This is a genomic window from Pseudomonas sp. PDM32 (assembly GCF_019219225.1).
Lineage (GTDB): Bacteria > Pseudomonadota > Gammaproteobacteria > Pseudomonadales > Pseudomonadaceae > Aquipseudomonas > Aquipseudomonas laurylsulfatiphila.
This window is the reverse complement of the sequence record NZ_JAHUWE010000012.1, coordinates 1-57,671: the sequence shown is the minus strand read 5'-3', so window position 1 is coordinate 57,671 and position 57,671 is coordinate 1. Positions and strand designations below refer to the sequence as shown.

Sequence of the window (57,671 nt, the reverse complement as noted above, 5' to 3'; positions counted from 1 at the left end):
TGCACCTCTTTATTGTTGTGGGCTAATGCTGTGGCCGAGTCTAACTGCAGACCGGGCCTGAGTGATCGTCCGTTGAGACTAAGGCGACAAAGCCCATACGCAATCCCCTGTAGGAGCTGCCGCAGGCTGCGATCTTTTGATTTTTAAAGGCAAGATCAAAAGATCGCAGCCTGCGGCAGCTCCTACAGAGGGATGCGTAGCCTTAATCCGGGAATTTCAGGCGTACCCGGGCACCCGTCGGGCGGCTCTGACAAGCCAGCGTCCAGCCGTCGGCGAGTTCCTTGGGGGTCAGCACGTCGTTGCGCGCCAACTGGACTTCACCTTCCTTGACCACGCACATGCAGGCCCCGCAAAAACCTTCTTCACAGGACGACGGCACATCGAGGCCAGCTGCTTTGCAACTTTGCAGCAAGGTGTCGCCGGGTTGGCAGGCAATTTCGTGTTGCTGGCCATCGAGTTCGACGATCAGCGCTTCACATTGCGAATCCATGGCCGCCGCTCGTGCCAGCGTTTCTTCGGCCAGCAGTTCATCGGGGTCCGGTGGCGAGACGAAACGTTCGACATGAATGCGTTCGGCCGCTTCGCCCAGTGCCAGCAGCGTGCGCTCCACGGTGTCCATGAAAGGACCCGGCCCGCAGATGAAGTAGTCGCCGCCGGCCGATCCGTGCAGCAGATGACGGACCTGATGGTCCGTCAGGAAGCCCTGCACCGAATCGAGGACGTGCACCACGTGCAGTTGATCAGGATGCGCCTTGATCAACCGGCACAGCTCGTCCTTGAAAATCACCGACGCCTCATCGCGGTTGGCGTAGATCAACTTGATCGGCCGCCGACTGCCATGGAGCACTGACTTGAGAATGGAAAACACCGGGGTGATGCCCGAACCGCCCCCGAACAGGACCAGGGGCTTTTCGGTGTCCGCCTGTGGGTCCAGGCAGAAATGCCCGGCCGGTGGCAATACTTCCAGCCAGTCGCCGACCTGGACTTCGTTCATCCAGTTCGACACCCGGCCACCGTCGACCCGTTTCACCGTGACCTTGGGCAGCGCGTCCGCGAGGGGCGAGCTGGCCATGGAGTAGCAGCGGGTCAACAGTTTGCCGGCGAAGGGCACGCGAAAACTCAGGAACTGGCCCGGTTTGTAGCGAAAGCGCTCACGCAGGGTTGGCGGTATGTCCAGCACCAGCGAGCGCGCATCGGCGGTCTCGTCGATCACCGCGCACACTTGCAATGAGACGCTTGCCGTCGTCGATTCGGCCGGGGTCAGGTTCTGTTGTTGCGTGCCCATGTTCACCTCGACCTCAGAGCCCGCTGATCAGTTGGGCGTTGTCGACGCGGATCTCGGCACCGTTGACGAACCGCGACTCGTCGGTGGCGAGGAACAGCACCACGTTGGCAATGTCCCGTGGCGCCGCCATGCGGTTCATCGGGTCCTGGTCCAGCGCTTCCTGCGGGATCGGCTGACCACCGGCCAGGGCCTGGGTCATCGGCGTGTTCACGCCATCGGGGTGTACGCTGTTGCAGCGGATGCGATAGCCCTGCTGCTTGCAGTGCAGGGCGATGGAGCGGGTCATCGCCGCCACCGCGCCTTTGGACGCCGAGTAAGCGCAGAACATCGGCATGGCGCCCAGGGCGGCGACCGACGACATGTTGATGATCGAGCCGCCGCCGCTTTCCTTCATCGCCTGGATGGCGTACTTGCAACCGAGGAAGTAGCCGTCGCCGTTGATCTTCTGCACCTTCTGCCACAGCTCCAGGGTGGTGTCTTCGATGCTGCCCAGGGCCAGGATCGCGGCGTTGTTGACCAGTACGTCGAGGCGGCCGAAGTGTTCGACGGTGGTCTTGACCACGTGTTGCCAGTCACTTTCGCTGGCGATGTCGTGGCGGATGAACAGCGCGTTGGCGCCGATTTCCGCAGCCGCCTGGCGACCGGCTTCTTCGTTGAGGTCGGTCAGTACCACTTTGGCGCCTTCGCGGGCCAGCAGCAGGGCGTCTTCGCGACCGATGCCGCTGGCGGCGCCGGTGATGATGCAGACTTTGCCTTCTACACGTTGCATTGTTGTTCTCCTGATCGTGCGGTTTGAAGTGCGAATTGGTCGGCCACGTGGGCGGCAGCCCGGCGACCGGAATAGATGCAATCGGCCAGTGACAGGCCGGAGACATACAGGTTGGAGGCGACCCCGACCGCATTGCGGCCGGCGCTGTACAGGCCGTTTATTGGCTGGCCGGCAGGGTCCAGCACCCGACCGCTGGCCTCGCAGACTTTCAACCCGCCCAGGGTGATGACCGGGCAGGGGAACAGTTTGCTGGCGAATGAAAGGTCGAGGGCATACCACGGGCCCTGGTCGAGGTTGGCGAGCATCGCCGCGGACTTCCCGAACTCGTCGGCGACTTCACCGCGTGCCGCGCGGCTATAGCGTTCGACACTCTGGCGCAGCAGTTCCGGCGGCAGATGGCAGCGCTTGGCCAACCCGGCCAGGCTGCTGCTGCGTTTGGCGTTGAACAGCAGGTTGAGCAGCACCGGCAGGCGCTGGAAATTCCACACCTTGCCGGGACCGACCTGACTCAATGCCTCACGTACCAGCGCGCGGTTGAGCAGCAGAATGGCGCGACCATCCTGTTCTTCGACCATGGCGTGGCCGAGGGTCGCGCCGTAGATTTCTTCGTTGGCGTAACGTTGTCCCCGGGCATTGACGATCAGCCCACGGGCCCAGGCCAGTGGCGGATTGATGAAACGCCAGGCGCTGACCTTGTCCATCCGCGCCACGCTGCCGCCGGCGCTCTGGCCCAGGGCGATGCCGCTGCCGTTGCACCCGGTGGCGCCCAGCGGCAGACCGGCCAGGTACTGCGGCGCGTGCTGGCGCACCAGGTCGCGATTGAAGATGAAACCGCCGCTGCTCAACAGCACTGCCTGTTCGGCGCGAATCAATTGGCGGATGGCGCTGGCCTGTTCGATGCGACGTTGACGGGCGCGCAAGCGGTCGGCCAAGGCCGGAGCGTACATATGAATGGCCGCGGCCCAGCGCGACAGACGCGCATGTTGTTTGGCCGCGCGGCTACCCGGCGGCAACTGCCAGGCTTCGACGCCGAGGACCTTGTCGTCCAGGTCGAGCACCAGCCGCCGCACTTCGCACTGGCTGCGCAGGCGTGCGCCGTGGCGCAAGGCGCTGGCCTTGAGCGGGGCGAACAGACTGGCACCGGACATGCCCGGGCCTTTGGTGCGATGGCCACGGGGTGCCGGCCTGGCGCTGGCGGCATAGGCCGGCACGGCTTCGTTGCCGGAGTAATAGAGGTAGTACTGGTCGCTCGGGTACGAAGTCTTGTGCGGCGGCACGCTGGCTTCGAAGGCCGCGCCATGTCGCTCCAGCCAGGCCAGTTGCTCACGGCTGCCTTCGCAGAAATCCCGTAGCGTCTCGAGGCTGACGGCCTCGCCGACTTCCTGGCGCAGGTAATTGAACATCGCCTCGCTGGTGTCTTCATAGCCTGCCTGGCGCTGATACGGCGTACCGCCGCCGGCATAGACCACGCCACCGCTGAGTGCCGTGGCGCCGCCGCCTTCGAAGCGATCCAGGGCGAGCACCGACAGTCCGCGAGTGCTGGCTTCGATGGCGGCACAGGCGCCGGCTCCGCCAAACCCGACGATCAGCAAGTCGCAGCGGTCATCCCATGGCAACGGGTCGGCGCTGTTCACTCGCAGCGCCGTCAACCGGTTCAGGCTGTCCATGTTCGGGCCTCAGCCAGCGGCTGCGAGAGAAGGTGCGGGTTTGGCGGTGGTGGTGTAGCTGCCGTCGAGGTAGACCAGCGGGGTGATGGCGTCAGTGGTGTGGATCTGCAGGATGCGTCCGATGAACACGGTGTGGGTGCCGTAGCTGAAGTGGCCGTCCTGGCGGCAGAGGATCGCCGATTGTGCGTCACCCAGGTAAGGAATGCCGCCGGGGCTCGTCAGCCAGTTGCCACGGTCGAAGCGCGCTTCGCCCTTGATCGCGCCGCTGCACAGGTGGGCCAGGTCTTGTTGGTCGACGCCGAGGATGTTCACGCAGAAGTCCGCGCCGGTCGCCAGTGCGGCGTGGGGCGAGGCGGTCTTGTTGACGCAGATCAGCAGCGATGGCGGTTCGGTGCTCAGGGAGTCGACCGCGGTGGCGGCCATGGCGAAGCGTTCGGAGCCGTTGCTGGTGCTGATAATGGTGACGGACTTGGCCAGGCGGCGCATGGCCTGGAGCATGTCGGCTTTGAGATTGGCGTCGTTCATCGCACTGGGCCTTTTTTGTTGGGGGTGGAGTGCGATGGATTCTTGCTCTGGTGTACAGACTCAACATCGTCCGAGGGGACTAGGCCTTGGCGGCCTCTGGGCCGACCAGGCTGCTATTGTGTTGTGTACATATCCGTTGCTGCGGTAACGGCGGCTTATGGTTTCGCCCTTACGGCGAGTCACTTTTTTTACAAGCGCCTAAAAAAAGTAACCAAAAAAACGCTCGCCCCGAACGTACGGCCCCTCGCTGAGGCTCGGGGTTCCTTCGCTCCGGTGTCCATCCGGGGGCATTGCCCTCCGGTCGGCTTCGCTTCGACCTACATGCAATGAGTTCGACTGCGTCGAACGGCGCTGCGCGCCAGTCCCCGGATGAACACCTCCACTCAGCCTGCCGAGGGGGCGGGTGGATCAAGATCAAGAGCTGCAGGCGAGCTAACGCTCGGCCTGATGAGTGGTGAGAAGCATGGGTGTACGCCGATCTGCTTTTGCTCTGCTCTTCTGTGGGAGCGAGCTTGCTCGCGAAGGCGGTCTGACAGCCGACCAATCTCTCGCAGGCATACCCGGATCAACTGTGGGAGCGAGCCTGCTCGCGAAGACGGCCTGCAAGCTGACCGAAATCTTGCTGTTGCGGTGTACGCCCCCTCGTGAGGCCGAATGTCAGGGGCAAGAGCGTTTGGTTACTTTGCGCTTTTCAAAGTGACCCGCTGTAAGAGCGGAACCCTAAGCGGCCGTTACCGTAGAAACGGATATGTACACCCTCAAAAATCCATGCCGCCTGACACAAAGCCATCGCGAGCAGGCTCGCTCCCACACGGGATCTTCAGTGGCCACAAGTCCCGAGTAAAACAGGAGGCTCAATGTGGGCCTGCCCGCGAAGACGGCCTGCCAGCCAACACATCACCTTCTGATTCACCCCCACCCAGATACCAGTTCCCCAAAACCACATGGTCCGTTTGAGGGATGCCCGTCGCTTTGCGCATTGTTTGAATGCCAGCGTAGGGGCACTACACCCGCCCCGTTGCACGCGCGCCCCGGCGGATGGGGTGAACAAAGGAGAACAATAAAAATGCTCAACCAAGACCTGATTCGCCAGCGTCTGAGCCAACGTGCCCGTGAGTTGGTGCCGATCCTGCGTGAACGCGCCCTGAACGCCGCGCAAGCCGGGCAGTTGCCTGAAGAAACCCTGAAGGATTTCCACGACGCCGGGTTCTTTCGCATCCTGCAACCCTCCCGTTGGGAAGGCTATGAGCTGGAGCCCAAGGATTTCTTCGACGTGCAGATGACCCTGGCCGAAGGCTGCATGTCTTCGGCCTGGGTGCTGGGGGTGGTGGCGATCCATAACTGGCAGCTGGCGCTGTTCGACGACCGCGCCGCGCAAGATGTCTGGGGTAGCGATTCCAGTGTGCTGATCTCGTCTTCCTATATGCCGGTGGGCAGGGTTGAGCGAGTCGACGGTGGTTTCAAGTTGAGCGGCCGCTGGGGCTTTTCTTCCGGCAGCAAGCACTGCGACTGGGCGTTCCTCGGTGCGCTGGTGCCGGCGGAAGAGGCGGGCGGGGCGCCGGATTATCGGACGTTCCTGGTGCCGCGCAGTGACTACCAGATTCTCGACAACTGGAATGTCATGGGCCTTGAAGCCACCGGCTCCCACGACATTCTGGTGGAGAACGCCTTCGTTCCCGAGTACCGCACCCATCGCGCGCTCGACGGTTTCATGCAGAACAGTCCGGGCAATGCGGTCAACACCGCGACCTTGTTCCGCCTGCCGTTCGGGCAGATTTTCGTGCGTGCGGTGTCGTCGTCCGCCATCGGTGCCCTGCAAGGTGCGGTGGATCAGTTTGTCGAGCACAACCGCGCCCGGGTCGGGGTCAATGACGGTCGCAAGATGGTCCAGGACCCGGCTGCGCAATCGGCCCTGGCCAATGCCATGGTCTGCGTCGACGAATGCAAGACCGTGCTGCATCGCAACTTCGCCTTGATGCTGGAGCGCGCGCAGAAGGGTGAGCCGTTGAGCATGCCCGAGCGGGTGAAGATGCGTTACGACTCGGCGCTGGTGGCCGACAAGTGCGCCAAGGCGGTTGGCGATCTGATGTTCAACAGCGGTGCCTCGACGATCTTCCGCAGTCACGCGATCAACCGTGCCTTCCGCGACATTCACACCGGTCGCGCTCACGTTGCCAACAGCCCGGCCAAGTACGCCTGGAATCTGGGCGGCGTGAGCATGGGGCAGGACAGCAGCGACTTTTTCCTCTGATGCTTCCCTACAGCTCTTTTTCTATGAAACGGGCTAGTCCGTTTGCGTGATTCGAGCGCCCCGTCGATGCACGAGCATTGGCGGTAAGGCGAAGGTCTACGGCGCCGACTGCGCATCCAAATAAGCACAAGGATCAACCATGAAATTTTCCCTGATTTACGAAGCCCAGACGGTGGACTCAAGCCGCGAAGGCGACCGCAAGATTTTCGAAGACACGGTCGAGCAGGCTGTGCTGGCCGACAAGCTCGGCTTCGATACTTTCTGGTGCGTAGAGCACACAGCGCTGAGCAACTACTCGCACATGTCCGCGCCGGAAACCATGCTGGCTTTCGTGGCCGGTAAAACCGAGCGCATCGGCATCGGCCACGGCGTGGTCTGCCTGCCTCCGGCGATGAACCACCCGGTGAAAGTCGCCGAGCGCATCGCCACCCTCGACCTGCTGTCCAAGGGCCGTGTGCACTTCGGCGTGGGCAAGGGCGGCACCCAGCAGGAAGCCGGCACCTTCGGCTACGACCTGGCGACCTTGCAGCCGCAGATCGACGAGATGATGTACCTGATCCCGAAGATGTTCGTGCAGGACGAGATCGAGCACAACGGCGACTTCGTGCAGATCCCCAAGCGCCCGATCCATCCAAAGCCGTATCAGGACCCGCACCCGCCGATGTACCTGGCGTGCACCAACACCGAGTCGCTGAAGAATGCCGGCGGTCGCGGCATGGGTGCGCTGGTGCTGGGCTTCGGTGGCCCGGAAGAAATCGCCAAGAAGGTCGAGGTGTATCACGAGGCCTTTGACCATCGCGACGAGAAGAAACAGGTTGGCTTCCGTCCGAACCGGCACATCGCCGCCTTGTGCCCGGCCATCGTGCTGGACGACAACGAAGAAGCGCGCCGCATCGGTATCCGTGGCCAACGTTACTTCATGGAGTCTCTGGGCTACTGGTACGGCGGTGGCGAGCGTCCGGATCCGGAGAAGTGGAAGGACGACACCTTCGTCGACGGCAACGGCCAGAGCGTGATCAAGTCGCGCTTCGCCTCCGAAGAAGTCAGCGTCGACTTCTCCGACCCGACCATGGCCATGATGAACCCGAACCACGCCTACGGCACCGTCGAAGATTGCATCGGCTACGTGCAGCGCCTGATCGACGCCGGCGCCGACGAAATCCTGTTCATCTGCCAGATGGGCACCGTGCCGCAGTGGGCGCAGCTCGAGACGCTGAAGAACATTGGCGAGAAGGTGATTCCGCACTTCCGCAAGGGTTGATGCCGGACGAGGCCTGTTGGTTAACGAATGTTCTCCATTCGGACCGAACCTGTGGCGAGGGGGCTTGCCCCCGTTCGGCCGCGCAGCGGTCGCAAAACAGGGTTGCACGGTTTTTCAGACATTCCGTGTCGCCTGGATTTGGGACTACTGCGTAGTCCAGCGGGGGCAAGCCCCCTCGCCACAGGATGCAGCACAAGGCTATCAATCCCATATGTTTCAGGCCTGGCACGGACGTCGGGCCAACTTTCCAACGGGTCCCCAAGGCCCGTTTTTTTATGCCTGCCGAATAAAGATTGAACACCGCATACCCCTTGTAGGAGCGAGCCTGCTCGCAATAAACCGGAGAACGCCGCGGGGTGTCAGGCTTTCAGCGTTATCGTTGACGACCATCGCGAGCAGGCTCGCTTCTACAGGTTATTGCACAAGTTCGCGTCACTGGTCACGACTGAAACCCTGGTGGACCATTTGGAGGGCAGTTCACGCAATGTTTTGCTGGGTATTTCAAATGGCGTGATGCTGGCGGAGATCACGGCGAACCGCAAACCTCACCACCTGCATTACGCAACGCCAGGAACTGCCTCGGTTTGCGATCTATGATCTTTATTTTCCATCGACTCCGAGAAGATCAAGATCAGAAAGTCGCGGCCAGCGATAATTCCTACAGGGATTTCCGGAGCTTGACGAAGAGGCCCATACGCCCATTATTTTGTTGGCCTTTATTGAAAGTCATTGTTGCTGCAATTGTTGCAAATATATACCTGGGTGTTGTGAGTGGCTGATATCGCTCCTATATTTCATCAGCTGGGTGTACTGATCGGTTTTTTTATAAATAGCAAAGCAACAAACAAGCATCACCACTAAAATCGGCAAAGAATTATTCCATGCGAAAATACAACGCGATGTTTACAGGCCTGCTCCTCGCTGGATTACTCAGTCCACTTGTCAGCCACGGAAAGCAGATGGAGGATAAGACTGATATTCAAGCATTGGCCGCATCTCCTCGCCTTTCGACAGTCATTTGTTAAGTAATTATTTTGATACTTCAATGCGTTGGCTTTAAATGGCGCCGCGCTGAAATAGCATCCATAAAAACCCAAAAATAAAAGGCGCAACCTGAGTATGAAAATCAGAACGATCTTGATGTCTACGCTACTGCTGGCCGGAATTTACTCGGCTGGCGCCAATGCACAGGCGACAACGCCCTCGGCGGCAAAAGAAGTTATCGCCACGCCAGATAATGCACTCATGCTGACTGTTTTCCTGAAGCACGATCAATCGCGTCCATTGGGAGAGTTGAAAGAACAACTCGCCAAACAGGATTTTTACAAGGTGTTCCCTCCGGCCGGAGTGGAGGTTGTCAGCTGGAACATAACCATGGGGATTGGACAGGTCATCGTTCTGCGCCTGCCTGCCTCGCGTCTCGCAGCGGTCAACCTCGCACTCGAAAACACCGCGTGGGGAAGTTACCGGACAGAATTCTTTCCGACCTATGATTTCAAGGAAATAGCCCTGGCAGAGCAAAAGAAAGTGCGAGAAGCCAAGTCTACCCAGTAATCACAGAGCCAATGCGCAGCGTCTTGAGCGTGCAGGATTTTCCTCGGCTTTGAACGCAATCGCACTTTCCTCAAACGGGCCATTTATGGCCCGTTTTTTTATGCCTGCACTCATCCCACAGCCACCACACCTCTGTAGGAGCTGCCGCAGGCTGCGATCTTTTGGCGGAGTTGGAGTGGCTGAAGATCAAGATCAAAAGATCGCAGCCTTCGGCAGCTCCTACAGGGTGTTTGTGAGGGTTTACAGGTACGAGACATTGGCCTCGGTCGTCCATCTGGAAGGTTCGTCGCGCAACGTCCTGCTAGGTATTTCCAGCAGCGTGATGTTGGCGCAGATCAGGGCAAACCGCATGCTGGATCAAATCGAGCAACCCGCCTGACGCCCCCCTGTAGGAGCTGCCGAAGGCTGCGATCTTTTGATCTTGATCTTCTCGGCATCGATGAAAATCAAGATCAAAAGATCGCAGCCTTCGGCAGCTCCTGCAGGGTTGAATCCGCTAGTCCCATTGGACGATGTTGCCCCTCCCCGAACCCGTTTGAATAGGCCCTACATAAAGTCTCCCCCGGCACCAGCCGAAGGGCGGCACGGCCTGAGTAAAACGAGGAGTGCATCCATGGATATCCGCGGTCTGGGTTACGTCACCCTGTTATCCAGCGACCTGGCGCAATGGCGCCACTACGCAAGCCAGGTGCTGGGCATGATGGTCAGCGGCGACGACGAGCTTTTGTACCTGAAAATGGACGAGCGTCATTACCGCGTGCTGGTGCAGAACAGTGCCGGGAACGGCTTCGGGGCCTGCGGCTGGGAAGTGGCCGGCAAGGCGGCGCTGGAACAGGCGGTCAGCGAGCTGCAGCAGGCTGATGTGCAAGTGACCCGCGGCACCGCGGCTGAGGCCGAGCTGCGCAAGGTTCAGGAACTGGTGCACTTCAGTGATCCGGACGGCAACCACCACGAAATTTTCTGGGGCCCGCTGCAGGACTTCGCCCGTTTCGTCTCGCCGGTGGGCGTCAAAGGTTTTGTCACCAACGACCTCGGCATGGGCCACGTGGTGCTGCCGGCACCCGCCTTCGAACGCTGCCGCGACTTCTACGAACAGGTGATGGGCTTTGGCCTGTCCGACCTGATGAAAGTCCGCTTCACCCCGGACCCGGCCGAGCCGCAAAAGCGCATCCACTTCCTGCATTGCAACAACGGCCGCCACCACTCGCTGGCGATTTTCGAGTGCCCGATGCCTCACGGCTGCGTGCACATGATGGTCGAGGTCAACGCGCTGGATGAAGTCGGCCGCGCCCTGGACCGCGTCCACGCCAACGGCGTGAAGCTGTCGGCCACCCTCGGCCAGCACACCAATGACCAGATGATTTCTTTCTACATCAAGACCCCGTCCGGGTTTGACCTGGAGTACGGCTGCGACGGCCTGGTGGTCGACTGGGACCGCCACACGCCGTTCGAAAGCACCGTGGTCAGCCACTGGGGCCACGACTTCAGTGTCGGTCGCCAATGAGGAACAAGACGATGGACAAGCAAATGACCACGGCCGAGATCGTCGGCCAACTGCGTGACGGCATGACCATCGGTATCGGTGGCTGGGGTCCGCGTCGCAAGCCGATGGCGCTGGTGCGCGAGATTTTGCGCTCGGATCTCAAGGACCTGACCGTGGTTGCCTACGGCGGTGCGGATGTCGGCATGCTCTGCGCGGCCGGCAAGATCAAGAAACTGGTGTTCGCCTTCGTCTCCCTGGATTTCATTCCGCTGGAGCCGTACTTCCGCAAGGCGCGCCAGGAAGCGGCGCTGGACGTGATGGAAATCGACGAAGGCATGCTGCTGCTCGGCCTGCGGGCGGCGGCGATGAATGTGCCGTTCATTCCAACCGCCGTGGGCCTGGGCACCGATGTGCTGCGTCACAACCGCCAGATCAAGTTGATCGCCTCGCCCTATGCCGATGGCAAGGACTGGGTGGCGATGCCGGCGCTCAAGCTCGACGCGGCGCTGGTGCATGTCGACCGTGCCGACAAACGCGGCGTGTGCCAGATCAGCGGTCCCGATCACTACATGGACGACCTGTTCGTGCGGGCCGCGACCCACAGCTACGTGACCTGCGATGAACTGGTCGACAGCGAGTATTTCCATCAGGACAGCGCCCATGCCCATCAAGTGTTCTGGGAACGCAACCTGACCACAGCCGTGGCCCACGTGCCGGGCGGGGCGCATCCGTCGTCCTGCGCGCCGCTGTACGGTTTCGATGTCGCGCACTTCAAGGCCTACAACGCCACGGTGCAGGCCGCCGATGGCTGGGAGGGCTACGTGCGCGATTACGTCGACTGCACCCACGAACAGTACCTGAACAAGGTTGGCGGCCTGGCTGCGATCCGTGAACTGCCGTTGCCGATTTTCTAAGGGAGCCTTCCGATGAGCACTACCACTTACAGCCTCGCCGAGCTGATGATCTGCGCCGCCTCCGAAGCCTGGCGCGAAGACGGCGAGGTGTTGGCCACCGGCATCGGCGTGATCCCGCGCCTGGCGGCATCCTTGGCCATGCTCAGCTGCAACCCGCAACTGCTGATGACCGACTCCGAAGCCTACATGGTCGCCGAACCGGTGCCTTTGGGCGCACGCAAGGGCTACGAGCCCAAGCGCGACAGCTGGATGGGCTTCTCGCGGATTTTCGACAACGTCTGGGGCGGCAAGCGCCATGCACTGGTCGGCCCGACCCAGATCGACCGCTTTGGCCAGGCGAACATTTCCTGCATCGGCGACTACGCCAAACCCAAGGCGCAGATGCTCGGTGTGCGCGGTTTCCCCGGCAACTCGATCAGCCACGCCAACTCGTTTTGCGTGCCGAGCCACAACCGTCGGGTGTTCGTCGAAGGCGAGGTCGATATGGTTGCTTCGGTCGGCTACAACCCGGCCCGCCTGGCGCGTGGCTGGAAGCTGGACGACATCGACATTCGCCTGATCATCACCGACCTCTGCGTCCTGGATTTCCAAGGCCCGCAACGGCAGATGCGCATCCGTTCGCTGCACCCCGGCGTGACGGCGGCGCAGGTCCAGGACAACACCGGCTTCGAGTTGCACGTGCCGGACGACTGCCCGACCACCGCAGCCCCGACCGCCGAGCAATTGCAACTGATCCAGCGTCTGGACCCGCACAACCTGCGCGCCCTGCAGCTTAAAGACAACCCGCCAGGCCAGCGCTGAGCGCCCGCGTTTTCGGAGACAAGTGATGGCTGAACATAACGACAAGAACGAGGCCGAGGTGGTCCTGTACGAAGTGCGCGACGCGGTGGCAATCGTCACCATGAACCGCCCCGAGTACCACAACGCACAGAACTCGCAGATGACTTATGCGCTGGACGCGGCGTTTCGCCGGGCCTGCGATGACGATGAAGTGAAGGTCATCGTGTTGCGCGGCGCCGGCAAGCATTTCTCCGCCGGGCATGACATCGGCACCCCGGGCCGCGACGTCGACAAGAGCTTCGATCGCGCCAGCCTGTGGTACGACCATGTGAACAAGCCGGGCGGCGAGTTTCTCTATGCCCGCGAGCAGGAGGTCTATCTGGGCATGTGCCGGCGCTGGCGCGAGATGCCCAAGCCGACCATCGCCATGGTCCAGGGCGCGTGCATTGCCGGCGGACTGATGCTGGCCTGGGTGTGTGACCTGATCGTCGCCAGCGAGGATTCGTACTTCGCCGATCCGGTGGTGCGCATGGGCATTCCCGGGGTCGAGTATTTCGCCCACGTGCATGAATTGAACCCGCGTATTGCCAAGGAATTCCTGTTCCTCGGCGAGCGCATGCCGGCACCGCGCGCCTATCAGATGGGCATGCTCAATCGGGTGGTTGCTCGCGACGAGCTGGAGCAACAGACCCTCGACATCGCCGGGCGCATTGCCCAGATGCCGCGCCTGGGCCTGCAACTGAGCAAGCAAGCGGTGAACAACGCCGAAGACCTGATGGGCAAGCGCGCGACCATGGACATGGTGTTCGGCCTGCATCACTTCGCCCACGCCCACAACGAACTGGTGTCCGGTGACCGCCTCGGCGGCTACGACGCCAAGGCCATGGCCAGTTCCCAGCGCAAAACGGGCGAGGCGTGAGCATGGCGATTTCGTTGAATACCCGCCTGACCGAACTGCTCGGTTGCCGCTACCCGATCATCCAGACGGCCATGGGCTGGGTTGCCGATCCGAAGCTAGTGGCGGCCACGGGCAATGCCGGTGGTTTCGGTTTTCTCGCCGGGGCCACCATCGAACCGCAGCAGATGGAAGCGGCGATCCTCGAAACCAAGCGCCTGACCGATCAGCCGTTCGGGGTGAATTTCCACATGTACCAGGCCAATGCCGGCGAGATCGTCGAGCTGGTGTTGCGCCATAAAGTCCGGGCGGTCAGCTACAGCCGTTCGCCGGGCAAGCAAATGATCAGCCGCCTGAAAGATGCCGGGGTGGTGTGCATTCCCACGGTCGGCGCGCTCAAGCATGCGCAGAAAGCCGTGGAAATGGGTGCCGATGCGGTGACGGTGCAGGGCGGCGAGGGCGGGGGGCATACCGGTTCCGTGCCGACCTTGATGCTGCTCGATCAAGTGGTCAATGCGGTGTCGGTGCCCGTGGTGGCGGCCGGCGGTTTCAAGGACGGTAAAGGCCTTGTGTCGGCCCTGGCCTACGGTGCCGAAGGCATCGCCATGGGCACGCGTTTTCTGATGTGCGCCGACAGCCCGGTGCCGCAGGCGACCCTGGCGCGTTACCTGGCAGTGAAAGACCCGGCGGCGATCATCATCAGCCGTGCCATCGACGGCATGCCGCAACGGATGATCCGCAACGAATTGCTCAACCAGCTGGAAAACAGCGGCGGTCTCAAGCGCCTGTTGCTGGCCTTGCAGAGTGGTCTGGCGTACCGCCGCCACACGGGCATGAGCCTGACGCAACTGCTGACCAGCGCGCTGAAGATGCGCGGTGCCGGAGAGCTGACCGCCGCGCAAAGCATCATGGCCGCCAACGCGCCGATGGTGATCCAGAAAGCCATGGTCGACGGGCAACCGGCCGCGGGCGTGTTGCCTGCCGGACAGATCGCCGCATCCATCGACAGCTTGCCCAGCTGCGCCCAATTGATTGAACAGATCGTCCGCGACGCCGAAGCGCGCCTGGGCGAGCTGTGCCGCCGTGTGTCGTAAGGGGCCAAGCATTGTGAAGGAAGGAAACCATGAAACCATTTAGCGTCAGCATCGAACACGGCATTGCCGAACTGGTGTTCAACCGGCCACCGGTCAACGCCTTCAACAACCAGGGTTGGGCGGATATCGCCAGCGAGATCGAGGGCCTGGGCCGCAACAACGACGTGCGGGTGATCGTGATTCGCGCCGAAGGTCGCGGCTTCTGCGCCGGGGTCGATATCAAGGAACTGGCTGCCGACGGCAACCTGATCGTCGCGGTGAACAAAGGCAACTACGACAGCTTCAAGGCCATTCACCGCAACCCGAAACCGGTGATCGTTGCCGTGCACGGCTTCGTGCTGGGCGGCGGCATCGGCATCTGCGGCGCCGCCGACATCATCGTCGCGTCCGAGTGCGCCACCTTCGGCGTGCCGGAAGTGGATCGCGGGGCCATGGGCGGCGGCGCGCATTTGCAGCGCCTGTTCCCGGTGCAGAAGGTCCGCCACATGTACTTCACCGGCGAGCCGATCGACGCCGCCGAGGCTTACCGTCTGGGCGCCGTGGAGCGGGTGGTCAAGCGTGAAGACTTGCGTGAAACCGCGTTGCAGATCGCCCGCACCATTGCCGCCAAGAGCCCGGGCATGATCAGCCTGGCCAAGGAAGCGCTGACCGGCATCGAAGACGGCAATCTGGAAGACAAATACCGCTGGGAGCAGGGCTTCACCCTCGAAGCCTACCGCTCACTGGACTCTCAGGAAGCACGCGACTCGTTCGTCGAGAAACGCGATGCCCGATTCAACGGCTGAAGGCATATCCATGGACCTGACCTATACCCCGGCCCAGCAGGCCTTTCGCGTTGAGGCGCGGACCTGGCTGGCGGCCAATGTACCGAGTGAACCGCTGCAATCGTTCGACACCGAACAGGGCTTTGCCGAGCACCGCGCCTGGGAAGCCAAACTCAACGAAGGCCGTTGGGGCATGGTCACCTGGCCGACCGAGCTCGGCGGGCGTGGCTGCGACCTGATCGAATGGCTGATTTTCGAAGAGGAATACTACCGTTCCGGGGCACCGGCACGGGTCAACCAGAACGGTATCTTCCTGCTCGGCCCGACCCTGATGGAGTACGGCAGCGAAGAACAAAAGGCTCGGTTTCTGCCGCGCATGGCCACCGGCGAAGACATCTGGGCCCAGGCCTGGTCGGAGCCGGGCGCCGGTTCCGACATGGCGGCGATCCGCTCCAAGGCGGAACGGGTGGGCGACCACTACGTGATCAATGGCCAGAAGACCTGGTCGACCCGCGCGGTGTGGGCCGATTGGGCGTTCGGTATTTTCCGTACTGATCCACAGTCCCAGCGCCATCACGGCCTGACTTTCATCCTGCTGCCGCTGGACACGCCGGGCATCACCGTGCGGCCGATTCCGCAGCTCAATGGTTTGCCGGGTTTCGCCGAAATCTTCTTCGACGACGTCAAGGTGCCGGTGGAAAACGCCCTCGGCGGCGAAGGCATGGGTTGGCACGTGGCGATGTCCACCGCCGGTTTCGAGCGCGGTTTGTTGCTGCGCTCGCCGGCGCGTTTCCAGGAAACCGCCAAGCGTCTGGTGCAGTTGTACCAGGCCAACCGCGAGCACGCCGACCGCGACCCGGCCATCGGAGAGGCGGTGATGCGCGCCTGGCTCGATGCAGAGGCGTACACCCTGAGCACCTACATGACCGCCTCGCAACTGGTGCAGGGCGGCAAGATCGGGCCGGAGTCGTCGACCAACAAGATCTTCTGGTCCGAACTCGACCAGCGCATGCACGACACCGCCATGAGCATTCTTGGCCTGCGTGGCGAGCTGCTGCCGCACGCCCCGGCCGCCGGTGACGTCGGCCATTGGCTGGACGGTTTCCTGTTTGCCCAGGCCGGGCCGATCTACGCCGGCACCAACGAGATCCAGCGCAATATCATTGCCGAACGCATGCTCGGCATGCCGCGTGCCTGAGGAATAGACCATGGACTTTAGTTTCAGCCGCGACCAACTGCTGTTTCAGGACAACGTCCGCAGCTTCCTGATCAACGAAGTCACCCCGGAGCGCATCCGCGAACTGTGGCAGAGCGACAGCGGGCGCAGTGAGCGGCTCTGGGCGCAACTGGTAGAACTGGGCCTGACCGCACTGACTGTGCCCGAGGCGCAGGACGGCATGGGCATGAATGAATTGGATTTCGTGCTGATTGCCCAGGAATGCGGTTATGCCGGTCTGCCCGAACCGCTGGTGGACACCATACTGGTGGGCGTGCCGTTGCTCACCGCCCTCGATGAGCAACACGCGGCGCTCAAGCAATACTGGTTGGCGCGGGTCGCCGAGGGCAGTGCACGGCTGGCCGTTTCCGAACCGGGTAACCCGCTGGTCAGCGATGCCCATGTTGCCGATCTGCTGTTGCTGGCCCATGGCGATGAAGTGCATGCGCTGGAGCGCGATGCCGTGCGCCTGACCCGCAATGAGTCGGTCGACCCGAGCCGTCAACTGTTCCAGGTCGAATGGACGCCGACTCCCGCTACTTGTGTGGCCAGCGGCGAACAAGGACGGCGCTTGTGGGCCGCCGCCTTCAACCGTGGCGCCCTCGCCAGCGCCGCGCAATTGCTGGGGCTGGCCAAACGCATGGTCGACCTGGCGGTGGACTACACCTTCGAGCGCAAGCAGTTCGGCAAGCCGGTCGGCTCGTTCCAGGCGGTCAAGCACTTGATGGCCAACGTCGCGGTGCAGATCGAGTTCGCCAAAGGCCCGCTGTACCGCGCCGCTTATGCGCTGGCCGAGCAGCAACCGGGGCAGGACGTGCTGGTGTCCCACGCCAAGCTGGCAACGGCGGAAGCGGCCATGCTCGCGGCGAAGAACACCATCCAGGCCCACGGCGCCATGGGTTACACCTGGGAAGTCGACCTGCATCTGTTCATGAAACGCGCCTGGGCGCTGGACAAGGTCTGGGGCGATCGCGGCCGTCACAAAGGGCGGATTCGCGCGGCGCTGTTCGACGGCAACCCAGTGCTAGGTGCGGGCAGTACGTTTTAACCCGTCAGTAAGGGTGACTACATCCCTGTGGGAGCGAGCTTGCTCGCGAAGGCGTCAGCACATTCAACATTTTTGTCGACTGAACTGACGCATTCGCGAGCAGGCTCGCTCCCACAGGTTATCGGCGCCTGATCTTAATTTCTATACCGAGGTAGACCATGCCTGAAGCCTATATCGTCGACGCCCTGCGCACTCCCACCGGGCGGCGCAAGGGGGGGCTGAGCCAGATCCACGCCGCCGACCTGGGCGCGCATGTTTTGCGCGCACTGGTCGAGCGCAATGACATTCCCGACGAGGATTACGACGACGTGATCTTCGGCTGTGTCGACACCATCGGCCCGCTGGCCGGTGACATCGCCCGCACCAGTTGGCTGGCGGCCGGCCTGTCGCAATCGGTGCCGGGCACCACCATCGACCGCCAGTGCGGTTCGTCCCAGCAAGCGGTGCATTTCGCCGCACAGGCGGTGATGAGCGGCACCCAGGACGTGGTCATCGCCGGTGGCGTGCAGACCATGACCCAGATCCCGATTTCTTCGGCGATGATCGCTGCCGAGCCCTTGGGCTTCACCGATCCGTTCAGCGGCTCCGAAGGCTGGGTGCGGCGTTACGGCGCGCAACCGCCGACGCAGTTCCGTTCGGCGCAGATGATCGCCGAAAAGTGGGACCTGTCCCGGGCGCAGCTCGAAGCCTATTCGCTGGAGTCCCATCGACGTGCCCTGCAGGCCATCGAACAAGGCCGCTTCAATCGCGAGATCGTGCCGTTGGCCGGTGTGCTGCATGACGAAACGCCACGCCAGACCAGCCTGGAAAAAATGGCCGAGCTGGAATACCTGTTCGGCTGCGACCGGGTCACTGCCGCAGTGTCGAGCCAGACTTGCGACGCGGCCAGCGCAATGCTGATCGTCTCGGAGGCGGCGCTCAAGCGTTACGGCCTGACGCCACGGGCACGCATCCACCACCTGAGCGTGCGCGCCGAAGACCCGATCTGGATGCTCACCGCGCCGATCCCGGCCACGGCTTATGCGCTCAAGCGTGCGGGGATGAAACTGCAAGACATCGACCGGGTGGAGATCAACGAAGCCTTCGCTTCGGTGGCCATGGCCTGGCTGAAAGAGACCGGCTATCCGCACGAACAGACCAACGTCAACGGCGGCGCGATTGCCCTCGGCCATCCGCTGGGCGCCACTGGCACCCGTTTGATGTGCAGCCTGCTGCATGAGCTGGAGCGCAGCGGTGGACGCTTCGGCCTGCAGACCATGTGCGAAGGCGGTGGGCAGGCCAACGTGACGATTATCGAGCGCTTGTAAATCAGAACGCCACCAACCCCTGTGGGAGCGGGCTTGCTCGCGAAAGCGGTGGGTCAAACAACATTGATGTAGCTGACACTCCGCCTTCGCGAGCAAGCCCGCTCCCACAGGGGATTGTGTCGATTAGTGAAGAATTTGAAGGAATAGACTCATGAAAATATGTGAAAACCGCGTCGTGATCATCACCGGTGCCGGCGGTGGCCTGGGCCGGGCCTACGCGATGGCGTTCGCCGCCGAAGGCGCGAAGGTGGTGGTCAACGACATCAACCGCGAAGCGGCCCTGGCCGTGGTCGGCGAAATCCTCGGTCAGGGCGGCAGTGCCGTGGCCAACAGCGACGACATCACGCGTTATGACTCGGCAGGGCTGATCGTGCGCCAGGCCATCGAAACCTTTGGCGACCTGAACGTGGTGGTCAATAACGCCGGCATCTGCCGCGACCGCATGTTCGCCAGCCTCAGCGAAGCCGACTGGGACGCGGTGGTGGCGGTGCACCTCAAGGGCCACTTCTGCATTTCCAGCCACGCCGTGAAATACTGGCGTGAGCAGGCCAAGGGCGGTGCCAGGGTCGATGCGCGGATCATCAACACCAGTTCCGGCGCCGGTTTACAGGGTTCCATTGGCCAGTCCAACTACGCGGCGGCCAAGGGCGGTATTGCCTCGCTGACGCTGGTGCAGGCGGCTGAACTGCGTCGTTACGGGATCACCGCCAACGCCCTGGCACCGGCCGCGCGGACCGGGATGACCGAGCAGGTGTTCGCCGACACCATGAAAAAGCCTGAAGAGGGCTTCGATTACTTCGCCCCGGAAAACGTCGCGCCGCTGGTGGTGTGGCTGGGTTCCGAGGCGTCCGCCGAGGTGACCGGGCAGATGTTCGAAGTCGAGGGCGGCAAGTTGTCGATCGCCGATGGCTGGCGCCGTGGCCCGCAACTGGATCGCCAGGGCCGCTGGGCGGTTGGCGAGATGGGCGATGCCGTCGCGCAACTGCTGACGCAAGCGGTCCCGGCGGCCAAAGTGTACGGCAGCTGAAAAAGACCGGTCTCGGGAGGACGGCACGCGGCTATAATCGGCCCCTGATGCTGATCACCTGTAGGAGCGAGCCTGCTCGCGATGGACTTCGGCGCAACGCGTTCATCCAGACAGAACGCGTTATCGTTCACGTCCATCGCGAGCAAGCTCGCTCCTACAGATGCACATGAACCACGTTCCTCCACACGAGACCTGCCATGACCATTTCCCTGTACGACGCTTCCGTGCCTGTTTTCCAGCAAATGCTCAACGCCCTGAGCGATGTACTGAAAAAGGCCGAGGCTCACGCCACCGAAAAAAACATCGACCCTAACGCCTTCCTGCAAGCACGCCTGTTCCCGGATATGTTCCCGCTGGTGCGCCAGGTACAGATCGCCGTTGATTTCGCCAAGGGCGTTTCTTCCCGTCTGGCCGAAGTTGAAGTGCCGAAGTACGACGACACCGAAACCACTTTCGCCGAACTGCAAGCGCTGCTGAGCAAAGTTCTGGCTTACATCGGCGAGATCAAGCCGGAGCAGATCAACGGCAAGGAAGGCATAGAGATCGTGACCCGTCCGGGCACGCCTAAAGAGAAGCGCTTCAGTGGCCAGGCTTACCTGCTGAGCTACGGCCTGCCGCAGTTCTTCTTCCACGTCACCACCACTTACGCACTGCTGCGCCACAATGGCGTGGAAGTGGGCAAGCGCGACTACATGGGCGCGTTCTAAACCGCCCAGGTACAAAAAAGCCCGCCAAGGTTCACGCCTTGGCGGGCTTTTTCATACACGCATATGTTTCAAATACACCGCTGACCCTGTGGGAGCGGGCTTGCCCGCGATGGCGGTGTAACCTTCAACATTGATGTTGACTGACCCACCGCTATCGCGAGCAAGCTCGCTCCCACAGGGATTTGTGTCAGGCCAGGCGTTCTGTTTTTGCCTCTTCACCCAGGCAAGCCGCCGCGGTGAACAGCACATCGGTAGACGAGTTCAGCGCGGTTTCCGCCGAGTCCTGCAACACGCCGATGATGAACCCGACCGCCACCACCTGCATGGCGATTTCGCTCGGGATGCCGAACAGGCTGCAGGCCAGCGGAATCAGCAACAGCGAACCACCGGCTACACCCGAAGCGCCACAGGCGCAGATTGCTGCGACGACGCTCAGCAGGATCGCGGTCGGAATGTCCACGGCGATGCCCAGGGTGTGCACGGCCGCCAGGGTCAGCACCGTGATGGTGATCGCCGCGCCGGCCATGTTGATGGTCGCGCCCAGCGGGATCGATACCGAGTAGGTGTCTTCGTGCAGGCCCAGGCGCTTGCTCAGTTCCAGGTTGACCGGAATGTTCGCCGCCGAACTGCGGGTGAAGAATGCGGTGATGCCGCTTTCGCGCAGGCAGGTCAGCACCAGCGGGTACGGGTTGCGGCGCAGTTTCCAGAAGACAATGATCGGGTTCATCACCAGTGCCACGAACAGCATGCAGCCCAGCAGCACGGCCAGCAGGTGCGCGTAGCCGATCAAGGCGCCGAAGCCGGAGGTGGCCAGGGTCGAGGCCACCAGGCCGAAGATGCCCAGCGGGGCGAAGCTGATCACCAGGCGCACGATCACGGTCACGCCATTGGACAGGTCGCCCAGCACTTCACGAGTGGTGTCGCCGGCATGGCGGATGGCGATGCCCATGCCGATGGCCCACGCCAGAATGCCGATGAAATTGGCGTTCATCAGCGCGCTGACCGGATTGTCGACCACGCTCAGCAACAGGCTTTGCAGCACTTCGCCAATCCCGCCCGGTGCAGTGACTGCAACGTCCTGGGTCGACAGCACCAGGCTCGACGGAAACGTCATGCTGGCAACCACCGCGACCACGGCGGCGGCGAAAGTGCCCAGCAGATACAGGAACAGAATCGGCCGGATGTGGGTTTCCTGGCCGTGCTTGTGGTTGGCAATCGACGCCATGACCAGCACGAACACCAGAATCGGCGCGACGGCTTTCAGCGCGGAGACAAACACTTTGCCGATGAACGCCGTGGATTTGGCCACGTCGGGGGCAAACAGGGCCAGGGCAATACCGGCGATCAGGCCGATCACGATCTGCGTGACCAGGCTCAAGCGTTTAAGGCGGTGCAATAGAGAAGGGGATGAAGCAGTCATAAAACAGCATCTCTGATTTTTTATTAATGCATGGTTTCGCAGGTTTGCGGCAACAAACAGGGCAGGCCGCAGGCAGGAAACCGAGAAGGAAACACAGGGCTAATGCCAGCGCTGATTCCTGTGGCGAGGGAGCTTGCTCCCGCTGGACTGCGCAGCAGGCCCTTTTTTGGGGCCGCTTCGCTGCCCAGCGGGAGCAAGCTACCTCGCCACGGGGGGGGCTCGGCTAACCGATCGGCATTAACCACAGGGTGTACTTTTTTCAGGGCGCGGACTTTATCACAGCACAGGAACGATCCTTCAGACCTGTGACGAACTGACGCCCTGGTCTTCAACGCGAATTGCAGGTTCGTGCAACCGCATCCGAAAACACTCTGTTAAGATTCGCCATCCTCATTTTCATGTCTGCCAGTGGGCCTTCGGGCTATCGCTGGTGTCGTCGTTTTCTGGAGTTGTGCATGCGGTTGTTGCCCATTCTTCTGTTGTCTGCCGCCGGTTTCACGGTGCTGACCACGGAATTCATTATCGTTGGCCTGTTGCCGGCGATCGCCAGGGATCTGGAGGTCAGCATCCCGCAGGCCGGTTTGCTGGTGACCTTGTTCGCGTTCACCGTAGCCGCGTTCGGGCCGTTTCTCACGGCCTGGTTCGCCCGCTTCGAGCGGCGCAAGCTGTTCATCTCGGTGCTGATCCTGTTTGGCCTGGCCAATACACTGGCGGCACTGGCGCCGAACATCTGGGTGATGGCGTTTGCCCGGTTGATCCCGGCGCTGGGGTTGCCGGTGTTCTGGGCGCTGGCCAGCGAGACGGCGGTGGATATCGTCGGGCCGGATTACGCCGGTCGCGCCATTGCCAAGATCGGTTTCGGCATTGTCTGCGCCACGGTGTTCGGCATTCCGGTGGGTACGCTGATTTCCGATGCGTTCGGCTGGCGTAGTGCCTTTGCGATTCTGGCGGTCATCGCCTTTGCCAAGGCGCTGCTGCTGTTTATCTATCTGCCCAGGACCAACCTGCACCAGCATCAGGTGAGCTTCCTGTCGCAATTCAAGATCCTGCGCAGCCCGCTGATGCTCGGTCATGTGCTGCTGTCGGTGATCGTGTTCAGCGGCATGTTCACGGCCTATACCTATCTGGCCGACATCCTCGAGCGTCTGGCCGGCTTCAACGGCACCGTGGTCGGCTGGTGCCTGATGGGCTTCGGTGCGGTCGGGTTGATCGGTAACTCCCTGGGCGGCCGGGCAGTGGATCGGCATCCGCTGATGGCGTCGATGATGTTCTGCGCGTTCATGATTGCCGGCCTGGTGGCGCTGGTGCCGAACATCCATTCGCCGCTCGGTCTGGCGGCGGCGATGGGCATCTGGGGCGTGACTCAGGCGGCGTTGTTCCTGGTCAGCCATGTGCGCCTGATGAAAGCCGCGCCCGAAGCGCCGGCATTTGCCGCGTCGCTGAACATCGCCGGGGCCAACCTCGGCATCGGCCTGGGCGCAATGATCGGTGGCCGGGTGATCGACAGCGTGGGCCTGCAAGGCCTTGGCTTTGCCGCCGCCGCTTTCATTCTGGCTTCGATCCTGCTGGCCATCGCCCTGATGACGTTCAAGCCGTGCGAAGCGGTTACAGCGCTGTAAACAGCTCGCGTCGGGCACCTTCGGTAATGGCGACAATGCCGGGGTGCTTGACCTTGCGCTCCACTGAGATGGCATAGAACGACTCGCTCACCGCGTCGGTCTGGCCGATCACTTGCACGCCATACTGGCGTTGCACTTCATCGGCAATCACGCTCGGGCCGATGAAGATCCCGCTGCCGGATTGGCCGAAGGCCTGCATCAGGGCGCTGTCGTCGAACTCGCCGACAATCTGTGGCTGGATCTGCTGCTCGGCGAACCAGCGCTGCAAACGGCTGCGCACCACGGTTTCCGGACCGGGAATCAGCAGCGGCGCACCGTGCAGGTTGCGCGGGAAGTCCTGACCGAAACGGGCCACCAGCTCAGGGGTGGCGAAGAAGCTGATCCCGCACTCGCCCAGTTTCTGGCTGTAGCCCTTGATGTCCAGGTGCGACGGCATCGGGCTGTCGGAGATCACCAGGTCCAGGCGCTGGATCGCCAGGTCGGCCAACAAACGTTCAAGCTTGTCTTCGCGGCAGGTGATGCGCAGCGGTTCGCTCAACTCCATGGTCGGTGCGATCAGGCGATAGACGATGGACTTGGGCACCACGTCGGCCACGCCGACACGAAACAGAATCTGCTGTTCATTGGGTTGTGCCCGCAGCATCAGTTCCAGTTCACCGCCCAGCTGGAACATTTGCTCGGCGTAGGGCAGTGCCTGGCGTCCGGCCTCGGTCAGTTCGAGTTGCCGTCCGACGCGCCGAAACAACTCGATGCCAAAAGTCTGTTCCAGCAATGAAATCTGCCCGCTGATGGTTTGCGGCGTGAGGTTCAGTTGTTCGCAGGCGCGCACGATGCTGCCGGTCTTGGCCACCACCCAGAAATAATGCAGTTGTCGATAATTCAACATAGGTACGGTCCCTGTAGGAGCTGCCGAAGGCTGCGATCTTTTGACGTGGCCGTTTAAAAAGATCAAAAGATCGCAGCCTTCGGCAGCTCCTACATAAAAGCAAGGAAGTCTGGATTCGTAAAAACAGAAGTATATACCGCAAAAATACGAATTTTCCTGAAGTGTTTGCTTGCCTAGAATGCATCGCTATCAACGGGCCATCGTTTCGGTCCCGTTCGTTCTATCGAGGGAAGCATCATGAAAATTAAAGCCACGGCGCTGTTGATCACATCTTTACTGGTATTGGCCGGTTGCGACCAGGCCGAGAAAAGCGCTCAACAGTTGATGGGCAAGGCCGCCGAAAGCGCCAAACAGGCGATTGACGATACCCACAAGGCTGCCGAACAGGCACTCAACGATGCCACCAGCGGGTTGCTCAGCAAAAAAGAATCATCGGAAAAAGAATCGGAAAAAACCGAATCTTCCTCCCAGGAAATCTAAACCGTATTACAACGAGTCAGGACTGACCCATGGACTACCTTTTACAACTTGCCACCAGCCCCACTGCCTGGGTTGCCCTGGCCACCCTGGTGGTGATGGAAATCGTGCTCGGCATCGATAACCTGATCTTCATCTCGATCCTGACCAACAAGCTGCCCGAGCAACACCGGCAGAAGGCGCGGCGCATCGGTATCGGCATGGCGCTGATCCTGCGATTGGGCCTGCTGAGCACCATCGCGTTCATCGTCCAGTTGACCGCTCCGGTGATCGAGATTCTCGGCCACGCGTTTTCCTGGAAAGACATGATCCTGATCGCCGGTGGCCTGTTCCTGTTGTGGAAGGCGACCACCGAGATCCATCACAGCATGGACCCGGCCCCGGATGATCCGACGTCGAAGACGTCCACCGTGACCCTGGGCTTTGCTGCGGCGATCGGCCAGATCCTGATGCTGGACATGGTGTTCTCCATCGACAGCATTATTACCGCTGTCGGCATGACCGAGCATTTGCCGATCATGATCATCGCGGTGGTGGTGTCGGTGCTGGTGATGTTGTTTGCCGCTGATCCGTTGGCCAAGTTCATAAACGACAACCCGACGGTGGTGATGCTGGCCCTGGGCTTCCTGATCATGATCGGCATGACCTTGATTGCCGAAGGCTTCGGCGCCCATGTACCGAAAGGCTACGTTTATGCGGCCATGGCATTCTCGGCTTCGATCGAGGTGTTGAACATGATGTCCCGCCGGGCCCGGCAGAAGCGGATAGCCACTGAAGCCTGAGCGCCGTTATAAGAAACGCCTGAACACCTTGTAGGAGCTGCCGCAGGCTGCGATCTTTTTTCCAGAAGATCAAAAGATCGCAGCCTGCGGCAGCTCCTACAGGGATGTGTTCAGGCGTTTTTGTTTGTAATGCAGGTCAGTGGGCGCTGGCGTGATGGCGGGTTGCCTTGGCGGGTTTTTCAGGTTGAACGGGAGGGTGATGGTGGCGGCGAGTGATGCGCAGCACGCCCCACAGCATGGCGGCGGCGACCGCCAGCCAGCTGCCAATCAACATCGCAAGGATCATGGTCAGGCTCATCTGCGCCTCCTCTTTGCCCTGCTGCGGGCACACACGCTTCGCTGTCGTCTCTTTAGAACACAGTCTAGCCGTTACTGCATTTCAGACTATTGACCGAAAGTCGGCAGTCACCAACCAGTTCGCTCTATCGAATGCACTCGTCTGCCGTTTAAAGCTATACCCGGGCGGCGCCGCGACCTATGATCGACGACCGAGCCGGGAATGGGATTGCCTGGCGTCTGAACCTGAACAAGAGAGAGCTGATGGTGCGGGTATTTTCTCGAATTTTGTCGGCCATGCTGATGGCAGGTTGCGTGGCAAGTCTGGCGGGCTGCGCCGGGAGTGTTGCGCCCGAGATCAAGCGTTTGCCGGAACGAGTCGAACTCAGCGGCCGATTCTACCGGGGCGATGCGTATCAAAGCGGGCCGCAGGTGCTGGCCAGCATGCTGTCCCAGCAGGGCATCGTGATCACCCCGGGCCTGCTCGAAAAGCCCTTGCATTTGCCGGGGGGCGAAGCGCAGTTGCAACAGAACATGCAGAACCTGGCCCGCGAGTACGGGATGGTGGTTTATCCCCTCGACAGCAACCTTGCTGCCTTGTTGACGCAGGTCGCCGCCGGTTTTCCGGTGATGGTGCGCTTCACCGAGGGCTCGGCGATGTGGGCCGAGCCGCGTTACGCCATTCTGGCCGGCTACAACCGCCAGAAGCAGACGGTCCTTTTGCGCGCAGGGATGGATCGCCGCGAACTGATGAGCTTCAGTGCCTTCGAGTCGGCATTCAAGGACGCTGGCGGCTGGGCCGTGCTGATCCAGAATCCGACGCAAATCCCCTCTCAGGTCGATCAGCAGCGCTGGCTCAAGGCTGCCAACGATCTGAGTCAGGCCGGTCAGGAGCAGGCTGCCGCGAAGGCTAAAAAGGCCTTGGCCGCCCACTAAGTCCGTTGGTCACCCGGCGGGCACCATCGCTCGCCGCCAGCCTCTGATCTTCAAGGGCCCGGATCATTGTTCCAGGCCGAGATCAGGAGGCACCCATGGCTCACTCCACAACGCCCGTCGGTCCGCACTCGTCTGAACATTCCTCTGGCGATGAGCTGGGGTTCGATCCCGATTCCCCGGACCTTACCGATCCTCAGGTCGACCCGATCGGGCCCGCCAAGGCACCGAGGGATGTGAAGCCGGGTGACAACCCCAAGGCTCCGGCCAAGCCCTACGATCCACTGGGTGATCTGAAACCTTAAGGTCCAATGGAGGTGTGTATGTCTACCGATTCCAGTTTCGACGACAAGCGTCCGGAAACCGTCCCCACGACCCCCGAGCAAAGCACCGATCCGGTGATGGATCCGGACAGCCCGTTGCGCGATCCTCTGGCGCGGCCAACAGTGGTGCCCACTGAAAAGCCGAAGGGTTGGAGAGATCCAAGTACCGGCGACGGCATCCCGGATGACGACCAGATGCCGCTGCCCAACGACTGAATAACCGGCAAAAAAAGCCCCGAGTGATCGGGGCTTTTTCATGTGTTTGCATCAAGGTTACTTCGACGCTTCAACCACGCCGGTCTGCCGCTGCTTGAGGTTCTTGTCTGCCTTGTACTGCAAGGCTACGGAAGGCACCTGCGCGCTCTTTCCGCTTTCTACCCAGTTACGCATGCGCGTGGCATCGGCAAAGTGGGTGTACTTGCCATAGGCGTCAAGGATCACCAGGGCCACCGGGCGGTTGCTCATTCGGGTCACCAGCACCAGGCAGTGGCCTGCTTCGTTGGTGAAACCGGTTTTTGTCAGCTGGATGTCCCAGTCCGGCTTGCGGACCAAATGGTCGGTGTTGCGGAAACCCAGGCTGTAGTTCGGTTTACGGAACGAAACGGTCTTTTCCTTGGTTGTACTCAGCTCGGTCAGCAACGGGTACTTGTGCGCGGCAATCAACAACTTGCTCAGGTCGCGAGCAGTGGACACGTTGCGCGGGGAGAGACCGGTCGGTTCGACGAAATGCGTGTTGGTCATGCCTAGTGCCCGGGCCTTGGCGTTCATGGCCGCGATGAACGCGGCATAGCCGCCCGGATAGTGGTGCGCCAGAGTCGCGGCGGCGCGGTTTTCCGAGGACATCAGGGCAATCAGCAGCATTTCCCGGCGCGGCAGTTCGCTGCGCAGCTTGACCCGGGAGTACACGCCTTTCATTTCCGGTGTGTCGCTGATGTTGACGTCGATGTATTCGTCCATGTTCTGCCGGGATTCAACCACGACCAGGCCAGTCATCAACTTGCTGACGGAAGCGATCGGCACCACCACGTCAGGATTGCTGGCATAGATGACTTTGTTGGTCTGCATGTCCAGCAGCAGGGAGCTGCCGGAAGCGAGCTTGAGTGTCTTCGTATCTCGCGGCGCTGCGGTGGTCTCGTCAGCACTGGCGATGGGCGTGAGGAAAGTCCCTGTAACTGCAAAAAATAGGCTCAGGATGGAAAGACGGATTTTCACGCTGGCAGACTCACAAAGTGTTGATAAGCCGTTTTGTAACGGGCTATTTCTTAAAAAGCGCGACATTCTGGAGTATGGCTGAATAACTGTCGATGGTTGTTCAAACAACAGGCGAAAGTCCTGAGAAACATGAAAAAAATGTCATTTTCCGTCGGGTGGTCGAGCGTGTTTCGCAGGCAAAAAAAACCCCGCCAAGGGCGGGGCTCTTCGATTCGCTGTCAGCGTGTGCTGTGAAACTCAGCTGTGCAGGGTTTCAGCGGCGTACAGGGTGTTTTCCAGTAGGCAGGCACGGGTCATCGGGCCAACGCCGCCCGGCACTGGAGTGATCCAGCCGGCGCGGGGCAGGGCGGTTTCATAGATCACGTCACCGACCAGCTTGCCATCGTCCTGACGGTTGATGCCGACATCGATCACGATCGCGCCTTCCTTGATCCATTCGCCCTTGACCAGGCCCGGCTTGCCGGCGGCGACGACGACCAGGTCCGCACGCCCGACATGTCCGGCCAGGTCCTTGGTAAAGCGGTGGGTGACGGTCACGGTGCAACCGGCCAGCAGCAACTCCATCGCCATCGGGCGGCCAACGATATTGGACGCACCGACGACCACGGCATTCATCCCGTAGAGATCGACCCCGGTGCTTTCCAGCAGGGTCATGATGCCTTTGGGGGTGCATGGGCGCAGCAGCGGGATACGCTGGGCCAGGCGACCGACGTTATAAGGATGGAAGCCGTCGACGTCTTTGTCCGGACGAATGCGCTCCAGCAGTCTGGAGGCGTCCAGGTGTTCGGGAAGCGGAAGCTGGAGCAGAACGCCGTCGATCGCAGGATCGTCGTTCAGGCGATCGATCAGCTCGGTCAGCGCTTCTTGAGTGGTTTCGGAAGGCAGGTCATAAGCTTGGGATAGAAAGCCGACCTCTTCACAGTCTTTACGCTTGTGCGAGACATAAACCTGAGAGGCAGGATCGCTACCGACCAGGATCACCGCGAGGCCGGGCGTGCGCAGGCCTTGCTGGCGACGCTCGGTGACACGTTGGGCGATCTGCTGGCGCAGGCTGGCGGCGATCGATTTGCCGTCGATTAGTTGTGCAGTCATTGCGCGTGATTAACCATCGAGAGGGGAAAAAAAGAGAACGCATTCTCGCATGTCATGCGGTGAGGGCAAAGGCGCTTGGTCTGCAAATTCCCCTAACTCCTTTAATTAAATGAATTTTTTTTAAAAAGGATTTGACGACCTTCGGGTGGCTCTATACTATTCGTCGCACTTGTCGGGCACAGCCTAGCACTGGTTAAGAAGGTTGAGCAGGATTACGGTTCTGCGAGACTGGAAAGCACTTAGTTTGTAGTCCTCCAAGGGTACAGCTAACAAGGCGCCCGTAGCTCAGCTGGATAGAGCATCCGCCTTCTAAGCGGATGGTCGCAGGTTCGAGTCCTGCCGGGTGCGCCATTAGGCAGCTTTGGCACAAGTAGCGCGATATGGTGGGCGTAGCTCAGTTGGTAGAGCACGGGATTGTGACTCCCGTTGTCGTGGGTTCGATCCCCATCGTCCACCCCATATTTCGAAAGGCGCCAGATTAACAGTCTGGCGCCTTTGCTTTAAAGGCTTCACCCGCGGATGTGGTGGAATTGGTAGACACACTGGATTTAGGTTCCAGCGCCGCGAGGCGTAAGAGTTCGAGTCTCTTCATCCGCACCAATTAAAGCTTCACTCAGGCTGTTGGCCTGGCTGGAGCTTGATAAAGAAGTTGTTTGGCTTCTTTAACAGGCAATATGGTGGGCGTAGCTCAGTTGGTAGAGCACGGGATTGTGACTCCCGTTGTCGTGGGTTCGATCCCCATCGTCCACCCCATATTTCGAGAGGCGCCAGATTGAAAAGTCTGGCGCCTTTTTTGTTTCAGTGGCCGCCGGTTCCGGGTCGCAGGGGCGGGACGTTTCGTCGTATTTATGTTTCTCGATGATGCTGTCCTGTCCGCCGGTCCTGCTTGCGAGATCGGCTGTCAGGGAGATGATTGGCGACCTCTTCCATATAGGAACGGTCGGCGCAGAGCCCTGGCGTGATTGGTTGTATTTGCCATCGGGGCGAGGTGCATTCGTGCATTCGCACCTATAAATTGCCTGCTGCTTTTTTACCCGTTTTCAGTAGGGTGACTTCTTGAGTTTGACCCACTAGAATGCATGCCCTTGATTCTGGGGTCGGAAACGGCCGGCTAACGTCTGTGCAACGAGGAATATCCATGCAAGTTTCTGTTGAAAATACTACTGCTCTTGAGCGCCGCATGAGCGTCACCGTGCCGGCTGAGCGCATCGAGAGCCAGGTCAACAAGCGTCTGCAGCAGACCGCCCAAAAGGCCAAGATTGCTGGCTTCCGTCCAGGCAAAGTGCCAATGAGCGAAATCAAGCGCCGTTTCGGTGCTGACGCTCGCCAGGAAGCTGTAGGCGACGTGATCCAGTCTTCCTTCTATGAAGCTGTGGTTGAGCAGAAGCTGAACCCGGCTGGTCAGCCTTCGATCGAGCCAAAATCCCTGGAAGCGGGCAAGGACCTGGAATACGTAGCCGTATTCGAAGTGTTCCCTGAGTTCACCGTTGCCGGCTTTGACGGTATCACCGTCGAGCGTCTGAGCGCTGACGTGACTGACGCCGATCTGGACAAGATGCTGGAAATCCTGCGCAAGCAGAGCACCCGTTTCGAAGTGGCCGATCGCGCTGCCCAGAACGAAGACCAGTTGAACATCGATTTCGTCGGCAAGGTCGACGGTGAAGTGTTCGCCGGCGGTTCTGCCAAGGGTACCCAGCTGGTTCTGGGTTCCGGCCGCATGATCCCTGGTTTCGAAGATGGCCTGGTTGGCGCCAAGGCCGGTGAAGAACGCGTTCTGAACCTGACTTTCCCAGAGGATTATCAGAACCTGGACCTGGCTGGCAAAACCGCCGAGTTCACCGTGACCGTCAACACCGTTTCCGAGCCAAAGCTGCCAGAACTGACCGAAGAATTCTTCGCTCAATTCGGCATCAAGGAAACCGGTCTGGAAGGCTTCCGCGCCGAAGTTCGCAAGAACATGGAGCGTGAGCTGCGTCAGGCAATCAAATCCAAGGTCAAGAATCAGGTAATGGACGGTCTGCTGGCCACCAACCCGATCGAAGTGCCAAAGGCGCTGCTGTCCAACGAAGTTGACCGTCTGCGCGTGCAGGCCGTCCAGCAGTTCGGCGGCAACATCAAGCCTGACCAACTGCCGGCCGAGCTGTTCGAAGAGCAAGCCAAGCGTCGCGTAGTGCTGGGTCTGATCGTGGCTGAAGTGGTCAAGCAATTTGACCTCAAGCCAGACGAAGCCCGCGTTCGCGAGATGATTCAGGAAATGGCTTCGGCCTACCAGGAGCCTGAGCAAGTTGTGTCCTGGTACTACAAAAACGACCAGCAACTGAACGAAGTTCGTTCGGTTGTGCTGGAAGAGCAAGTTGTGGATACTGTTCTGCAGAAAGCTAGCGTGACCGACAAATCGGTCTCTTACGAAGAAGCGGTCAAGCCGGTAGAAGCACCACAAGCCGACTGATCACTTTTGCGGTAAGAAGCAAACACCATAAGCCAGCCTTCGTGCTGGCTTATGCGTATTCAAGACATAACTATTTGGGAGTGACTGCAGAGCATGTTCCGTAATTCGTATATTCAGCAGAACTCTGATATCCAGGCCGCAGGTGGCCTGGTCCCGATGGTTGTCGAGCAGTCCGCTCGTGGCGAGCGCGCCTACGACATCTACTCGCGCCTGCTCAAGGAGCGAGTGATCTTTCTGGTTGGTCCGGTAGAGGACTACATGGCCAACCTGATCTGTGCGCAACTGCTGTTCCTTGAAGCGGAAAACCCGGACAAGGACATCCATCTTTATATCAACTCCCCGGGCGGTTCGGTGACGGCGGGCATGTCGATCTACGACACCATGCAGTTCATCAAGCCCAATGTGTCGACCACCTGCATCGGTCAGGCGTGCAGCATGGGCGCGTTCCTGCTGACGGCCGGTGCCCAAGGCAAGCGTTACTGCCTGCCGAACTCGCGTGTGATGATTCACCAGCCACTGGGCGGTTTCCAGGGCCAGGCGTCGGATATCGAAATCCACGCCAAGGAAATCCTCTTCATTCGTGAGCGTCTCAACACGCTGATGGCCAAGCACAGCGGGCGCACGCTTGAAGAAATCGAGCGCGATACCAACCGCGACAATTTCATGAGTGCGGAAGCCGCACGTGAGTACGGGTTGATCGACGAAGTGATCAGTCAGCGCCCTGCTTAAAATAAGCAGCTCAAAATAAGGTTGGTCGGCGGGTCCGATCACCTGCGGGCTTGAAAAAGCCCGCAATAGCCTTCATCTTGTGTTGCAAGCCTATCGGATTTGGATCGAACGAATGACTGACACCCGCAACGGCGAGGACAACGGCAAGCTGCTCTATTGCTCCTTCTGTGGCAAAAGCCAGCATGAAGTGCGCAAATTGATTGCCGGCCCCTCGGTCTTTATCTGCGACGAGTGCGTCGACCTGTGCAATGACATCATCCGCGAGGAGGTGCAGGAAGCACAGGCAGAAAGCAGCGCGCATAAATTGCCTTCGCCTAAAGAAATCAGCGGCATCCTTGATCAGTATGTGATTGGTCAGGAGCGTGCGAAAAAGGTTCTGGCTGTAGCGGTGTACAACCACTACAAGCGCCTGAATCAGCGTGACAAGAAGAATGACGACGTCGAACTCGGCAAGAGCAACATCCTGCTGATCGGCCCGACAGGCTCGGGTAAAACCCTGCTTGCCGAAACACTGGCCCGCTTGCTGAACGTTCCGTTCACCATCGCCGACGCAACCACCCTCACCGAGGCGGGTTACGTGGGTGAAGATGTCGAGAACATCATTCAGAAGCTGCTGCAGAAATGCGATTACGACGTGGAAAAAGCCCAGATGGGCATTGTCTACATCGATGAAATCGACAAGATTTCGCGCAAATCCGACAACCCGTCGATCACCCGGGATGTTTCCGGTGAAGGCGTGCAGCAGGCCCTGCTCAAGTTGATCGAAGGCACGGTCGCTTCCGTTCCGCCTCAAGGTGGTCGCAAGCATCCGCAGCAGGAATTCCTTCAGGTCGACACCCGTAACATCCTGTTCATCTGCGGCGGTGCGTTCTCCGGTCTGGAAAAGGTTATTCAAAACCGTTCCACCAAGGGCGGTATCGGTTTCAACGCGGAAGTGCGCAGCAAGGAAGAAGGCAAGAAAGTCGGTGAGTCCCTGCGTGAAGTCGAGCCTGACGACCTGGTCAAGTTCGGTCTGATCCCGGAATTCGTTGGACGTCTGCCGGTACTTGCGACGCTGGACGAGCTTGACGAGGCTGCGTTGATGCAGATCCTCACCGAGCCGAAAAATGCTCTGACCAAGCAGTATGCCAAGCTGTTCGAGATGGAAGGCGTTGACCTGGAATTCCGTTCCGACGCTCTGAAATCGGTCGCCAAGCGTGCCCTGGAGCGTAAAACCGGTGCCCGTGGCCTGCGTTCGATTCTCGAAGGTGTATTGCTCGACACTATGTATGAAATCCCCTCGCAATCCGAGGTGAGCAAAGTAGTGATCGATGAAAGCGTGATAGAAGGCAAGTCCAAGCCACTGTATATCTATGAAAACAGTGAGCCGACCGCCAAGGCCGCGCCAGACGCTTAAGCGTCGCGCAGCCTGAACAAAGAAGGGGCCTTCGGGCCCCTTTGCTATTTGGGGTTGGCTCGCCGGAACGGCGGCCTGGCTTTTGTAGGAGCTGCCGCAGGCTGCGATCTTTTGACTTTGCTTTTCAAAAGAGCAAGATCAAAAGATCGCAGCCTGCGGCAGCTCCTACAGGGTTATGCGAAGTATCCAGCCCCCTGCAGGCTTCGATCTTAAAAGTCGTTCCTTTATCTGCTTGTTTTTTTCCAGAGCAGCCCCCATCTTGGTTTCAAGCTTACTTCCATCTGTTTACGGCCTTACGGCCGCCGTAGAGGCGAAATCATGAAGACCACCATCGAATTGCCTCTCCTGCCATTGCGTGATGTCGTGGTTTATCCGCACATGGTTATCCCGCTGTTCGTGGGGCGCGAGAAATCCATCGAAGCCCTCGAGGCTGCGATGACGGGTGACAAGCAGATTCTTCTGCTGGCCCAGAGAAACCCGGCTGACGACGATCCTGGTGAAGATGCCCTGTATCGCGTGGGTACGATTGCCACCGTTCTGCAGCTGCTGAAGCTGCCTGACGGCACGGTCAAGGTCCTGGTCGAAGGTGAGCAGCGGGGCGCCGTTGAGCGCTTCAGCGAAGTGGACGGCCACTGCCGTGCCGAAGTCTCCCTGATCGACGAAGTTGACGCACCAGAGCGCGAGTCGGAGGTATTCGTTCGCAGCCTGCTGTCGCAGTTCGAGCAATACGTGCAGTTGGGCAAGAAAGTCCCGGCTGAAGTCCTCTCGTCGCTCAACAGCATCGATGAGCCTGGCCGCCTGGTGGACACCATGGCCGCGCACATGGCCCTGAAGATCGAGCAGAAGCAGGAAATCCTCGAAATCATCGATCTGTCGGCCCGGGTCGAGCACGTTCTGGCGTTGCTCGATGCCGAGATCGACCTGCTGCAAGTCGAAAAACGCATTCGCGGCCGCGTCAAGAAACAAATGGAGCGCAGCCAGCGCGAGTACTACCTGAATGAGCAGATGAAGGCCATTCAGAAAGAGCTCGGCGACAGTGATGAAGGTCACAATGAAGTCGAAGAGCTGAAAAAACGTATCGATGCCGCCGGTCTGCCCAAAGATGCCCTGGCCAAGGCGACGGCCGAACTGAACAAGCTCAAGCAGATGTCACCGATGTCCGCGGAAGCGACCGTGGTGCGATCGTACATCGATTGGCTGGTTCAGGTGCCGTGGAAGGCCCAGAGCAAGGTGCGCCTGGATCTGGCGCGTGCCGAAGACATTCTCGATGCCGACCACTATGGTCTCGAGGAAGTCAAGGAACGCATCCTCGAATACCTCGCCGTGCAAAAACGCGTGAAGAAGATTCGTGGTCCGGTGCTGTGCCTGGTCGGTCCTCCAGGGGTCGGTAAAACGTCCCTGGCGGAGTCGATTGCGCATGCCACCAACCGCAAGTTCGTACGCATGGCCCTCGGCGGCGTGCGTGACGAGGCGGAAATTCGTGGTCATCGCCGTACTTACATCGGTTCGATGCCAGGAAGATTGATTCAAAAGATGACAAAAGTGGGCGTGCGCAACCCGCTGTTCCTGCTCGACGAAATCGACAAAATGGGCAGCGACATGCGCGGCGATCCGGCATCGGCGTTGCTGGAAGTGCTCGATCCCGAGCAGAACCACAATTTCAACGATCACTATCTGGAAGTCGATTACGACCTGTCCGATGTGATGTTCCTGTGCACCTCGAACTCGATGAACATTCCGCCGGCGCTGCTCGACCGGATGGAAGTGATCCGTCTGCCGGGCTACACCGAAGACGAGAAGATCAACATCGCCGTGAAGTACCTTTCGCCGAAGCAGATCACTGCCAACGGTTTGAAAAAAGGCGAGCTGGAATTCGACGCCGAAGCGATTCGCGACATCATTCGCTACTACACCCGTGAAGCCGGTGTGCGTGGCCTTGAGCGGCAGATTGCCAAGGTTTGCCGCAAGGCCGTCAAGGAACATGCGCTGGAAAAACGCTTCTCGGTGAAGGTCACCGCAGACATGCTGGAGCACTTCCTGGGCGTGCGTAAATTCCGCTATGGCCTGGCCGAGCAGCAGGATCAGATCGGCCAGGTGACCGGGTTGGCGTGGACTCAGGTGGGTGGCGAACTGCTGACCATCGAAGCCGCTGTGGTACCGGGTAAGGGCCAGTTGATCAAGACCGGTTCTCTGGGTGATGTGATGGTCGAGTCGATCACGGCCGCGTTGACCGTTGTTCGCAGTCGGGCGAAGAGCCTGGGCATTCCCCTGGACTTCCATGAGAAGCGCGACACGCACATCCATATGCCGGAAGGGGCGACCCCGAAAGACGGCCCTAGCGCTGGCGTGGGCATGTGCACGGCCCTGGTTTCGGCATTGACCGGCATTCCGGTGCGCGCGGATGTCGCCATGACCGGTGAAATCACCTTGCGTGGCCAGGTGCTGGCCATTGGCGGCTTGAAAGAAAAACTGCTGGCGGCACATCGTGGCGGAATCAAGACGGTGATCATTCCTGAAGAGAATGTGCGCGATCTCAAAGAGATTCCGGACAATATCAAGCAGGATCTACAGATTAAACCGGTTAAATGGATTGACGAGGTCCTGCAAATTGCGTTGCAATACGCGCCGGAGCCCTTGCCGGACGTGGCTCCGGAGATAGTCGCGAAGGATGAGAAACGCGACGCGGATTCTAAGGAAAGAATTAGCACGCATTAGTACGTATTTGCCTGGGGGGCTTCCTTGACAGTTTTTTAGAGCCCTTGTTATAAAGCGGCTCTTAAGTGTCTGTAGGCCATTCAGCACTCGTTTTTGCTTTCACCAAAAAAACTTAGAATCATACTCAAATAGATATAAGGGGACTTAGAGTGAACAAGTCGGAACTGATTGATGCTATCGCTGCATCCGCTGATATCCCGAAAGCTGCTGCTGGCCGTGCGCTGGACGCTGTAATCGAATCCGTCACTGGCGCTCTCAAGGCTGGCGACTCTGTTGTTCTGGTTGGTTTCGGTACCTTCTCCGTAACCGATCGTCCAGCTCGCATCGGTCGTAACCCACAGACCGGTAAGACGCTGGAAATCGCAGCAGCCAAAAAACCAGGTTTCAAAGCCGGTAAAGCACTGAAAGAAGCTGTCAACTAAGTTCGATTCAGGTTTTTACCCATCCGGGTCGGGGTCATGCCTGACTTGGCAGCGGAGCGGCAGTCCTGACTGCAGGTCGCCGGTTCAAGACACCAAGGGTCGCCAGTTCGAGTCCTTGATCCGCTCCGCCAGTTACGAGAAGGCGCATCCTCGGATGCGCCTTTCTTCTATCCGGATTCTACCCACGCTCCACGGTTGCCTAATTTTGAAGTTCAACCGTTTCTGGGGGACGCATGCTGCAGAATATCAGGGACAATTCACAAGGCTGGATTGCCAAGACTATTATCGGGGTCATCGTTGCGCTGATGGCCTTGACCGGTTTCGACGCCATTTTTCAGGCCACGACGAGCAAGAATGAAGCGGCGAAGGTCAATGGTGAAGAAATCAGCCAGAACGAGCTGAGCCAGGCGGTCGATATGCAACGCCGCCAGCTCATGCAACAGCTGGGCAAGGATTTCGATGCTTCCTTGCTGGACGAAAAAATGTTGCGCGAATCGGCTCTGAAGGGCCTGATCGATCGCAAGCTGCTGCTGCAAGGCGCAGAACAATCGAAGTTTGCCTTTTCCGAAGCGGCACTTGATCAGGTCATCCTGCAAACACCGGAATTTCAGGTTGATGGCAAGTTCAGCTCCGAGCGTTTCGATCAGGTTATTCGCCAGCTTGGCTATACCCGCATGCAATTCCGCCAGATGCTGGCTCAGGAAATGCTGATTGGCCAGCTGCGTGCCGGTCTGGCCGGTAGCGGTTTCGTGACCGATGCGCAGGTGCTGGCATTTGCCCGTCTGGAAAAACAGACCCGCGATTTCGCTTCGCTGAACATCAAGGCTGACCCGTCGGCTGTGAAGCTAACCGACGAAGAGGTCAAGGCCTATTACGACGAACACGCCAGGGAATTCATGACGCCGGATCAGGTGGTCATCGATTACCTCGAGTTGAAGAAGGCTTCCTTCTTCGACCAGGTCAGTGTCAACGACGAAGACCTGCAAGCGGCCTATCAGAAAGAAATCGCGAACCTGTCCGAGCAACGCCGGGCTGCGCACATTCTGATTGAAGTGAACGACAAGACCACCGAGGCGCAAGCCAAGGCGAAGATCGAAGAGATCCAGGCCCGTCTGGCCAAGGGTGAGCAGTTCGAGGCGCTGGCCAAGGAGTTCTCCCAGGATCCGGGTTCGGCAAACAACGGCGGTGACCTGGGTTATGCCGGTCCTGGCGTCTACGATCCTGCGTTCGAAAAAGCCCTGTATTCGTTGGCCAAGGATCAGGTTTCGGCGCCGGTTCGCACTGACTTCGGTTTCCACCTGATCAAGCTGTTGGGTGTGGAAGCACCTGAAGTGCCAACCTTCGCCAGCTTGAAAGACAAACTGACCCGCGCGCTGAAAACCCAGCAGGTCGAGCAGCGTTTCGTTGAGGCAAGCAAGCAACTGGAAGACGCCTCGTTCGAAGCGTCCGATCTGGCTCAACCGGCGCAGGACCTGAAACTAACCGTACAGACGTCCAAGCCGTTCGGCCGTGAAGGCGGTGAGGGTATTGCAGCCAACCGTGCCGTGATCACTGCCGCGTTCAGCCCGGAAGTCCTGGATGAGGGTGCGAACAGCACCGCCATCGAGCTCGATCCGGAAACCGTGGTCGTGTTGCGTGCCAAGGAGCACCTGAAGCCTTCGCAGCTGCCGCTGGAAAGCGTTGATGCGGCCATCCGCGGGCAATTGGCCAAGGAGCACGCCAGCGCCGATGCCAAGACCAAGGCTGACGCCTTGATCGCCAACCTGCGCGATGGCAAGACCCCGCTGGATCAGGCCGTCGACGGCCAGGCCTGGAAAGTCACCGAGGCGGCGACTCGCGCTCAGGAAGGGGTTGATCCTGCTGTGCTGCAAGCGCTGTTCCGCATGGCGAAGCCTGTGGCCAAGGACAAGCCGACCTTCACCAGCGTGACGCTGGCGGATGGCAGCCTGATGATCGTGCGCCTCAATGGCGTGAACGAAGCCGCGGCGCCTACCGATGAAGAGAAAGCGCAGTATCGTCGCTACCTCGCATCGCGCATCGGCCAGCAAGACTTTGCGGCGTATCGCAAGCAGCTGGAAAGCCAGGCGGATATCAAGAAGTATTGATGCCTGACCAGGTTTAGCGCGACACAGCAGACCCCGGCCGAAACGCCGGGGTCTTTTCGTTTGGCCGTACGTCATTTGCCGCGGTGACTTTTACACAAAACCGCGGTCAATCAGCCTGTAACCGTTTTAAGACACGATCGATGCTCCGCTAAGCATCGATCTGTTGCACAATACGCCCCGAACCGTTTTCCTCAGGATGTTCAATGTTTAAATCACTTCCCATGCGGGTTGTCGGGCTGGCAGCCGTGCTCGTCACAGCGGCTGGTTGTTCATCGAACAAAAGCGCCATCTACGAGCATGAGAACTTCGACGATTCCGGCACCTTTTCCCGTAACTATCCGGTCACCGATATCCAGAGCTGTGAAGCCGCCCGCCGCGCCTTGCTCAGCCAGGGTTACATCATCACCAGCAACGACCCGAAGCTGGTCAGCGGTCACAAGAGCTTCCAGCAGACCGGCGAGAACCACATGGAGATCAGCTTCAGTGTGGTTTGTGCCGATGACGGTAGCGAAGGGCACCACGCGACCATGTTCGCCAACGCCCTGCAGGATCGTTATGCGCTGAAGAAAACCAACAACTCCGCCAGTCTTGGTGTGGGTGTGCTGGGCTCGGTGTCGATGCCGATCGGCTCATCTGACGACTCGATGGTCAAGGTCGCCAGCGAAACCGTCTCGTCTGCCAAGTTCTACGAGCGTTTCTTTGCGCTGGTCGAGCTGTTCCTGCCGCCGGAAGCGAAAAAGGCTGCGCACATCACCGAAAAGCCGAAAACAGACCTGGGCATGCCTGAAGCCAAAGCGGCACCGGCTCCTCTGGCGCCCGCCGCGACCACTGCACCGACCGCAGAACCAACCCCGGTGACTCCGGCACCGGCTCCAGTGGAACTCGCTCCAGCGGCCTCTGAGCCGGTCATGCCGCCGCCTGAGGCGGCACCGATTACCCCGGTTCAGAACATGGATCCGGCACCGTCGGTAGAAACCATCACGCCACCGACAAATCCAACCGACATGCCGCCGCCGAGCGAGGCGATTCCGGCGATGCCTGTCACCGGCCAGTGATTGTTCGCGTTACGGGATCGGCCAACGAGTCACGATCCCGAAGCGAGCGCATGGATTGATCCGCGTCAAACAAGGCCGCTGTCCTGCGGCCTCCCGCGAAAAAAACCAATGATAAATTCCTGACCAGCTGCTACGTTTTATTCAGTAGCGACGGAGTGTCGTGTCCGCGTCATTTTTCCTTCACGCGGGCACTTTATGCTCAAGGGGCTGGTCATTTATTCAAGCGTTTTCAATGCATGTCGGGGGATTCAACAATGGACGATTATCAAGAAGAGCTGCTCGAGTACCAGGCGTTCGAACTGGACCCGCTGGAGCCGGCGGAAGACGCTACCGAGCTGTAGGCATCAGGCGGACTGGCGATGACTGCGGCGAAACTCGCCGGGTGTCTGCCCGTTCCAGCGTTTGAATGCGCGTTGAAACGCTTCGGCTGAGGCAAAGCCCAGCAGGTAGGCGATTTCCCCGAACGCCAGTTCGGTGTCGCGTATGTAGGTCATGGCCAGATCGCGACGGGTTTCATTGAGGATTGCGCGAAATTGCGTGCCTTCCTCGGCAAGTTTGCGGCGCAGGGTCCAGGTGGGCAGCTTCAGGCGTGCCGCCACTTCTTCCAGGTCGGGCTCCCGGCCACCATTGAGCAAGGGACCCAGCAGCGCGATGATGCGTTCTCGCAGGCTGCGGGTGCGTGTCAGTTGTTCCAGCTCCTGCTCACACAGTTGCAGCAAATGCCGCCAGGTGCTCGGGCAATGCTCGGGGTTGCGCTGGGCGAGGCTTGCCAGGCTCAGGCGCAGTTGATTGCGTTCGCTGCCAAACTGGATCGGACAGTCACCCAGGACGTCATAGGCCGCGCGGTAACCGGGTTCGTCGAATTCGATCTCGATACGTTCGGCGCGCAGCGGGATGGGGCTGACACTGGATAATTGCTGCAACCAGCCAGCAATGATCGAATCCACCACGAAACGGTTGTAGGCGTTGTAGGGGCTGATCGAATAGAAACGCAGCCAGGCGCCCTGGGCGTCTTCGTGAAAGCTTGATTGGCCGCGATAATTGGAGCCGTACAAGGCTTCGAAGCGGATCAGGCAGCGCGCGGCTTCACGTACTGTGGGCGCCTGCGCGGCGGTGACCCCTGCGAGGCCGACCTGGCTCAGGCGACTGAGCTGCCCCATGCGCAAGCCAAGGGCCGGGTTGTCGGTCAGTTGAATGGCGCCGTGGCCCAGGCGCATGTAGCGCGGTATTGACAGGCGGGCACCGGCCTCGCTCAGTCGCGCTGCATCGAGGCCGTATTGATCGAGCAGTGGCTGCGGATCGACGCCATGACTGCGCACGGCATCGGCCAGGCTATGAACAAAGCCCACCGACAGGTCGCCGAGGCGCATCGGCTGCGGTTTCATGGCTTACAACCAGAGGTTCAGCAAACGCGCACCCTGGGCGTTGCCGTCGGCAAACTGCTGGCCGTTGCGGCTGAGGAAACTGTGCCCGGCGCTGCCTTGATCCCAGAATTGCCCCCGCAGGAACACGCTCATGCCCGCGACAGCCTGACTGGCCGGTACCCGGGTCGTCAGGGTCAGGCGCTGCCAGGCCTGGCCTTCGCTGACTTCTCCGGGCTTGAGGTTGACCGACGCCGGCTCCGATGCCCCCCTGTAGCCACGCCACGGCTGCTCCCAGGTGCCACGGCCGGGAACAAAGGCCGGTACCGCAACCAGCTGTACGCTCTGGTCGTTGAGCTTGAGGTAGTTTTCCGGGTACCAGCTGTCGTGTCCGATCAATACGCCCAACTTTCCTGCGGGTGTATCCACGACATTGAGCGAGTGTTCGGCGTTCGCCTTGATCCCGTTCTGTTCTGCGAAGAACGGGTGCATCTGGCGCTGGGGCTGGCCGATCGGCAGGCCATCGTTGTTGAACACCACGCTGCTGTTGTAAAGCGCGCCGCGACCGATCTTCAAGGTGCCGTCGATGATGCTTGGTTCGGGCAGCACGATGGAGCCCGCGACCAGCGTCACGTGGAACTCCCTGGCCAATCCACCGAACAATGCCTGGTAGTCTCTGGCCATCGCCTTGGCTTTCATGCGCAGGTGGGCATCGTCCAGACGGTTGCCACCCTCGGCGCTGATCAACGCTTTGGCGAACTTCAGGGGATTGCTCACCGCCAGCCAGTTCATGGCCTCCTTGAGGGTGCTGGCCTGATACAACTCATCCTTTTCGCCGCTGACCATCAACCAGGTACCGACGTGTTCCGGCAACACGACGACGGTCTTGTCGTTCAACAAACCCTGGTCCCGGGCTGCTTGCAGATAGGCCGCGAGTTTGCGGTGTAAACGCTCGGGGCTTTGATAATCGGTAGGAAACAGTTCGGGCTGAATGCCCAGCAGATTACCGCGATCGGCAGGCGTACCCTGGTCGACAGCCAGGTTGATCCGCAGGTCCGAAAGGTAGTGACCCACCGGCCGGTCTGCGGCCCACATTGCGTAGGTCGTGAGGGCGGCGAGCAACGCCATGGAAAATGTCAGATACAAAAGTTTGCGCATGGGGACACAGTTTACAGCCTGGAGCCGGGTGTGGCTTTTGATTTGGAACCGGATCGAGCATAAAGGGAATCAAGGGCCAGGTGGGTAAATTTCAACGCTGACGGTTTTTTGCTGTCGGCGGCCTTTCTGCATCGATAGGCAGCAATGAATGACCGGGTTAAACGCCAGGGGAATTGACGGGGAGGGGGGCACCGGTCAGCCACCCTTTTGCTCGTCCGGCCGGCAGGTGAACGTTAGTTGGTGACCAGCAGTTCCGGGCCGAGGTAATCGTTGATCTGGTTGATATCGTCGTCGCCCAGGCTGCCCACCGAAGAGGCCAGGCGCAGACGCGACAGTAAATAGCGCACTTTGGCCTCGAACAGATCGTGACGTGCAACAAAGAGCAGTTCTTCGGCATTGAGGACGTCCGAGTTGGTGCTGGTGCCGCCTTCCTTGAAACCCTTGCGTGTCGATAACAGTGAGCGTTCGTTGGACACTACGGCCTTCTCCAGGGCGTGAATGCGTTTGGCGCCACTCAGTATGCCTTGATACTCACGGGTGGTTCCGGTGATGACTTCCTGACGCGCGGCGTCAAGCTCATCCAGGGCCTTGTCGCTATTGGCACTGGCTTGGCGTGTCAACGCGCTGACGCCGCCACCGCTGTACAGCGGGATATTGACTTCCAGCCCGATCGAGCCGTAGTGGTTGCGTTGGTTCAGTTCGGAAAGTGATTGGCTTTCACCCGCGGTGTAGCCGGCAATGAAATCCAGTGTTGGCCAGTGGCCGGCGCTGGCACGCTTCACTTCTTCTGCGGCAAGGTCGCGGCTATAGCGGCGCGCATGGATCAGCGGGCTGTCGGTCTGGGCTTTGACCAACCAGTCCTGCAGGTTGCTCGGCAGCAGCGGCGGTGTGTCGAAACTCGGACGCAAGGTGGTCATGGATTCCGGAGTTTCACCGATGTATTCCTCAAGCTTGGCGCGCGCGTTGACCAGGTTGTCCTGCGCTTCGATCAGTTCGGCTTCGGCGAGGTCGCGGCGGGCGGCCGACTCGTCGATGTCGGTGACGGTGCCTGCGCCCAACTCCATGCGCCGTTTCGCCGAGGCGAGTTGTTCATCAAAGGCGTTCAGTTTGGACTTGGCCAGGGTGATGGTTTCGCTGGCCAGGAGCACGTCGAAATAGCTTTCGGCCAAGCGCACCGCGGCGTCCTGGGTCTTGGCATCGAATACCGCGTTGCTGTAGTCGGCACGCTGTTGGCCCTGGCGGTACTCGGCCATCTTCTGTTTGTTGAACAGCGGCTGGCGCAGGCGCACATTGGCGCCCTTGGAGTCGTAGTGGAGATCTCTGTCGATGCCGCTCTGGCTTTGGGAGCCGTTGACCTTGTTGTCGTAGGCCGAGGCATTGATCTGCGGTAGCAGGCCGGCCTTGCCGATGGCGCGGTTTTCGCCGCCGGCTTCTTTTTCATGCACGGCGGCCTGGTAGATCGGGCCCTGGTACTGCAACAGGTCCCAAGCTTGTTTGAGGTCCATGGCGTCAGCCGGCAGGGCCAACCCCAGCAGGCAGAAGAGCAGGCAATGACGTTCCATTTCATTGTTCCTTGAATGAGCTGTCCACACGTTCGAGCATTGGTTTAAGAAGATAGCTCATCAAGTTGCGTTCGCCCGTCTTGATGGTCACGCTGGCGGGCATGCCGGGGCGAATGTGATTGGTGCCAAGCAGGTTCATGCCGTCGGGTGTGACTTCCACCTGGGCCAGATAGAAGGGTTGCTTGCTTTCCTCGTCCATCAGGCGGTCGGCGGAGATGGTCAGCACCCGGCCTGGAATGTTGGGCGTCCTGGCATGGTTGAAGGCCGGGAAGGAAATGTCCACGGGCAGGCCGGGGACCATCTTGTCGATGGCCTGCACGGGAATCATCGCGTCGACCTGCAGCGGTTCGTTGAGCGGAACGATTTCCATGATTTTGAAGCCGGGCTGAATGACCCCGCCGACGGTGGCAATGCTCAGGCCCTGGACCATGCCATCGATTGGCGAGCGAATCACCGTGTGGGTCACTTCATAGTCAAGCGCGCGCAGGCGGTCGGCCAGGGTAGTGTTTTCCTTGGCGGTTTCAGTCAGCTGCGATTCGACTTCCTTGAGGTAATCGTGCTGGCGCTGCAGGATGCGCAGCTTGATTTCAGTGGTCTGGCTACGCACACGGGCGATGTTGTTGAGGTTCTCGGCCTGGCCGGCGGACAGGTCGGCGTTGCTGCGCTCCAGCTCGAGCAGGCGGTTGCGCGGCACATAGCCTTCAGCCGACAGCACGCGGGTACCTTGCAGTTCCTGGTTGAGGAAACCGATCTGCGAGGCGCGGGCACTGTAGACCTGCTGCAGGCCCTTGAGCTGCACTGCCGATGCTGCCAGGTTCTCCTGCAGGATGCTGATTTCGCCAGCGAGTCCGGCGCGGCGGGTGTCCAGCAGGCGCTGCTGCAGGTCCATGGCGGCCTCCAGGCGGTAGTCACCCTTGAAGCGTTTGAGCAGCTCAGGATCGTAGGTCACCACATCGCGACCGTCCCGTTCCGCTTCCAGGCGGTTTTCCACGGTCTTGCTGACGATGTACTGGGCGCTGATCGCACCTTCTTCGGCAGTGGCCCGCAATGAATCGAGGCGGACCACTTCCTGTCCTTTTTTCACTAAATCGCCTTCGCGAACGAGAATGGCCTCCACGGTACCGCCGGTGAGGTGCTGTACGGCTTTGCGATTGTTGGTGACTTTGACCGTGCCGGTCGCGACCACGCCGGCATCCAGCGGTGCCAGCCAGGACCACAGGAGGAAGCCGCCGAAGCCGGCGATCACCAGCCACACGCCCCATCGCGCGGGTCTGCCGACGTCCAGATCCACCATGCTGCGGGGATCGGCAGGAATCATCTCGGTATGTTGGCTCATTTGCATGATCGGTCACTCCCGTGCTTTGACGGAGGCCAGCGGAGTCGAGGCGCCTGCAGGCATCACACTGGCCTTGCGCAGCGCTGCGAATACTTCATCGCGCGTGCCGAGCATCTGCACGCCGCCGTCACGCAGCATCAGCACCTTGTCGACGGCGCAGAGTACGTTGGGACGGTGGGAAATCAGGACCACGGTGGCGCCACGGCCCTTGAGTTCGGCCAGCGCATCGACCAGGGCCTTTTCGCCGACGTCATCGAGGTTGGCGTTCGGCTCATCCAGCACGATCAGATTGGGCTCGCCATACAGTGCGCGGGCCAAGGCAATGCGCTGCTTCTGGCCACCTGAAAGCGGACTGCCATCGGTGCCCAGGCGGGTGTCATAACCCTGCGGAAAACGCAGGATCATCTCGTGCACCCCAGTGATCTTGGCGGCGCGGATGACCGCTTCGCTGTCCACTTCACCAAAGCGCGCAATGTTGTCGGCGATGTTGCCCTCGAACAGCTCGACGTCCTGTGGCAGGTAGCCGAGCCAGGGGCCCAGTTCGCCTTTGTTCCAGGTGAATATGTCCGCGCCGTCCAGGCGCACCTTGCCGGCCTGCGCCGGCCAGACCCCGACCAGCAGGCGGGCGAGGGTGGATTTGCCCGAGGCGGACGGGCCAATGATGCCAAGGCTTTCACCGGGGACCAGGCTGAAGCCCACGCCGCGCAGAATCGTGTTGTTGGTACCAGGGGCACCGGCATACACATTCTCCACCGCCAGCATGCCCTGCGGCCGCTGCAGCGACATGCTCGGTGGCCGGCGCGGATAGTCGTGCAGCATTTCGTTGAGCCGGGCCCAGGCCGAGCGGCAACCTAGCAGTTGCTTCCACGAGGCGATGACTTGTTCCACCGGACCCAGTGCACGGCCGGTGAGGATCGAGCAGGCAATCATCATCCCCGGGGTGATCTTGCCTTCGATCGCCAGCAGCGCGCCGGCGCCGAGGATCAGTGACTGCAGCGTGATACGCACAAAGCGCCCGGTGCTGCTGATCAAGGCGGCGCGGTCTGAGGCCAGGGTCTGCATTTCCAGAATGCGCAAATGGCTTTGGAACCAGCGCTTGCTGATCGACGGCAGCATGCCCATGGCCTCGATGACTTCGGCATTGCGCAGGTTGTTGTTGGCGTATTGGGCGGAGGACATCGCGGCCTGATTGGCTTCGGCCAGCGGTTTCTGCGTCGCCTTTTCAGTGAGATAAGCCAGGCCCATCAGAATCAGGGAGCCGATCAGCGTGAGCAGTCCGAGCAGCGGGTGGATCAGATAGGCGACCAGCAGGTAGATCGGCGTCCACGGTGCATCGAAGAAGGCAAACAGGGAATTGCCGGTGACGAACTGGCGAACCTGGGAGAGGTCTTGCAGGGCTTGGGCCGGATTACCCCCGGCGCGGCTCAGGTTGCGTTCGAATGCCGCGTTGAAAATGCGTCGGTTGAGTTCCATGTCGAGGCAGTTGCCGACCCGGATCAGCACTTTGGTGCGGACCATTTCCAATGTGGACATCAGCAAGAAAAGACCCACCACCAGCACAGTCAGCATCGTCAGTGTCGTGACGTTGCGACTGACCAGGGCTCGATCATAGACCTGCAGCATATAAACGGCTGGCGTCAACATCATGACGTTTATGACGCCGCTGAACGCCGCCAGCATGTAAAAGCTGCGGCGCATGCGAAAAAGGGCGTCGGCCAGTTCGGAACGGATGCTCGACTGCTTGGGCATGGTGATCCTCCCACTTCGAAAAGGCGGTTGCCCTTGGGGCGCAACAGCTAACAGTAAATGTAGTCCCTTAAACGACTTATGCACGCGCAGGCTGGTCGCTCTGTGGATGGCGAGTCTTCCGAAATCTCTGCGTTGCTCCCTTATGCAGCAGCGTAGGTCGCGCTGAAACACTCCGAAATAACATTTCGCTCTATACCTGCACTCAACTTTCTATATGTCTTTTAAAAACAGCTAGTTGTGATCACCAAACACCAGTCGTCTGTTTTAACGACGTAATATTGACAAAGATTTGCTATGGAACTTTAGTCTTAGTTATCGGGGGGGCCGCCCGCCTGAAGCTTGTCATCGTTTTGGCAACGCAAGGCGCGGTGATTTCCCGGAAGGAGCAGAGCATGTCGATCATTGCGTTCTTTTGCAGAGTGAAGGGGCTTTCCAGCAAGTTTGCCTTTACCTCCTGTTTCCATGGCCCGCCCAGGGCGCGTACTCGCTCTGCCTGACCGTTCGGCGAGCCATTCACTACGCGAATTCCAGGCGCGTATCCCGGGTCCCGGGTAACGCCAGCTCTCTCGCTAGAAAACAAGACCAACAAACTGCACAAGCCAGCACGTGACTTGGCGCGGATGGACCTTCTCGTCCCGCGCCTTTACCCAGACAGATCGAGGGCAATCCAAAATGGCCAATTTCAACAAGTCGGACCTGGAATTCATCCTCAAGCAAATCTTCATCGCTGAAGCGAATGCCGACGGCGCCAGCCTCATTGATTTGCTTCCCAATACTCAGGTGCCGTTCGGCCTGCGTACCGTCGATGGCAGCTTCAATAACCTGCTCACCGGCCAGAGTGAATTTGGCGCCGCGGACAACGCCTTCCCGCGTCTGCTTGATCCTTCCTTTCTATCGCCGGCATACGCCGGGACCGGGACGGTGATCGACCCGCAACCGCGGATTATCAGTAACCTGATCGTCGACCAGACCGCCAACAACCCGGCGGCCTATGCCGCAGCTTTCGACCCGGGCCTGGACGGTGTGCTCAACTTCGGCACGGCGGGTAATGATGACGTACTCAAGGATGGCGTGCAGATTGTCAGCAGCCCAGGGCTGGATGGGGTGTTTGGCACGGCCGATGACAAGGACGTGTTCTTCATGCCCAACGTGTCGCCGGACGTCGGCCTGACCGCCAGTTTCAACTCGTGGATGACCTTCTTCGGACAGTTCTTCGACCACGGTCTCGACCTGGTCTCCAAGAGCGCTACCGACGTCGTGTTTATTCCGCTGCAGCCGGACGATCCATTGTTCGTACCGGGCAGCTCGACCAACTTCATGGTGCTGTCACGTGCCGTGCGTACCGCGGGCGCGGACGGAGTAATTGGCACTGCCGATGATGGCCAGCCCAACACCACTTCGCCGTTCGTGGACCAGAGCCAGACCTACAGCTCGCACCCGTCGCATCAGGTGTTCCTGCGTGAGTACGTTCTCAACGCCGCAGGCGATCCTGTTGCAACAGGACGCTTGATTACCAACCGCGATCTCGGCGCCGATGGCGTATTCGGCACTGCCGATGATGGCGCCGGTGATGGGATGGCGACCTGGAAGGTGGTCAAGGCCCAGGCCCGTGACATGCTCGGCATCGACCTGACTGACGCCGATGTGCATAACGTTCCGCTGCTGGCAACCGATGCTTACGGCAACTTCATCCGTGGGCCGAACGGCATGCCGCAAGTGGTGATTCGCATCAGCAACGGTGCCGACGGCATCGCCGGGACGGCTGATGACGTCACTCAACTGGTCGAAGGCAACCGGGCTGCTCCAATCAGTCTGGCCAACGCCGTGAGTACCGGGCACGCCTTCCTCGACGACATTGCCCACAATGCCGCGCCGGTCGTCGTCGGCGGGGTTCTGCAGGCGGATGCCGACATCGCTGTCGGCAATGCGCAGCCCGTTGGCCCGACCGGTAACAACCTGACCTATGACAACGAACTGCTCGACGCCCACTACATCGCCGGCGACGGCAGGGTCAACGAGAACATCGGCCTGACCACCGTGCACCATGTGTTCCACTCCGAGCACAACCGGCTGGTCCAGCAGTCCAAGGACACCATCCTTGCCTCCGGTGACCTGGCCTTCCTCAATGAATGGCTGGCTGACGACGTGACCGCGATACCGACTACACCTGCCGGGATCGCTGCACTGGTGTGGGACGGCGAACGCCTGTTCCAGGCCGCCAAGTTCGGCACCGAGATGCAGTATCAGCACCTGGTGTTCGAAGAGTTCGCGCGGACCGTTCAGCCGCAGATTGACGAATTCCTTGCACCCAACGGTTATGACACCTCGATCAACCCGGCAATCCTCGCCGAGTTCGCCCACGTGGTGTACCGCTTCGGCCACTCGATGTTGACCGAGACCGTCGATCGCTTTGACCCTGCGTTCAATCCGTTGCTCACTGACCCGGCTAATCCAGACTCGCAAATGGGGCTGATCGCGGCCTTCCTCAACCCGCTGGCGTTCGCCGGTAGCGGCGTGACTGCGGACGAGGCGGCAGGGGCGATCATTCGCGGTGTGACCCGCCAGGTCGGCAATGAGATCGATGAGTTCGTCACCGAAGCGTTGCGCAACAACCTGCTTGGCCTGCCGCTCGATTTGCCGGCCCTGAACCTGGCGCGTGGTCGCGACACTGGCATTCCCACCTTGAATGAGGCGCGGCGTGAGTTCTATGCCTCAACCGGTGACAGCCAACTCAAGCCATACATCAGTTGGGCTGACCTGGCGGACAGCCTCAAGCACCCCGAGTCACTGGTCAACTTCATCGCGGCCTTTGGTACGCATAGCACGATCACGGCGGCGACCACGCTGGCAGACAAACGCGCTGCAGCCATGGCGCTGGTACTCGGTGGTGCGGGTTCGCCGGCTGACCGCCTGGACTTCCTCAACAGCACCGGTGCCTATGCCAACGTAACGACGGCCGGCAGGGACGGGATACTGGGTACTGCAGATGACCAGACAGGTGTGACGATCACTGGCGTCGACGACATCGACTTCTGGGTCGGCGGCCTCGCCGAACAGAAAATGCCGTTCGGCGGCATGCTCGGCTCGACGTTCAACTTCGTGTTTGAAACCCAGATGGAAGCGTTGCAGAACGGCGACCGCTTCTACTACCTGTCGCGTACCGCGGGCCTGAACTTCGGCACTGAGCTTGAGAACAACTCCTTTGCCAAGCTGATCATGCTCAATAGCGATGTCACCCACCTGTCGAACACCGTGTTCCTGACGCCGACGTTCACCCTCGAGGTGAATCAGGCCAATCAGTTCACCGGCCTGGGTGTAGCCGGCCGCGATGATCCGACAGGCGGCATCATGATCAACGGCGTGGAAGTCGTATCGCTGGTGATTCGTGACAACCCCGACACTGTCGGTCCGGACACCAATTATCTGCAGTACACCGGTGAAGACCATGTCGTCATGGGTGGCACCGCCGGTAATGACATCATCATCTCCGGTGACGGCGATGACACCCTTTACGGCGATGGCGGCAATGACCGCCTCGAAGGCGGTGCCGGGAACGATGCGGTACTGGGCGGCGCGGGCGATGACATCATCTCCGACTCGTTTGGCGACAACCGTCTTGAAGGTAATGCCGGTAACGATGTGATCGTGGCTGGCAGCATGCTGGCTGCTGGCAACCTGATCCTGGGGGGCGATGGCCAGGACTTCATCATCACCACCGAAGACATCAGCACCACCTTCGGCGGCCAGGGTGACGACTTCATTCTCGGTGCCAAGACCAACCTGCCACCAACCGGTAACGAAGGTGATGACTGGATCGAGAAGGGCACCCAGGACGGAGCACCTGGCGATAACTTCTCGCCATTGCTCAATGACGATGTGATCGGTAACGACATCTTTGTCGGCGGCGGTGGCTTCGACGAAATGATCGGCGAAGGTGGCGACGACATCTTTGTCGGCAGCGATGCCCAGGACAAGATGGACGGCATGTCCGGTTTCGACTGGATCACCTACAAGAACGACAATGTCGGTGTGACCGCTGACCTGAGGCTGGCCGCGCTGGCGCAGCCACACGGCAATACACCAAACCAGAACGCCGGGGTGTTCAATCCGGTCGGTGCCTCGCCGGCCTCGATTCTCGACCGTTTTGCCGAGGTCGAAGGCTTGTCCGGTTCGAGTTTCGGCGACGTGCTCAAAGGCGATGATGTCGATGCCGACACCATCATCAACCATGGTGGTGCCACGGGCAGTGCGCTGACCAATGTCGCGCTGATCCGCGGACTGGCGCAGTTCCTGGCCGATGCCGGTTTGCCGACCACCGGCTTTGCCACTGGCAACATCATCCTCGGTGGCAATGGCAGTGACCTGATCGAAGGTCGCGGTGGTGATGACCTGATCGACGGCGACAAATGGATCAACGTCAGGATTGCCGTTTATGATCCGGCTGACGTCAACCATACCGGTCCCGAAATCGCCTCCTTCGACAGCATGGTCGATATGATTCCGCTCATGCTGGACGGTACCATTAACCCCGGTCAGCTCAAGGCCGTGCGGGAAATCCTGCCCGGCACCTCGACCGGCGGGGCGGCCTTCGACACCGCCATTTACTCCGGGCTTCAGGACGAGTACACGGTGACCGTCGACGACCGCGGCACCGCCAATCTGGCGGATGACGTCTATACGGTGACAGACAGCGTAGTGGGCCGTGACGGCACCGATACCCTGCTGCATATCGAACGCCTGCAGTTCGCCGATAACCAGCAAGTGCTGGTGCCGGGGCTCAATGCCCAACCGACTGGCAGTCCGACTATCACCGATGGCAACGGCGGCGCGATCGTCGTGGGCGACACGCTGACTGTCAGCGTGGCCGGTCTGCGCGATGCCAACAACGTCACGGCGGGTAATCCGCTGGGCTTGATCAATAGCTCCGTGTCCTACTACTGGCAGTTCGAGGCAACTCCGGGCAGTGGCGTTTTCGAGGACATCATCCTGTTGCCGGCCGGTGACCTGGCGTTCCAGAGTGCCGATGGCACCTCGTTCAAGGTTTCTCCCGACCTTGCCGGGCTGTCGTTGCGGGTCAAGGCGATCTACCAGGATGCCCATGGCACCACTGAAATGATGTTCTCGCAGCCGACCTCCGTGGTGGCTCCGGGCACACCGGTCGTACCGACAGCGCCAGTACCGGTCGTGGATGCCACCGCCGGTGGCGCAGGCCTGCACATGGTCCGCTCTGACCTCAACTTCATTCTTGACCAGATCAAGATTGCCGAGGCTGAAGCGTCCGGTCAGGACATCCTCTCGCTGATCCCGAACATTCGCGCGCCATTGGGCCTGCGGGCGGTCGACGGGTCGAACAACAACCTGCTGAACCTCAACGGCAACAATCACACCGAGTTTGGTGCTGCTGACAACGTCTTTCCGCGCTTGACCGATCCGGTCTTCAATCCGGCGGAAGGGGGAACGACGTATGCGAGCAACGGCGGCCTTGTGATTGACTCGCAGCCGCGCACCATCAGTAACCTGATCGTCGACCAGACGTCGAACAACCCGGCGGCCTATGCCACGGCTTTCGACCCGGGTGCGGACGGAGTGCTCAACTTCGGCGCGGTGGGTAACGACGACGTGCTCAAGGATGGCGTTCAGATAGTCGCCAGCCCCGGCATGGATGGTCAGTTCGGTACTGCCGATGATCACGATGTATACCTGTTCGAGAACACCGCGGCGGATGCGGGGCTGTCAGCTCCATTCAACGCCTGGATGACCTTCTTCGGGCAGTTCTTCGACCATGGCCTGGACCTGGTGACCAAAGGCGGCTCGGGCACTGTCTTCATTCCGCTTCAGCCGGATGACCCACTGTTTGTCCCTGGTAGCCCGACCAACTTCATGGTCCTGACCCGCGCGACCAACCAGCCAGGGCCTGATGGGGTTCTCGGCACGGCCGACGACATCCATGAGCACACCAACACCACCACGCCGTTCGTGGACCAGAACCAGACCTACAGCTCGCACCCGTCGCACCAGGTGTTCCTGCGCGGATATGAACTGACCGCCGACGGCCCCGTTGCGACAGGCCGGTTGATCACTAACCGTGACCTTGGGGCGGATGGTACGTTTGGTACTGCTGACGACGTTGAAATCGGTGGCATGGCGACCTGGAAGGTGGTCAAGGCCCAGGCCCGTGACATTCTCGGTATCAATCTGACCGACGCCGATATCGACAGCGGCCCGCTGCTGGCGACTGACGCCTATGGCAATTTCCTCAAAGGGCCGAACGGCTTCCCGCAAATTGTCATTCGGGTCAACAACGGGGCAGACGGCATTGCCGGTACCGCCGACGACGTCACTACGCTTGTTGAAGGCAATCCGGCCAGTCCGGTCAGCCTCGTGAACGCAGTGCGCACGGGGCATGCCTTCCTTAACGACATCGCGCACAACGCCACTCCGGTCGTTGTCGGTGGCGTTCTACTGGCGGACGCTGACACCGATGTCGGCAATGCGCAGCCTGTTGGCCCAGGCGGCAACAACCTGACCTATGACAATGAACTGCTCGATGCTCACTACATCGCTGGCGACGGTCGGGTCAACGAGAACATCGGCCTGACTGCAGTGCATGCGATCTTCCACTCCGAGCACAACCGTCTGGTCCAGCAAACCAAGGACACCGTGCTCGATTCGGGTGACGTGGCCTTCCTCAATGAGTGGCTGCTCAATCCGGTGACCGCATTGCCTGCCACCCAAGCCGAGTTCGATGCGCTGCAGTGGAATGGCGAGCGCTTGTTCCAGGCTGCCAAGTTCGGCACCGAAATGCAGTATCAGCACCTGGTGTTCGAGGAGTTTGCGCGGACTATCCAGCCCCGAGTCGACCTGTTCTTCGCACCGACCCAGGTCTACGACGTCGACCTCGATGCCTCGATCGTCGCCGAGTTTGCCCACACCGTATACCGGTTTGGCCACTCGATGCTGACCGAGACCGTCGATCGCTACGACATCGACTTCAACGTGATAGGCGATCCGGCCAGCGCCAATCCCGATCAGCAAATGGGCTTGATCGCGGCATTCCTCAATCCGCTGGCGTACGCCGCCAGTGGCGTATCGCCAGAGGATGCGACCAGTGCGATCGTACGCGGGGTAACACGGCAAGCCGGTAACGAAATCGACGAGTTCGTCACCGAGGCGCTGCGCAATAACCTGCTCGGTCTGCCGCTTGACCTGCCGGCGCTCAACATTGCCCGTGGCCGCGATGTGGGGATTCCCTCGCTCAACGCGATCCGCCGCGATATCTACAGCCAAACCGGTGATACCCAACTCAAGCCGTACACCAGCTGGGTCGATCTGGTGCAGTACCTCAAACATCCGGAGTCGTTGATCAACTTCATTGCGGCCTACGGCACGCATGACACGATCACGGCGGCGACCACGCTGGATGGCAAGCGCGCTGCAGCCCTGGCACTGGTCTTCGGTGGTGTGGGTGCGCCGGCTGACCGCCTGGACTTCCTCAACAGCACCGGTGCCTATGCCAACGTGACGCTGCCTGGCAGGGATGGGATAGCGGGCACTGCGGACGACCTGAGAAATGTCACGATCACAGGCGTCGATGCGATCGATCTCTGGATCGGCGGCCTGGCCGAAGCGAAAACCCCGTTCGGCGGAATGCTCGGTTCGACCTTCAACTTCGTGTTCGAGAACCAGATGGAAAAACTGCAGGACGGCGATCGCTTCTACTACCTGGAGCGTACCTCTGGCCTGTCGATGAATGCCGAACTTGAAAGCAACTCGTTCGCCAAGCTGATCATGGCCAACACATCGGCCACTCACTTGCCGGGCCTGGTGTTCTCGGATCCCGGGTTCTACCTGGAAGTGGACCAGGGCAGGCAATTCAACGAAGGCCTGGTCTCCGTTGATCCGCTCGGCCCGAACGGCGAGCAGGTGGTGTTCCGCGACAACCCGCTGACCGTGGGGGCGGACACCAACTACATCCGGTACAACGGTGCCGAGCACATCGTGCTGGGTGGCACCGATAACGACGACATCCTCATTTCCAGTGAAGGTGACGACACGGTCTGGGGCGATGGCGGCAACGATCGCATCGATGGCGGTGACGGCAACGACCAGCTGCGTGGTGGCGTTGGCGACGACATCATCACCGACACCGGTGGCGACGATAACCTCCAGGGTGGCGACGGCAACGACGTACTGCACGGAGGCAACGGCATCAACCTGATCATTGGCGGGTTCGGCAACGACTTCATCGTGACCGGTGAGGACGCCTCCGAAGCCATTGGTGGCCAGGGCAACGACTTCATTCTGGGCAGCAAGGCCAACGAACAGGACATGGGTAACGAAGGCGACGACTGGATCGAGAAGGGCACCTCGGACGGTGCACCTGGCGACAACTTCGACCCGCTCGGCAACGATCCTGTGATCGGTCACGATGTATTCATCGGCGGTAACGAGAACGACAAGTTCAACGGCGAAGGCGGTGACGACATCATGGTCGGCAGTCTCGGCATGGGTGACCGCTATATCGGCGGCTCCGGCTATGACTGGGCGACCTTCAAGGATCTCGCCCAGGGCGTGACCATCGATTACAGCGACCGCTTCTTCGATGTGCCACCGATGCCGGGTTCGGGAGCCTCGGCGCTGGTGCGTTTCGACATCATGGAAGGCCTGTCGGGTTCGTCCCACGGTGACTTCCTGCGCGGTGATAACGAAGATGCGACATCGCTACCCACTGCAGGTGCAACCGGCAGTGTGCTGACCAACATCAGCCTGATCGACGGCCTGGCGGGTCTGTTGCCAGCCGGCGCGACGTTCTTCGACGGTGGCAACATCATTCTCGGTGGCAGCGGCAGCGACCTCATCGAAGGTCGCGGTGGTGACGACATCATCGATGGTGACAAGTGGCTGAACGTGCGCATCAGCGTACGGGCGAACGCTGATGGCTCTGGCGCGGAAATCGCCAGCTTCAACAGCATGGAACCGCTGGTACCGTTTATGCTGAACGGCACTTACAACCCGGGGCAATTGGTCATCGTGCGGGAGATTCTGACCGGCACTGACAACTTCGACACTGCGGTGTATTCCGGCAATGCGTCGGAGTACAGCGTCACCCTCGACGGCAATGCCGTCATCGTGACCGACCTGGTGGCGGGCCGTGATGGCGTGGATCGCCTGACGGGCATCGAGCGTCTGCAGTTTGCTGACCAGGCGCAGACGTCCGGCGTCGGCACCGCCGTGAACAGCGGGCCTGTGGGTCGTCTGGCGATCCTCGATGCTACCACCGGTGCACGTGAGGATACGCCTGTCGCCGGGCAGCTGTTGCGCGTTAGCGATCGGTCATTACGCGACGCAAACAGTGTGAGTGCGGCCAACCCGACCGGTGCGGTTACCGGTCCGGTGTCTTACTACTGGCAGGTCGAAAACATCCCGGGTTCGGGCGTCTTTGAAGACATCACCTTTATCGCCGCAGGCGAGGCTTCGCGGGCGATTGGCGAGACCTATCGGGTGGCGGACGATGTCGCCGGTCTGAACATCCGCGTTCGGGCGGTGTATCAGGATGGCAGTGGTACGCTGGAGATCGTCGACTCGTCGGCGAACAACGCACCGACCGCAGGGCCGGGCATCCTCGGGTTTGCGTTTCTGAACGAGGTGCTGACCGCCGACCTCTCGACCATCGTCGATGTCGATGGCCTCAGCAATCCGCAGTTCACCTTCCAGTGGCAGGAAACCAATGGGGTGACCTTCGTCAACATCGCCGGAGCCACTGCCAGCACCTTTGCGCTTGGCCAGGCTCAGGTCGGTGATCAGGTGCGCGTGGTAGTCAGTTACGTGGATGACTTCGGCGTGGCCGAAAGCGTTACGTCCGACGCCACGGCCCCGGTGGCCGCCGGTGAAGTGTTTGTCGGTACCGCCAGTGGCGACCTATGGTTCGGCACGGCAGGCAACGACGTGGCCAGCGGAGGTGATGGCAACGACTTCCTGAACGCCTTGGGCGGCAACGACATCCTCAATGGTGATGCGGGCAATGACATTCTCATCGGCGGTAGTGGTGCCGACACGATGGCCGGCGG

At 60.3% G+C, this 57,671-nt stretch carries 44 protein-coding genes and 4 tRNA genes; 34 read left to right on the top strand and 14 right to left on the bottom strand.

Features of this window, described 5'->3' with window-relative positions; genetic code table 11:
• Positions 1-202 precede the first annotated feature (202 nt).
• The 4 genes from KW846_RS22015 to KW846_RS22000 are packed head-to-tail and all read right to left on the bottom strand — an operon-like array spanning position 203 to position 4,246.
• Entirely contained in the window at positions 203-1,285 is a 1,083-nt protein-coding gene (locus KW846_RS22015) for a ferredoxin--NADP reductase (protein ID WP_218485221.1), read from the bottom strand.
• 13 nt (positions 1,286-1,298) lie between these two features.
• Entirely contained in the window at positions 1,299-2,054 is a 756-nt protein-coding gene (locus KW846_RS22010) for a glucose 1-dehydrogenase (RefSeq protein WP_015094272.1), read from the bottom strand.
• Positions 2,042-3,721 carry an FAD-binding protein gene (locus KW846_RS22005; RefSeq protein ID WP_218485219.1) on the bottom strand — a complete coding sequence of 560 codons (1,680 nt, stop codon included), beginning with the start codon at positions 3,719-3,721 and terminating at the stop codon, positions 2,042-2,044. Before KW846_RS22005 ends, KW846_RS22010 begins: the two co-directional genes overlap by 13 nt.
• Positions 3,722-3,730: 9 nt before the next feature.
• Positions 3,731-4,246: a flavin reductase family protein gene (locus tag KW846_RS22000; protein WP_218485218.1), complete on the bottom strand. Its 516-nt coding sequence runs from the start codon at positions 4,244-4,246 to the stop codon at positions 3,731-3,733.
• Between the two features lie 1,066 nt (positions 4,247-5,312).
• Between KW846_RS22000 and KW846_RS21995 the strand changes: the two genes are divergently transcribed.
• The 16 genes from KW846_RS21995 (at position 5,313) to KW846_RS21925 (ending at position 20,547) form a co-directional block, all read left to right on the top strand.
• Positions 5,313-6,497, top strand: coding sequence for a flavin-dependent monooxygenase (locus KW846_RS21995; RefSeq protein ID WP_218485215.1), 1,185 nt, complete (start codon positions 5,313-5,315; stop codon positions 6,495-6,497).
• Positions 6,498-6,636: 139 nt separating this feature from the next.
• Positions 6,637-7,758, top strand: coding sequence for an LLM class flavin-dependent oxidoreductase (locus KW846_RS21990; protein WP_218485213.1), 1,122 nt, complete (start codon positions 6,637-6,639; stop codon positions 7,756-7,758).
• Positions 7,759-8,175: 417 nt separating this feature from the next.
• Positions 8,176-8,355, top strand: a complete 180-nt coding sequence (locus KW846_RS30545) for a DUF6124 family protein (RefSeq protein ID WP_371321773.1) — start codon at positions 8,176-8,178, stop codon at positions 8,353-8,355.
• A gap of 522 nt (positions 8,356-8,877) precedes the next feature.
• Positions 8,878-9,312: a hypothetical protein gene (locus KW846_RS21985; RefSeq protein ID WP_371321772.1), complete on the top strand. Its 435-nt coding sequence runs from the start codon at positions 8,878-8,880 to the stop codon at positions 9,310-9,312.
• A 175-nt stretch (positions 9,313-9,487) separates the two neighbouring features.
• Entirely contained in the window at positions 9,488-9,691 is a 204-nt protein-coding gene (locus KW846_RS21980; protein WP_218485527.1) for a DUF6124 family protein, read from the top strand.
• A 234-nt stretch (positions 9,692-9,925) separates the two neighbouring features.
• Positions 9,926-10,816 carry a VOC family protein gene (locus KW846_RS21975; protein WP_218485210.1) on the top strand — a complete coding sequence of 297 codons (891 nt, stop codon included), beginning with the start codon at positions 9,926-9,928 and terminating at the stop codon, positions 10,814-10,816.
• A gap of 11 nt (positions 10,817-10,827) precedes the next feature.
• A complete protein-coding gene (locus KW846_RS21970; protein ID WP_218485207.1) occupies positions 10,828-11,709 on the top strand; it encodes a CoA transferase subunit A in 882 nt (293 codons plus the stop codon).
• 12 nt (positions 11,710-11,721) lie between these two features.
• Positions 11,722-12,510: a CoA-transferase subunit beta gene (locus KW846_RS21965; protein WP_218485205.1), complete on the top strand. Its 789-nt coding sequence runs from the start codon at positions 11,722-11,724 to the stop codon at positions 12,508-12,510.
• A gap of 25 nt (positions 12,511-12,535) precedes the next feature.
• Complete coding sequence (locus KW846_RS21960; protein WP_218485203.1) at positions 12,536-13,408, top strand: enoyl-CoA hydratase; 873 nt, start codon at positions 12,536-12,538, stop codon at positions 13,406-13,408.
• Between the two features lie 2 nt (positions 13,409-13,410).
• On the top strand, positions 13,411-14,478 hold the full coding sequence (locus KW846_RS21955; protein ID WP_218485201.1) for a nitronate monooxygenase family protein: 1,068 nt from the start codon (positions 13,411-13,413) through the stop codon (positions 14,476-14,478).
• 29 nt (positions 14,479-14,507) lie between these two features.
• Positions 14,508-15,263: an enoyl-CoA hydratase family protein gene (locus KW846_RS21950; protein WP_218485199.1), complete on the top strand. Its 756-nt coding sequence runs from the start codon at positions 14,508-14,510 to the stop codon at positions 15,261-15,263.
• Positions 15,264-15,273: 10 nt separating this feature from the next.
• Complete coding sequence (locus KW846_RS21945; protein WP_218485519.1) at positions 15,274-16,440, top strand: acyl-CoA dehydrogenase family protein; 1,167 nt, start codon at positions 15,274-15,276, stop codon at positions 16,438-16,440.
• Positions 16,441-16,450: 10 nt separating this feature from the next.
• Positions 16,451-17,506: an acyl-CoA dehydrogenase family protein gene (locus KW846_RS21940; RefSeq protein ID WP_218485198.1), complete on the top strand. Its 1,056-nt coding sequence runs from the start codon at positions 16,451-16,453 to the stop codon at positions 17,504-17,506.
• Between the two features lie 158 nt (positions 17,507-17,664).
• On the top strand, positions 17,665-18,813 hold the full coding sequence (locus KW846_RS21935) for an acetyl-CoA C-acetyltransferase (RefSeq protein ID WP_218485196.1): 1,149 nt from the start codon (positions 17,665-17,667) through the stop codon (positions 18,811-18,813).
• A gap of 151 nt (positions 18,814-18,964) precedes the next feature.
• Positions 18,965-19,840: an SDR family oxidoreductase gene (locus KW846_RS21930; RefSeq protein ID WP_116581273.1), complete on the top strand. Its 876-nt coding sequence runs from the start codon at positions 18,965-18,967 to the stop codon at positions 19,838-19,840.
• Between the two features lie 197 nt (positions 19,841-20,037).
• Positions 20,038-20,547, top strand: a complete 510-nt coding sequence (locus KW846_RS21925; RefSeq protein ID WP_218485194.1) for a DUF1993 family protein — start codon at positions 20,038-20,040, stop codon at positions 20,545-20,547.
• Between the two features lie 187 nt (positions 20,548-20,734).
• Here KW846_RS21925 and sstT read toward each other — a convergent pair whose 3' ends face one another.
• Positions 20,735-21,967: a serine/threonine transporter SstT gene (sstT, locus tag KW846_RS21920; protein ID WP_218479206.1), complete on the bottom strand. Its 1,233-nt coding sequence runs from the start codon at positions 21,965-21,967 to the stop codon at positions 20,735-20,737.
• A 455-nt stretch (positions 21,968-22,422) separates the two neighbouring features.
• Between sstT and KW846_RS21915 the strand changes: the two genes are divergently transcribed.
• Positions 22,423-23,586, top strand: coding sequence for an MFS transporter (locus KW846_RS21915; RefSeq protein ID WP_218485192.1), 1,164 nt, complete (start codon positions 22,423-22,425; stop codon positions 23,584-23,586).
• On the opposite strand, the gene nhaR is transcribed toward KW846_RS21915, so the two are convergent.
• A complete protein-coding gene (gene nhaR, locus KW846_RS21910; RefSeq protein WP_218485190.1) occupies positions 23,573-24,472 on the bottom strand; it encodes a transcriptional activator NhaR in 900 nt (299 codons plus the stop codon). The two genes, KW846_RS21915 and nhaR, sit on opposite strands and share 14 nt — an antisense overlap.
• A gap of 237 nt (positions 24,473-24,709) precedes the next feature.
• On the opposite strand from nhaR, the gene KW846_RS21905 reads away from it, so the two are divergent.
• Together KW846_RS21905 and KW846_RS21900 are read left to right on the top strand one after the other, a co-directional pair.
• Positions 24,710-24,952, top strand: a complete 243-nt coding sequence (locus KW846_RS21905) for a hypothetical protein (protein ID WP_217835764.1) — start codon at positions 24,710-24,712, stop codon at positions 24,950-24,952.
• Positions 24,953-24,981: 29 nt separating this feature from the next.
• The gene (locus KW846_RS21900) at positions 24,982-25,731 is read left to right on the top strand and encodes a TerC family protein (protein WP_218485189.1); all 750 of its coding nucleotides are present in this window, start codon (positions 24,982-24,984) and stop codon (positions 25,729-25,731) included.
• 136 nt (positions 25,732-25,867) lie between these two features.
• On the opposite strand, the gene KW846_RS21895 is transcribed toward KW846_RS21900, so the two are convergent.
• On the bottom strand, positions 25,868-26,029 hold the full coding sequence (locus KW846_RS21895) for a hypothetical protein (RefSeq protein WP_218485187.1): 162 nt from the start codon (positions 26,027-26,029) through the stop codon (positions 25,868-25,870).
• 179 nt (positions 26,030-26,208) lie between these two features.
• On the opposite strand from KW846_RS21895, the gene KW846_RS21890 reads away from it, so the two are divergent.
• The 3 genes from KW846_RS21890 to KW846_RS21880 all read left to right on the top strand — a co-directional run bounded on the left by KW846_RS21890 (position 26,209) and on the right by KW846_RS21880 (position 27,479).
• The gene (locus KW846_RS21890; RefSeq protein WP_218485185.1) at positions 26,209-26,943 is read left to right on the top strand and encodes a peptidase C39 family protein; all 735 of its coding nucleotides are present in this window, start codon (positions 26,209-26,211) and stop codon (positions 26,941-26,943) included.
• A 95-nt stretch (positions 26,944-27,038) separates the two neighbouring features.
• On the top strand, positions 27,039-27,245 hold the full coding sequence (locus tag KW846_RS21885) for a DUF6021 family protein (protein WP_218485183.1): 207 nt from the start codon (positions 27,039-27,041) through the stop codon (positions 27,243-27,245).
• Positions 27,246-27,263: 18 nt separating this feature from the next.
• Complete coding sequence (locus KW846_RS21880) at positions 27,264-27,479, top strand: hypothetical protein (RefSeq protein WP_007977127.1); 216 nt, start codon at positions 27,264-27,266, stop codon at positions 27,477-27,479.
• Between the two features lie 57 nt (positions 27,480-27,536).
• Here KW846_RS21880 and pbpG read toward each other — a convergent pair whose 3' ends face one another.
• Together pbpG and folD are read right to left on the bottom strand one after the other, a co-directional pair.
• Positions 27,537-28,475, bottom strand: a complete 939-nt coding sequence (gene pbpG, locus KW846_RS21875; RefSeq protein ID WP_218485181.1) for a D-alanyl-D-alanine endopeptidase — start codon at positions 28,473-28,475, stop codon at positions 27,537-27,539.
• A gap of 237 nt (positions 28,476-28,712) precedes the next feature.
• Complete coding sequence (gene folD / locus KW846_RS21870) at positions 28,713-29,567, bottom strand: bifunctional methylenetetrahydrofolate dehydrogenase/methenyltetrahydrofolate cyclohydrolase FolD (protein WP_008001570.1); 855 nt, start codon at positions 29,565-29,567, stop codon at positions 28,713-28,715.
• Between the two features lie 274 nt (positions 29,568-29,841).
• Between folD and KW846_RS21865 the strand changes: the two genes are divergently transcribed.
• From KW846_RS21865 to KW846_RS21815, 11 genes are all read left to right on the top strand, one after another.
• Positions 29,842-29,918 (top strand) — tRNA-Arg (locus KW846_RS21865).
• 32 nt (positions 29,919-29,950) lie between these two features.
• Positions 29,951-30,026 (top strand) — tRNA-His (locus KW846_RS21860).
• Between the two features lie 56 nt (positions 30,027-30,082).
• Positions 30,083-30,167, top strand: a tRNA-Leu gene (locus KW846_RS21855).
• Between the two features lie 77 nt (positions 30,168-30,244).
• Positions 30,245-30,320 (top strand) — tRNA-His (locus tag KW846_RS21850).
• 385 nt (positions 30,321-30,705) lie between these two features.
• Entirely contained in the window at positions 30,706-32,016 is a 1,311-nt protein-coding gene (gene tig, locus KW846_RS21845; protein WP_218485179.1) for a trigger factor, read from the top strand.
• A gap of 93 nt (positions 32,017-32,109) precedes the next feature.
• Positions 32,110-32,745, top strand: a complete 636-nt coding sequence (gene clpP / locus KW846_RS21840) for an ATP-dependent Clp endopeptidase proteolytic subunit ClpP (protein WP_007970761.1) — start codon at positions 32,110-32,112, stop codon at positions 32,743-32,745.
• Positions 32,746-32,857: 112 nt separating this feature from the next.
• A complete protein-coding gene (clpX, locus tag KW846_RS21835) occupies positions 32,858-34,141 on the top strand; it encodes an ATP-dependent Clp protease ATP-binding subunit ClpX (protein ID WP_007982210.1) in 1,284 nt (427 codons plus the stop codon).
• 318 nt (positions 34,142-34,459) lie between these two features.
• A complete protein-coding gene (gene lon / locus KW846_RS21830) occupies positions 34,460-36,856 on the top strand; it encodes an endopeptidase La (protein WP_104447853.1) in 2,397 nt (798 codons plus the stop codon).
• A 149-nt stretch (positions 36,857-37,005) separates the two neighbouring features.
• On the top strand, positions 37,006-37,278 hold the full coding sequence (locus KW846_RS21825; protein ID WP_002552737.1) for an HU family DNA-binding protein: 273 nt from the start codon (positions 37,006-37,008) through the stop codon (positions 37,276-37,278).
• Between the two features lie 233 nt (positions 37,279-37,511).
• A complete protein-coding gene (locus KW846_RS21820; protein ID WP_218485177.1) occupies positions 37,512-39,383 on the top strand; it encodes a SurA N-terminal domain-containing protein in 1,872 nt (623 codons plus the stop codon).
• A gap of 203 nt (positions 39,384-39,586) precedes the next feature.
• Positions 39,587-40,438 carry a DUF2242 domain-containing protein gene (locus tag KW846_RS21815; RefSeq protein ID WP_218485175.1) on the top strand — a complete coding sequence of 284 codons (852 nt, stop codon included), beginning with the start codon at positions 39,587-39,589 and terminating at the stop codon, positions 40,436-40,438.
• 344 nt (positions 40,439-40,782) lie between these two features.
• Here KW846_RS21815 and KW846_RS21810 read toward each other — a convergent pair whose 3' ends face one another.
• The 5 genes from KW846_RS21810 to KW846_RS21790 form a co-directional block, all read right to left on the bottom strand.
• Complete coding sequence (locus KW846_RS21810) at positions 40,783-41,823, bottom strand: AraC family transcriptional regulator (RefSeq protein WP_218485172.1); 1,041 nt, start codon at positions 41,821-41,823, stop codon at positions 40,783-40,785.
• A gap of 3 nt (positions 41,824-41,826) precedes the next feature.
• Positions 41,827-42,957 carry a carbon-nitrogen hydrolase family protein gene (locus KW846_RS21805; RefSeq protein WP_218485171.1) on the bottom strand — a complete coding sequence of 377 codons (1,131 nt, stop codon included), beginning with the start codon at positions 42,955-42,957 and terminating at the stop codon, positions 41,827-41,829.
• Between the two features lie 233 nt (positions 42,958-43,190).
• Positions 43,191-44,519, bottom strand: a complete 1,329-nt coding sequence (locus KW846_RS21800) for a TolC family outer membrane protein (protein WP_218485168.1) — start codon at positions 44,517-44,519, stop codon at positions 43,191-43,193.
• Position 44,520: 1 nt separating this feature from the next.
• Positions 44,521-45,861, bottom strand: coding sequence for an HlyD family type I secretion periplasmic adaptor subunit (locus tag KW846_RS21795; RefSeq protein ID WP_007970745.1), 1,341 nt, complete (start codon positions 45,859-45,861; stop codon positions 44,521-44,523).
• A gap of 6 nt (positions 45,862-45,867) precedes the next feature.
• On the bottom strand, positions 45,868-47,604 hold the full coding sequence (locus KW846_RS21790) for a type I secretion system permease/ATPase (RefSeq protein WP_007970744.1): 1,737 nt from the start codon (positions 47,602-47,604) through the stop codon (positions 45,868-45,870).
• 672 nt (positions 47,605-48,276) lie between these two features.
• Here KW846_RS21790 and KW846_RS21785 point away from each other — a divergent pair.
• On the top strand, positions 48,277-57,671 hold a 9,395-nt coding region (locus tag KW846_RS21785), incomplete at its 3' end, for a peroxidase family protein (protein WP_218485166.1).

Bases quoted from the DNA above. Each gene is read 5' to 3' on its own strand.
- KW846_RS22015 (WP_218485221.1), bottom strand. From the start codon at position 1,285: ATGGGCACGCAACAACAGAACCTGACCCCGGCCGAATCGACGACGGCA.
- KW846_RS22010 (WP_015094272.1), bottom strand. From the start codon at position 2,054: ATGCAACGTGTAGAAGGCAAAGTCTGCATCATCACCGGCGCCGCCAGC.
- KW846_RS22005 (WP_218485219.1), bottom strand. From the start codon at position 3,721: ATGGACAGCCTGAACCGGTTGACGGCGCTGCGAGTGAACAGCGCCGAC.
- KW846_RS22000 (WP_218485218.1), bottom strand. From the start codon at position 4,246: ATGAACGACGCCAATCTCAAAGCCGACATGCTCCAGGCCATGCGCCGC.
- KW846_RS21995 (WP_218485215.1), top strand. From the start codon at position 5,313: ATGCTCAACCAAGACCTGATTCGCCAGCGTCTGAGCCAACGTGCCCGT.
- KW846_RS21990 (WP_218485213.1), top strand. From the start codon at position 6,637: ATGAAATTTTCCCTGATTTACGAAGCCCAGACGGTGGACTCAAGCCGC.
- KW846_RS21985 (WP_371321772.1), top strand. From the start codon at position 8,878: ATGAAAATCAGAACGATCTTGATGTCTACGCTACTGCTGGCCGGAATT.
- KW846_RS21975 (WP_218485210.1), top strand. From the start codon at position 9,926: ATGGATATCCGCGGTCTGGGTTACGTCACCCTGTTATCCAGCGACCTG.
- KW846_RS21970 (WP_218485207.1), top strand. From the start codon at position 10,828: ATGGACAAGCAAATGACCACGGCCGAGATCGTCGGCCAACTGCGTGAC.
- KW846_RS21965 (WP_218485205.1), top strand. From the start codon at position 11,722: ATGAGCACTACCACTTACAGCCTCGCCGAGCTGATGATCTGCGCCGCC.
- KW846_RS21960 (WP_218485203.1), top strand. From the start codon at position 12,536: ATGGCTGAACATAACGACAAGAACGAGGCCGAGGTGGTCCTGTACGAA.
- KW846_RS21955 (WP_218485201.1), top strand. From the start codon at position 13,411: ATGGCGATTTCGTTGAATACCCGCCTGACCGAACTGCTCGGTTGCCGC.
- KW846_RS21950 (WP_218485199.1), top strand. From the start codon at position 14,508: ATGAAACCATTTAGCGTCAGCATCGAACACGGCATTGCCGAACTGGTG.
- KW846_RS21945 (WP_218485519.1), top strand. From the start codon at position 15,274: ATGGACCTGACCTATACCCCGGCCCAGCAGGCCTTTCGCGTTGAGGCG.
- KW846_RS21940 (WP_218485198.1), top strand. From the start codon at position 16,451: ATGGACTTTAGTTTCAGCCGCGACCAACTGCTGTTTCAGGACAACGTC.
- KW846_RS21935 (WP_218485196.1), top strand. From the start codon at position 17,665: ATGCCTGAAGCCTATATCGTCGACGCCCTGCGCACTCCCACCGGGCGG.
- KW846_RS21930 (WP_116581273.1), top strand. From the start codon at position 18,965: ATGAAAATATGTGAAAACCGCGTCGTGATCATCACCGGTGCCGGCGGT.
- KW846_RS21925 (WP_218485194.1), top strand. From the start codon at position 20,038: ATGACCATTTCCCTGTACGACGCTTCCGTGCCTGTTTTCCAGCAAATG.
- sstT (WP_218479206.1), bottom strand. From the start codon at position 21,967: ATGACTGCTTCATCCCCTTCTCTATTGCACCGCCTTAAACGCTTGAGC.
- KW846_RS21915 (WP_218485192.1), top strand. From the start codon at position 22,423: ATGCGGTTGTTGCCCATTCTTCTGTTGTCTGCCGCCGGTTTCACGGTG.
- nhaR (WP_218485190.1), bottom strand. From the start codon at position 24,472: ATGTTGAATTATCGACAACTGCATTATTTCTGGGTGGTGGCCAAGACC.
- KW846_RS21905 (WP_217835764.1), top strand. From the start codon at position 24,710: ATGAAAATTAAAGCCACGGCGCTGTTGATCACATCTTTACTGGTATTG.
- KW846_RS21900 (WP_218485189.1), top strand. From the start codon at position 24,982: ATGGACTACCTTTTACAACTTGCCACCAGCCCCACTGCCTGGGTTGCC.
- KW846_RS21895 (WP_218485187.1), bottom strand. From the start codon at position 26,029: ATGAGCCTGACCATGATCCTTGCGATGTTGATTGGCAGCTGGCTGGCG.
- KW846_RS21890 (WP_218485185.1), top strand. From the start codon at position 26,209: ATGATCGACGACCGAGCCGGGAATGGGATTGCCTGGCGTCTGAACCTG.
- KW846_RS21885 (WP_218485183.1), top strand. From the start codon at position 27,039: ATGGCTCACTCCACAACGCCCGTCGGTCCGCACTCGTCTGAACATTCC.
- KW846_RS21880 (WP_007977127.1), top strand. From the start codon at position 27,264: ATGTCTACCGATTCCAGTTTCGACGACAAGCGTCCGGAAACCGTCCCC.
- folD (WP_008001570.1), bottom strand. From the start codon at position 29,567: ATGACTGCACAACTAATCGACGGCAAATCGATCGCCGCCAGCCTGCGC.
- tig (WP_218485179.1), top strand. From the start codon at position 30,706: ATGCAAGTTTCTGTTGAAAATACTACTGCTCTTGAGCGCCGCATGAGC.
- clpP (WP_007970761.1), top strand. From the start codon at position 32,110: ATGTTCCGTAATTCGTATATTCAGCAGAACTCTGATATCCAGGCCGCA.
- clpX (WP_007982210.1), top strand. From the start codon at position 32,858: ATGACTGACACCCGCAACGGCGAGGACAACGGCAAGCTGCTCTATTGC.
- lon (WP_104447853.1), top strand. From the start codon at position 34,460: ATGAAGACCACCATCGAATTGCCTCTCCTGCCATTGCGTGATGTCGTG.
- KW846_RS21820 (WP_218485177.1), top strand. From the start codon at position 37,512: ATGCTGCAGAATATCAGGGACAATTCACAAGGCTGGATTGCCAAGACT.
- KW846_RS21815 (WP_218485175.1), top strand. From the start codon at position 39,587: ATGTTTAAATCACTTCCCATGCGGGTTGTCGGGCTGGCAGCCGTGCTC.
- KW846_RS21810 (WP_218485172.1), bottom strand. From the start codon at position 41,823: ATGAAACCGCAGCCGATGCGCCTCGGCGACCTGTCGGTGGGCTTTGTT.
- KW846_RS21805 (WP_218485171.1), bottom strand. From the start codon at position 42,957: ATGCGCAAACTTTTGTATCTGACATTTTCCATGGCGTTGCTCGCCGCC.
- KW846_RS21800 (WP_218485168.1), bottom strand. From the start codon at position 44,519: ATGGAACGTCATTGCCTGCTCTTCTGCCTGCTGGGGTTGGCCCTGCCG.
- KW846_RS21795 (WP_007970745.1), bottom strand. From the start codon at position 45,861: ATGCAAATGAGCCAACATACCGAGATGATTCCTGCCGATCCCCGCAGC.
- KW846_RS21790 (WP_007970744.1), bottom strand. From the start codon at position 47,604: ATGCCCAAGCAGTCGAGCATCCGTTCCGAACTGGCCGACGCCCTTTTT.